Here is a 55,293-nt window from a genome sequence, read left to right as displayed (position 1 = left end):
GATCACCGGGCTTGCCCTTGAACTCGTACTCCCGCCAGTCGGAGTCCTCGTGCGGTACGGCGTCGGTGGTGCCCTCGATCACCACCTCGTACCGCACCCGGCTGACGCTGCCGAACGCGCCGTAGGTGTTCACCAGGTGGAGCGGGTCGAAGGAGCGGTTCATGATCTGGCGGCGGGAGATCATGTTGCGGACCGGCTGATAGCTGAGGAACGCGATCAGCGCGGCGACCGCGAGGACCACGACGATGTACCAGAGGGGAGCGCCGGGCACCGCCGGCGGGTCGGTCGGGAACTGCACCACGGACAGGGCCAGCACGATGGTGATCCAGTTCAGCCAGGAGAAGTTGCCCGACAGGACCAGCCACAGCTGCGTGACGATCATCAGCGAGGCGGCGGCGGTGGCGACCGGCTGCGGGGTGAACAGCAGAACGGGCACCACGAGCTGGGTGGCATGGTTGGCGGCCACCTCCACCCGGTGCAGCGGGCGCGGCAGATGGTGGAAGAACCAGCTCAGCGGGCCCGGCATCGGCTGGGTTTCGTGGTGGTAGTCCAGGCACGTCAGCTTCCGCCAGCACGCGTCGCCGCGCAGCTTGATCAGACCCGCGCCGAACTCCACCCGGAACAGGATCCAGCGCAGCAGGAACAGCACCACGATCGGTGGCGCCACCTCGTCGTTGCCGAGGAACACGGCGAGAAAGCCGACCTCCAGCAGCAGGGACTCCCAGCCGAACCCGTACCAGGTCTGGCCGACGTTGACGATCGACAGATACAGCGCCCACGGCACCAGCCACAGCAGCATGCCGCCCCACAACGGCAGCAGCGAGTCCAGGCCGGCCAGCAGCGCCGCCGACACCGCACAGCCCGACCAGGCGCACACCGCGAAGAAACGGTCGGAGTAGTGGAGTTGGAAGAGGCTCGGCGCCCGCTTGAACGGCACGTACTCGACGAACCGCGGCACCGGCAGCATCCCGCGGGCACCCATCAGCGCCCGGAACTGCAGGGCCGCCGTCAGGAACGCGACCAGGTACACGCCGGCCAGAGCCCGCTGGAAGACCAGCCGGCTCAGCCAGTAGTCGGGTGCGGTGAACCAGTCCACGCGTGCGCTCCTCTCTTCCATTCTGGCGTCGGCACCTGTCGCTCCGGCCGGTTCGTCGCTCTCTGCGTCCGCCCGCTCTGTTTGCGTGACCCCAGGAGAGTGAAGCAGATGGTTCTGACAGTCCGGCCGATTCACTCGAAAGCCGACCCGGTCGAAGAATCGGTCGAATACTGGCAAAGTGGGCGCATGGCTGATCGGGGAGCGAGCGCCCTGTCTCTCCCGGACGACTGGCCCGCCCACCCGGACCCGATCCTGGCGCTCAACCAGATGGGCAGCTTCGACTGGGACCTGGACACCGGTCTGTTCCACATGGACCCCCAGGCCCACGAGGTCTTCGACCTGCGCCCCGAGGAATACGACGGCCGCCCGGAGTCCCTGGGCGTCCGGGTTCCGCGCTCCGAAGGCCGACGACTCGACACCCTGGTCGCCCAGGCCATCAAGGACGGCAGCGAGAACTACGGCGCCTATTTCCGCCTCCGCCGCCGCGACGGCACCCTGCGCTGGACCCACACCCAGGGCTACATCCGGCGCGACGAGACGGGCCGGCCGCGCCGGATCATCGGCATCGTCCGGGACGCCACCCAGGAACTCGGCGAGTTCGCGGCGCGCTGCGGGCAGGCCGGCCAGGACCACGCCCGGCGCGATCAGACCGACGTCGTGGAGTTCACCACGGCCGCCCTCGCGCACGCCCGTACCGTCCAGGACGTCATCGACGTCCTCAAGGACACCCACGGCGTCACCCACCTCGGCGCGACCAGTCTGGTCATGGGCCTGGTGGAGGCCGGACGCATCCGGCTGGTCGCCGAGGGGCCCGAGGGCAGCTTCGTGCCCGGCACGCTGATCACCCGGATCGACGAGCCCTACCCGATGAGCGAGGTCGTGCGCACCCTCAGCCCCCGCTTCATCGAGTCCCCCGAGGAGTTCGCCGAGGGCTACCCCATCCTGTGGCCGCACATCACCGACCTCGAGATCACCTCGGCCGCCTATCTGCCGCTCATCGTCCAGGCCCAGCCCATCGGTGCGATGGGCCTGCTCTACAACGACCGCCGCGGCTTCACCCCCGAGGAACGCAACATCCTGGTCGCGCTCGGCAGCAGCATCGCGCAGAGCCTGCAGCGGGCGATGTTCTACGAGCAGGAGAAGGACCTGGCCAGCGGTCTCCAGCAGGCCATGCTGCCGCGCACCATCCCCAGCGTGCGGGGCGCCGACGTCGCGGTCCGCTACCGGGCCGGTGGTGCCGGGGGCTCCCTCGGCCGGGACATCGGCGGCGACTGGTACGACCTGATCCCGCTCCCCGGCGGCCGGGTCGGCGCCGTCATCGGCGACGTCCAGGGCCACGACATACACGCCGCCGCCGTCATGGGCCAGCTGCGCATCGTCCTGCGAGCCTACGCCGCCGAGGGGCACACGCCCGCCACGGTGATGGCCCGCGCCTCCGTCTTCCTCCACGAACTGGACACCGACCGCTTCGCGACCTGCCTGTACGCGGAGGCCGACCTGGCCACCGGCGTGGTCCAGGTGGTCCGGGCCGGCCACATCGACCCGCTGATCCGGGCCCCGGACGGCAGCTGCCGCCGCGTGCCCGTCGTGGGCGGCCTGCCGCTCGGCCTGTCCGCCGAGTTCGGGTGCCTCGAGTACCCCGTCGGCACCGTCGAGCTCGACCCCGGCCACACCCTGCTGCTCTGCACCGACGGCCTGGTCGAAGAGCCCGGCGCCGACCTCGACGACGGCATGCAGACCCTCACCGCGCTGGTCGCCTCCGGCCCCCAGGACGTGTGGAAACTCGCCGCCCTGCTCATCGACGTGGCCGAGGAACGCGGCGGCGAGGACGACGTCGCGCTGCTCCTGCTGCGCCGCCGCGGCCTGGACGCCTCCCAGGTCGGCGGCCGGCTCCAGCAGCACGTGGCCCCCGGCGACCCGGAGGCCCTCACCGAGGCCCGGCACATGATCCGCGCCGCGGTCGGCGCCTGGGGTGCCGCCGACCGCTCCGACGAGGTCGAACTCGTCGCCGACGAGCTGATGACCAACGCCCTGATGCACACCGAGGGCGCCGCGATCGTCACCCTGCGGGTCCTGTCCGGCGCCGACCGCCGGCTGCGCGTCGAGGTCGAGGACTCCTCCAGCGCCCTGCCGCGCCGCCGCGAGGCGACCCACTTCTGCGTCTCCGGACGCGGCCTGCTCCTCGTCGAGGTGCTCACCGACGTGTGGGGCGTGGAGGCGCGTGGTGGCGGCAAGTGCGTGTGGGCCGAGTTCGTGGTGCCGGAACGTCGCTGAATCCCCCTGGCACTGTCGGTCCCGGATGGCACTCTGAACGTATGCCGGAACTGCCCGAGGTCGAAGCGCTCAAGGACTTCCTGACCGACCACCTCGTCGGTCACGAGATCGTGCGCGTGCTGCCGGTCGCGATCAATGTGCTCAAGACGTACGACCCGCCCCTCGCCGCCGTCGAGGGCCACGAGGTCGCCGCCGTGCACCGCTACGGCAAGTTCCTCGACGTCGAGACGGACGGCGGCCCGCACTTCGTGACCCATCTCGCCCGTGCGGGCTGGCTCCACTGGAAGGACCGCCTCCCGGACGGCCCGCCCCGCCCCGGCAAGGGCCCACTGGCGCTGCGCGTCGCGCTGGAGACCGGTGCCGGCTTCGACCTGACCGAGGCCGGCACCCAGAAACGGCTCGCGGTGTACGTCGTCCGGGACCCGCAGGAGGTGCCCGGCGTGGCCCGGCTCGGCCCGGACCCGCTCGCCGACGACTTCGACGAGGCCCGGTTCACCGCGCTGCTGCAGGGCGAACGCCGACAGCTCAAGGGCGCCCTGCGCGACCAGAGCCTCATCGCCGGAGTCGGCAACGCCTACAGCGACGAGATCCTGCACGCCGCGAAGATGTCCCCGTTCAAGCTCGCCGCCTCCCTGACACCCGAGGAGACCCGAAGACTGTACGAGGCCCTGCGCACGACACTCACGGAAGCCGTCGAACGCTCCGGGGGCCTGGCGGCCGGACGCCTCAAGGCCGAGAAGAAGAGCGGCCTGCGCATCCACGGCCGGACCGGCGAGCCCTGCCCGGTGTGCGGCGACACGATCCGGGAGGTCTCCTTCAGCGACTCCTCGCTCCAGTACTGCCCAACCTGCCAGACGGGCGGCAAACCACTGGCAGACCGCAGAATGTCCCGCCTGCTCAAGTGACGGGCGCCCCGAAGGGGCGCGGGGCTGTATCGACATGCGGCTCCGCCGCGTGGGCGCGACCAGCCACGACGCACCCGCAGATGGCGTACCGGCGTTCCAGCGGAGCGCCTAGCGCGAGTCGACCGTCACCAGCCGCTCCCCGGCCTTCGTGCGCACCTCGTACCGCGCGATCTGGTCGGGATGCAGGGCCGCCGCGCCCTGCAACGTGTTCGGGCGGGCGTCATGGTGGGGCGCGGTCCAGTTGGTCACCGTCTCCTCCGAGCCGTCATGGCCGATGGCGACCAGTCGGCAGGCCCGGGGACCCGCCGCATCCTTGACCTCCACCACCACCTGGCTGCCCCAGACCTCGTTCTCGGTCGTGACCTGCGCCCACACCCCGGTGCGCTCGTCGGTCGCCGACACGCGCACCGCCCGGTCGCCGCCCTCCGTCACGATCGCGATCCCGGGCCCGGCCACGGCGCACACCACCGCGGCGGCCACGGCGAACAGCATCCGTCGACGCCCCGCCCGGTGCCGCGCCGCGACCTCGCCGAGGAGCCGGTCCAGCAGCCGCGGGCCGGGTCCGGCCATGGGGTGCACCGAGCGCGGCGTCGCCCGCCGGTAGAGCATCAACTGCCGTGCCGTAGGCCCGAATTCGGTGACGTGCGCAGTGCATCGAGGGCACTCCATGAGGTGGTCCTCGAAACGGAAGGCGTCCGCCTCGTCCAGCACGCCGAGCGCGTACGCGCCGACGTCGCGATGCCTCTCCAGGGACCTCATGCCGAATCCTCGTGATTCTCGTGCCGGTGGGTGTGGGTGGGGTTACTCCTTGCTCCCACCGGTACGCACCAAGCAGCCGAATCACTCAAGCCCCGTACAGAATCGCAACCAAGGAGTTCGGAGCGGCCCGGCCCGAGGATTGGTCGGATTCCGAGGAATCCAGAGGAATCTAGAAGAGATGGATGGCGAGGTGCCCCAGCGGCAGCCCCAGCTGCCACGCCGGCGTCCACACCTTCGGCCCGTCGTCCTCGCCCACCACGGCACCGCCGCCCGGGACCGCGTTCAGGTCGGGGGCGAGCAGCTCGGTCTCCTGCAGCCAGCGCCAGGCCGCCTGTGCCAGTTCCAGGTCCGGCGCGGGGCCGCCCGCCCGGGCCGCCTCGGCGGCGAGTTCGGCCATGCGCTCGCGCACCCAGTCCTGCCACGGCTGGTCGTACGCCGTCAGCGACAGCCAGGTCTCCAGCTGGGAGACGACCCGGATGCCGGAGAGCTCGCCCTCCGTGTCGGACAGGAAGATGGTCAGCGCCAGGGCGTCCCGCCCTGCGCGGAACTCGAAGGACGTCGGCGGCATGAGATCGCCGGTCCGCAGCAGTTCGTCGGCGATGTACTCGGCGTACAACCAGGCCATGGGGACGGTCAGTTCACCGCCACCGGTGCCGTCCGTACTCTGGTGACCTCTGTGCTGCATCCCTTCCTGCCTTCCTCCGGTGCGTGCGCGTCGCCCGACCCCGGGCCGGTGGCCCGTGGCCCCATCCGGAACACGGATGAGGACAGCCGATTACTCAACCGGGGTCCTCAGCAAGGCGCTTTACGGAGGTTTGACTCGGCAGTCGGTTTCACCGCAGGTCGGCCGCGTATCCCGGAAGCACCCGGCGCAGGGCGCGCAGCGCGTAGTACGCGCGGGACTTCACGGTACCGGGCGGGATTCCCAGGGTTGCCGCCGCTTCCGCCACACTGGCCCCCTGGAAGTACACGAGCACCAGAACTTCACGGTGCTCCGGAGTGAGTGTCTTCACAGCCTCGCGTACGTCGACGGTCGCGGCCGACCGCTCGGCGTGGTCGGCGATCACCCGCGCGCTCTCCAGGACCGCGTCGCCGACCTCCGGCGGACGTGCCTGCCGGGCCCGCCGCGCGTCGATCGCGAGCCGTCGGCCCACGGTCAGCAGCCAGGGCCGTACGGACTCGAAGGCGTCGGCGCGCAGCGCCTCGGGGTGCTGCCAGGCGCGTACCAGGGTCTCCTGGACGAGGTCCTCGGCGCGCTGCCGGTCGCCGTCGCACAGCCGGAGCAGCAGCGCGAAGAGCGGTCGGCCGTGCTCCCGCTGCAGTGCGGCGAGCTCGTGCTCGGCGGTCGTCCCGTTGGTGATGGTGGTTCCGGCCGTCATGCGCGTATGGGATCGCAGGGTGCGGTTCCGGGACAGGGCGCGCACACGCTGGTGCGGCGGACGGTCGAACGCGTCGGCGAACGGTACGACGAACGGTCCGCAACCGCCGGTCGCGCACACCGGACGGGTTAAAGGGAGCCCTGGGGCTGTTTGGCGCTGTGTTCAACTTCGTACTTATTAGTCCGTAAATGTGACCGCACTGGGGTGAGCTGATGATCGTACGCATCGCACGCAGACGACAGGTGGCCCTGGCCCTGACGGCCCTTCTCGCCGCGGGCGCCACCTGCCAGGCCCAGAACGAGAAGTCCTCCGGCCGGGCCGGCAGCCCGGCCTCCGCCGACTCCAGCGCATTCACCCTCGTCGCGTCCGGCGACGTCCTGCCGCACACGTCCGTCCTCGACCGGGCGCGCTTCGACGGGGGTGGGGTCAGCCACGACTTCCGGCCCATGCTGTCCGGGGTGGAGCCGGTCGTCTCCCAGGCAGACCTGGCGCTGTGTCACATGGAGGCCGTGTACGGCGTGGGAGGCGCCCACATCGGTCGGCCGGGCACGTTTCCGCCGGAGATCGCCGGAGGGCTCGCCGCGACCGGCTACGACGGCTGCTCCACCACCGTCACCCGCGGCACCGCCGACAGCGCCGAGGCCATCGGGCGCACCCTGGACGCCCTCGACCAGGCCGGCGTCCGGCACGCCGGGGCGGCGCGTACCGAGGCCGAGGCGCGCACGGTCACCATCCTGCCCGCGGGCCGGGCGATGGTCGCCCACCTCGCCTACACCAACGGCACCAACGGTCACCCGCTCCCGCGGCGGCCCTGGGCCGTCAGCCAGATCGACGAGGGCCGGATCCTCGCCGACGCCCGGGCGGCCCGGCAGGCCGGCGCCGACGTGGTCGTCGTGTCCCTGCACTGGGGCACCGAGTGGCAGGACGAACCGGACCGGCGGCAGCTGAGCCTGGCGGAGACCCTCACCGCCGCCAAGACCCGCGGCCGCCCCGACATCGACCTGATCCTCGGCACCCACGCCCATGTCCCGCAGGCGTACGAGAAGGTCAACGGCACCTGGGTGGTCTACGGGATGGGTGACCAGGTCACCGGCCAGATGCCCGACCGCCAGGGCGTCCCGGACCCCCGGGGCACCCAGTCCACCATCGGCCGCTTCACCTTCACGCCGCCCGCCCGGCCGGGGCAGCGCTGGCAGGTGACGAAGGCCGAGTTCATTCCGCAGCTGTACGACATCGACGCAGGCCGGGTGGTCAACATCAACGCCGCCCTCGCCCAGGGCGCCGACGTTGCCGCCGCGCGCGACCGCATCCAGCAGGTCGTGCTCAGCCGGGGTGCGGCGCAGGACGGGCTGGTGATGGGGGAGTAGCCGGTCAGTTCACGTCGACGTGATCGAACAGCTTCAGCATCTCGCCGAGCACCCGCAGGCACGCCGTCACCTCGGCGTCCGTCAGATCGCCGCCGACCTCCCGCAGGGTGCCGTGCTCGCGGGCGAGGACGGCGGTGATCGCCGCGCGGCCGTCGTCCGTGAGCCGGATCAGGGATGAGCGCTGGTGCGCCGGGTTGGGGCCCGGCCCATCTGCGGCACGGTCATCGGCCCCTGCTTGCCCAGCAGGTCCAGGACGGCCCGTACCCACACGGACAGGCCCTAGCGACCCGCCATTTCCGACTTCCGGTACGAGTACCCGAAGTAGATCACCAGCCCGAGCGCGAACCACACGGCGAAGCGCGCCCAGGTCTGCCACGCCAGGAACGTGATCAGCCAGATCGAGAAGACGATCCCCAGCGCCGGCACGAACGGCATCCACGGCGTACGGAAGGTGCGCGGCAGCTCCGGGTGCCGGTAGCGCAGCACGATCACCGCGGTGCACACCACCGCGAACGCCAACAGGATCCCGATGTTGGTCAGCTCGGCCGCCTCGCCGATCGGCAGGAACCCGGCGATCGCGGCCGACGCCACCCCGACGATCCACGTCACGCGGGTCGGCACGTGCCGCGTGGGGTGCGTCTTCGCGAACCACGGCGGCAGCAGCCCGTCCCGGGACATGCTGAACCACACCCGGGTGACGCCCAGCATGAACGTGAACATGACCGTCAGAATGCCGATGATCGCGCCCACCGCGATCACATCCGCCAGCCCGCCAAGCCCCACCGACTTGAACGCCGTCGAGAAGCCGCTCTCCGGGTCGATCTCCGTGTAGTTCTGCATGCCGGTCAGTACCAGGCACGCGGCCACGTACAGCACCATCGAGATCGCCAGTGAGTAGATGATCGCCTTCGGCATGTGCCGCTGCGCGTCCTTCGACTCCTCGGCCGCCGTCGACATCGCGTCGTATCCGAACACCGCGAAGAACACGGTCGCCGCGCCGGTGAACGCCCCGCCGATCCCGTACGGGAAGAACGGGTTGTAGTTGGACGCGTCGATGTGGAACACACCGACCGCGATCACCAGCAGCACCACCAGCACCTTCAGTGCCACCACGACCGTCTCGAAGCGCGCCGCGTTCTTGATGCCGAGGTTCAGCAGATACGCGATGAGCAGGCACAGCAGCGCCGCGAACAGGTCGATCCGGTGCCCGTCGCCGGTGCCGGGCGCGCCCAGCATCCAGTTCGGCAGGTCGGCGCCCATCTCGCCGATGAGGAAGCTGAAGTATCCCGAGATGCCGATCGCGACCACTGCCACGATCGCCGTGTACTCCAGCAGCAGGTCCCAGCCGATGAACCAGCCCGCGAGCTCGCCGAGCACCGCGTAGCCGTACGTGTAGGCGGAACCCGCCTTCGGAATGAGGCCCGCGAACTCGGCGTACGACAGTGCCGCCGCCGCGCTCGCGACGCCCGCGATGAGGAACGAGATGAGCACCGCCGGCCCCGCCGTGCCGTTGGCCACCGTGCCCGCGAGGGTGAAGATGCCCGCGCCGATGATGCCGCCGACGCCGATCGCGGTCAGTTGCCACAGGCCGAGGGATCGTTCGAGCTGGGTGCCCTCGACGACTTCCGTCTCCTCGATGTGCTCAATGGGTTTGCGGCGGAGAATCCCCTTGCCCATTTGGAGCCTGGCCATGCGCCTCACCTCTTCGCGATCGGCAACCGGCTGACCGCGGATCATGATGGCTCAGCCACGTCCCCGAAGGAAGACGCCACACACGCCCTACGGCACCACGGTCACTGGCCAGCGTCCCGCTTTCACCAGCTTCACCGCCACCGAGCCGACGAAGCGGTGACCGGCCTGCTCGGAGGCGCCCACCACGACCGCGTCCGCCTTCAGCTCGTCCGCCGCCTTGACCAGGCCGTTGTAGGGATCGCCACGGAAGGTGTGAAACTCCCAGCGCAGCTCGAATATCCCCTTCAGCCGCTCGGTGGCCTCCCGGATCTCCGTCACCAGGTTCTCGGCGATCGCGTCGGTCGTCGCCGCGACCGGCGCCCCGAGCGCCGCGCCGGCCGCCATGACCGGCTGGACGTACACGATGGCGAGCAGAGCCTTCTGCCTGCGGGCCAGGCCCGCGGCGTACGCCGTCGCCCGCATCGAGGTGTCCGAGCCGTCCACGCCGACCAGGATGACCTTCGGGCCGTCCGTGCCGCGCTCGAACTGGTGCGAGTGCTGTTCCGTCACGGCTCGAGGCTATCGGAAGCCGCAGGTCCGGACGCCGGGCGGGAGGCGACGGGGCGCCGCGGACGGGGTGTCATGGGCCGCACGGGTGTTTCCTGCCGCCGCTGCGGTGTTGCTGAGATGCGCCGGGCGTGGGCCGGGCGACTGATGAGTCATGAAGAAGGATCAGATGCTCACGCGGCGCAGGGTGGTGCTGGGCGGCGCAGCCGCACTGGGCGCGGCCGGAACGGCCCGTCTGCTTGCCCTGGGCACCGACAGCGACCCGGTCACACCGCTTGCCCCCGCGGCGGGTCCTCCGGCGCGCCGCCCGCTCAAGCCCTCCGCCCACCGCCTCCAGCCTCTCGCTGGATACGGCCCTCCGGCCGCCTCCGGCCGGACCCCGGTACGCAGTGAACCCCTCCTGCGGGTGACCGGAATCGGCCGCACCATGGTGCTGACCTTCGACGACGGCCCCGACCCGCACTACACCCCGGACATCCTGAGCACCCTGCGGACCTACGACGTCCGCGCCATGTTCTTCGTGTGCGGCGAGATGGTCGTCCACAACAAGGACCTGCTCGCCGAGATGGCCGAAGAGGGGCACGTCGTCGGCAACCACACCTGGTCCCACCCCCTGCTGACCGGGCTGACCCGTGGCCGGATCCGCTCCGAGATGGAGCGCACCAGCGAGATCATCGAGGAGGCGTACGGCGAGCGGCCCCGCTGGTTCCGCGCCCCCTACGGCGCCTGGAACCGGGCGGTCTTCCAACTCGGCGCCGAACTGGGCATGGAACCCCTCGCCTGGACCGTCGACTCCCTCGACTGGATCGAACCCGGCACCCCCACCATTGTCGACCGGGTGCGAAACGGCGCCGGCCCCGGTGTCGTGGTGCTCTCGCACGACTCCGGCGGAGACCGCTCGCAGAGCGTGCGGGCGTTGCGCGACTATCTGCCGCAGCTGCTGGACGCCGGCTACCACATCACCGTGCCACGCCGGTACCAGGTGTGAGGGGCGCGCGCCCGCACCGTCGGGGCCCGGTCAGCGGACCTCGACCATGCGGGCGAAGGCGACCACGTTCCCGTCGTAGCCGTTCTGCTCGGAGAAACCGCCGCCGCAGGTGATGACCCGCAGCTCGGCTGTGCCCTTGGAACCGTAGACCCGGTCGCCGGGGAAGTTGTTCTTCTCGAACACCTCGATGCTGTAGATCTCGAAAACGGCGGTCCTTCTGTCCTGCCGGGTGACCTCCACCCGATTCCCCCGCTTCAGCGACCCGAGACCGTAGAACACGGCGGGCCCCTGGTGGTTGTCGACATGGCCGACGATCACCGCGGTGCCCTTTTCCCCGGGGGCGACGGCACCGGTGAACCAGCCCGCCAGATTGGTGTTCTCGGGCGGCGGCGCATCGACCCAGCCGGCCGCGTCCAGACCGACCGGCATCATGGGCGCGTTGACCTGGATGGCGGGAATCCGGACCCGGTCCGGCACGGAGTAGGGCAGCGGGGACGGGGCATTCGTGAAGGTGCCCGGGACGGTGTGGGTGTCCGAGGCCGCCGCCGACGCGGGCTGCGGCGGACCCACGTTGAACTCCCCCGAGCCGTTCCGGATGAGCGCGAGACCGGTCAGCAGGACAAGCGCTATCACGCCCCACGGGGCACGCTTCCTCGGCCGCACCTCCTCTTCGGCCGGCCCGAACTCGGAAACATACATTCGCCATCCCCTCTCGACGCGGCCGTCGCCACGTCATTTCGCGCATGGGAGAACGCTAAGTCCAGCGTGCGTCACAGGCGACGGGGCGGATACGAACGGGTGGCCCTGCGCGGCTTCCCGGTGCGCCATCCGAGTCGCCGCGAACAGGAATTTTTCGACGGCGCGTGACCTGCGGCAATATCCGATTGTGTGGTTTTCGCCCGGCGTGTCGCCTCACCAGGACGGACCATTGCCGAAATGCGGGTGCGTCCCCGGCAACTGAGGGTCTGTCTGGGAGACGCTTTCTCGCCGATCGACCGGGGACGGGTCCCGGGGCGTCTTCCGCGGAGGAAGACATGCGAACTCTACGTGCACTGGCGGCCTCTGCGGCTGCCGTCGCCGCCCTCGGGCTCGCCGCTCCCGCGGCCGTGGCCTGGGAAGACCCGAACGGCGGCGGGAACGGCGGCGGCTTTGGTGGGAACGGCGGCAACGGGGGCGGCAACGGCGGCGGCTTCGGGGGCAACGGGAACGGCGGCGGCAACGGCGGCGGCTTCGGGGGCAATGGGAACGGCGGCGGCAACGGCGGCGGATTCGGCGGTAATGGTGGCCATGGTGGGGGTGACGGCGGCGGATTCGGCGGTAACGGTGGCAATGGTGGGGGTGATGGGGGCGGCTTCGGCGGTAACGGGAACGGCGGCGGAAACGGAAACGGAAACGGCGGCGGCTTCGGCGGGAACGGCGGCGGCTTCGGAGGCAACGGCAACGGAAACGGCGGCGGTGGCTTCGGCGGTAATGGCGGTAATGGTGGCCATGGTGGGGGTGACGGCGGCGGCTTTGGCGGGAACGGCGGTAATGGTGGGGGGAACGGCGGCGGCTTCGGCGGGAACGGCGGTAATGGTGGGGGGAACGGCGGCGGCTTCGGCGGGAACGGCGGTAATGGCGGCGGCAACGGCGGGAAAGGTGGGGGGAACGGCGGCGGAAACGGCGGCGGCATCGGAGGCGGCAATGGCGGCGGCAACGCCGGTGGCAACGCCGGTGGCAACGGCGTCGTCTCCCCGAGGAATATCGTCGCCCTGCCCGGCGTGATCTCCCGAGGCGGCCAGCTGGCCGTCACGGTCAACGACTGCCCCAACGGCGGCACCATCACATCCCCTGCCTTCCCGACGACCAGGCTGCCGATCAACAGCGCCGGCGGGGCGTTGAGGGCCACCGCGATCATCAACAGCAACGCCCGCCCCGGAAGGTACGACATCACCGTCAACTGCTCCGGCAGGATCCTGACCCGCCCGGGCGCCTTCACCGTCCTCGGCGGTGTCCGCGGCGGCATCGGCGGCAGCAGCAGCGTCGGGGCGACGCCGACCGACATGGCCATCGGCGGCGGCATGGTGGCCTCGGCCGTCCTCGGCGGCGGGCTGCTCTGGGTGCGCCGCCGCTCGGAGCAGCAGAACTGAGGCCCGGCCGGCCCTCAGGCGCCTCTCATGTGCAAGGCCTTCGCCACGTATCCCGACGTCCCGACGGAATCCGTGGCGAAGGCCTCTGCGGTGGCGGCGAATGGATGCCGCGGTAGGGGCCTGTCAGCCGCGCTCGGCGTCGGGGAAGAGGCTGAGGAACGGCTCGGCCGAGGCTGTGATGCCACGGCTGTAGGGTGCGTCGAAGTCCCAGATCAGGAAGAGCAGGAAGGCGATCAGCGCGGAGAACAGGCCGGCGAGGATCAGCTCGCGTGGTGTGCGCCGGATCTGCAGGGCGAGGATCATCCCGATGGTGATCACGGCGCCGACGACGAGGCCGAACCAGACCACGCCCGGCATGGTCGGCGCGGTCGAGTCCGCGCGGGCGGCACGCGCCTGGTCCGCCGCGGCCACCTGGTCGAGGAGCGGCTGGTAGGCCTGGGCCTCGAAGTCCGACTTCGGCTGGTAGTCCGTCACGTCCGCGCGTACGCGGTCCAGGAGCTCGGTGCCGCGTTCGGTGACCTTGCCGTTGTCGGCCATCGCCTGCCACTCGGTGGTGACGACATGTCCTACATAGGCGTTGACATCGTCCCGGATGCGGTCACGGACGTCGGCGGGGTAGACCCGCACCCGCTCCGAGATCTCGTGCAGCGCCTGGGCCTCCGCCCGGACGTGCTCCTGGGCGACGCTGCGGGCCTCCCAGACACCGGCGATGGCCAGGCCCAGGACGATGGCGTAGACCACGCCGATCCACATCGTCATGTACTCGATGACGTCCGGCGTCTCGGAGGGATCCTCGTCCTCGGACGCCGATCGGTGGCGTAGGAGGGTGATGACGACCACCACGGCGCAGGCGGCCAGCATCGCGAGGGTGAGAACAAGCCATTCCGGCAACGGGTTCCTCCAGGGATCAACGCGGCCGCAGCGCGGCGACGGCGATCACCGCGGGCGCGGTGATGAGCAGGACGTAGGTGACCGGCGACCGGCCGTGGTGCGAGGGCCGGTTACGCGGCGGGGTGCGGTACTCCGGGTAGCTCACCGGGGTGACCGAGGGACGCGGAGTGGGCGACGGCTTCGGAGTAGGGGTCGGGGTCGGGGTCGGCCGCAGGGTGGGCGTCGGAGTCGGGGTGGGAGCGGCGGGCGGTGCGGGCAGGGGAGCCGGCGGAGAAGGCGGAGGCGGTGGCTCCGGCGTCGGTTTCGGTGGCGGCGGTGGCTCCGGAGGGGGCGACGGGGCCGGTTTCGGCGGCGGAGACGGGGTGGGTGTCGGTGTGGGCGACGGGCACATCGGGGGAGTGGGCCACGTGTGGCTCCCCGCCACCGCCACCGCCTCTGTGCCGCCGGGTCCGGTCGAGGCGTACGCACAGGCGTCGGCCGTCGCGGCACCGGCCGGGGCGCCGACGAGGACCCAGGCCAGTGTCACCAGGGCCAACACCCGTACGGCGACGGGCGAACGGGTCGGTTCGGATCCATGCACGACGGAGATCATGAGGCGCCGAAGGGCGCCGCACGCGCCTCGGCCGGGGGATTGCCCCGAAGGAGGGAAGCGAGGTGGCAGGGCGTTTGATCAGCGGGCGCCCGTGTGTCCGGGCGGGTGGACGCACATGCGACCCACCCGGGAGTCCGGTCGGCCACTTCACGGACTTCGGAAAGAAATCTCGTCGCGGTTGAACACAACCACCGTCCCCGTTCGTACCCATTGTCGTGCGGCGGCGCAGCAGGGCGCTGCAACACCCTTGGGATTATGGGGAGTTGACGATGAAGACCTCCTGGCGGAGCGCCTCACTCGTGGCGAGCGCCGTGGCCGTACTGGCGCTGACGACGGCGTGCGGTCAGGAAAACGGCGGCCAGTCGGCCAGTCAGAACGTGGGCGCCACGGCCGCGGCGGGCGGTTACGGCGGCACGGGCCTCGGTTCGGGTACGGGTACCGGAACAGGGGCCGATGCGGGTGCGGCGCCGGACCAGCAGAACGCCGGGGCCCAGGCCGCCCCTGCGGGCAAGTTGGCGGTGTCGGCCAATGCGGAGCTCGGTCAGGTGCTGACCGACAGTGCCGGTCGCACCCTGTACCGGTTCGATCAGGACACCGCCGAGCCGCCGAAGACCAACTGCGAGGGCGACTGTGCGACCGCCTGGCCGCCCGTGCCTGCGGACGATGTCAAGGCCGGTGAGGGAGTCGACGAGGAGTTGCTCGGCGAGGTCACCCGTCCCGACGGCACCAAGCAGCTGACGATCGCCGGCTGGCCGGCGTACCGCTATGCGAAGGACGTCAACCCGGGCGACACCAAGGGCCAGGGCGTGGGCGGCACTTGGTACGCGCTGGCCCCCGACGGCAAGAAGGCCAAGCTCGCCGACCTGCCCGGACTGTCCACCCGTGAGGACCCGAAGCTCGGGGAGATCGTCGTCGACAAGAACGGCCACACGGTCTACCGCTTCATGAAGGACTCGCAGTGGCCGATGAAGACCGCGTGCACCGGTGAGTGCCTGGAGAAGTGGCCCGTCGTCGCGCCGGTCGACGCGAAGGACACAAAGGGGATCGATCTGCAAGGGTCCACCCCCAACCGGGGCTACGTCGTCTTCGACCGCCCCGACGGCATCAAGCAGCAGACCATCGACTGCGTACCGATCTACACCTTCGCCGGCGACAAGAAGCCCGGCGACACCAACGGTCAGGGCGTGGGCGGCACCTGGTTCGCCGTGGCGCCCGACGGCAAGCCGGTCGGCGCGCCCGAGTAGGAAGAGCAGGAGGACCTCCCCACCAGGTCCGGCCCCGGCGCGCGACCTCGCGGTCCGCCTTCCGCACCCCTCGCGGAAGGCGGACCGCTTTGCCGTAATTCACCGGGAGTCCGCCTGACTCATCCCCTTACGCCGGAACTCCGGAACTCTGCGAGATGCTGCGGCTACTTTTCGTAGCCTGTTCCCGAGTGGGTCAATTTGGCACGTGCCGCAGGCAGTGACCGGGAACGGATGGTCAATTTCCGTTTCTGCTCGCTCCTTTGGCGGGCGATCAGTAGCCTCAGCTCGAACACCGGATCGCCTACGCCTTGGAGAGATAGATGGAGCGTCCCGCCTGGGCCCCACGGAGCATCGACATCTCGGTGCCGAGCGTTTCGCGAATGTACGACTACTACCTGGGCGGTTCGCACAACTTCGAGGTCGACCGGGAGGCGGCCCGCAGGGCGATGGAGTTCATGCCGGGACTCCCCAAGATCATGCAGGCGAACCGGGCGTTCATGCGTCGCGCGGTACGGTATGCGGTCGGCGAGGGCATCACACAGTTCCTCGACGTCGGCTCGGGCATCCCGACCTTCGGCAACGTCCACGAGGTGGCCCAGCAGGCGCGCCCCGGAGCGCGCGTGGTCTACGTCGACCACGACCCGGTGGCCGTGGCGCACAGCGAGGCCGTCCTCGAGGGCAACGAGAACGCGGACGTCGTCGCCGCCGACCTCCGCAAGCCGCAGGAAATCCTGGCGAGCCCTCAAGTGGAGGGCCTGCTCGACCTGAACCGGCCCGTGGCGCTGCTCCTCGTTGCCATACTCCACTTCGTGGAGGACGCAGACGATCCCTACGGGGCGGTGGCTCAACTGAGCGACGCACTGGCGCCCGGCAGCATGCTGGTTCTCACCCATGCCTCGTACGAGGGAATCCCGCTGCCACCCGAGCGGGCGAGCGGCGCGGTGAACGTATACAAGGACCTTCGCAACCCGCTGATCATGCGCTCGCGCGAGGAGATCGCGCGGTTCTTCGAGGGGTACGACATGGTGGAACCGGGACTGGTGCCGATGCCCGTATGGCGACCGGACACCGAACCGGAGGACGAGGATCCGTATGCCTTCTCCGGTTTCGCGGGCGTGGGGCGTACGGCGTGAGCGCGGAGCCGGACGGGCCGGAGGACAGAGTGCGCCGGTTCGCGACGATCTGGAGCCGGGCGGTGTTCCCGGCCACCTCGACGTCGCTGACCCGGCCGGAGTTCGAGGAGCAACTGCTGCCGCTGGCCGGGCGGTTGAGCGAGATGCTGCGGGCCCGCACCTTCGACGCGGCCGAGGCACGGGCGATCGGTGCCGCCCTGGTCGACGCGCACTGCACCGGCCCGGAGGCGCTCACCCGGGCCTTGGACTGCATCGACGCCTACCTGGTGCTCTACTGCGGCGAGGACGGTCCGCAGGACGATCTGCGGGCGCGGTCGGCACGGCTGCAGCACGCCGTGGCCGCCGGGTTCGCCCAGGCGCTGCGCGAGCGGACCCTGGCCGAGCAGGAGGCCATCGCCCAGGCGGCGTTGCGTGCCCAGGGCGTGGTGGCGCAGGCGCTGCACACGAGCGAGGCCCGCTTCCGGGCGGTGTTCGAGGGCGCGGCCATAGGCATCGGCATCGCCGACCTGGACGGAAACGTCCTGGAGGCCAACCAGGCGCTGCTGCGCATGTTCGGCGGCTCCGAGCAGAGCGTGCGCGGCCGCAACTTCCGCGAGTGGACGCACGCGGACGACGCGCCCCAGGTGTGGCGGCTGTACGAGGAACTGGTGCGCGGCGAGCGCGAGCACTACCACGTGGAGAAGGCCTTCTACCGGCCTGACGGAACGGTCCTGTGGACCAATCTGACCGTCTCCCTGCTGCGTGACGCCGACGGCAACCCGCAGTACCAGCTGGCCCTCATGGAGGACACCACCGAGCGGCGGCTGCTCAACCTCCGGCTGCGCTACGAGGCCACGCACGACGCCCTCACCGGCCTGCCCAACCGCACCCTGTTCTTCGAACGCCTGGAGAAGGTGCTGAACGCCGGCGAGGGCCGGCGTTTCGGACTGTGCTACCTCGACCTCGACGGATTCAAGACCATCAACGACAGCCTCGGCCATGCGGCCGGCGACCGGCTGCTCGTCGAGGTCGCCGACCGGCTGCAGGCCTGTGCCACCGCGCCCGGCGAGATGGTCGCCCGGCTCGGCGGCGACGAGTTCGTGGCGCTGACCACCGGCCCCGACAGTCGGCGCGAGGTGGACGAACTCGCCGCCCGCATCATGAACGCGCTGGTCTCCCCGGTCACCGTGGAGGGCCGGGAGCTGACCGTGCGCGGCAGCATCGGCATCGTCGAGGGCGCGGCGGGGGAGCGGAGCGCGGCGGAGGTGCTGCGCAGCGCCGACATCACGATGTACCGGGCCAAGTCGGCGGGCGGTAACCGGTTCGAGCTGGCCGACGCCGAGGCCGACGCCCGCGTCATCACCCGGCACGGGCTGACCACCGCGCTGCCCATGGCTCTGGAGCGCAGCGAGTTCTTCATCGAGTACCAGCCGCTGGTCCACCTCGGCGACGGCAGCGTGCGCGGCGCCGAGGCGCTGGTGCGCTGGCTGCATCCGCAGCACGGCGTCCTCGGCCCCGACCGCTTCATCCCGCTCGCCGAGCACACCGGCCTGATCGTTCCGCTCGGCCGCTGGGTCCTGGAGCAGTCGGTGCGGCAGGCCCGTGACTGGCGGGAGCGCCACGCCGGCACGGCCACCGCCCCGCTGCGTATCAACGTCAACCTCTCGCCCTGCCAGCTCACGCACGCCGGCCTGGTCCAGGACACCGTCGACATCCTGCAGGCCGCGGGCGTCGAGCCCGACGCGCTCTGTCTCGAGGTCACCGAGTCGGCCCTGATCGGCGCCGACGACGACCTGCTGAAGCCGCTGCGCCGGCTGGCCGAGATGGGGGTCGACATCGCCCTGGACGACTTCGGCACCGGCTACTCCAACCTCGCCAACCTCCGTCGCCTGCCGGTGAGCATCCTGAAGCTGGACCGTTCCTTCACCCAGGGCATGCAGCAGTTCCCGGCCGATCCCGTCGACCTCAAGATCGTCGAGGGGATCGTTTCTCTCGCCCACAGCCTGGACCTGGCGGTGACGGTGGAGGGCGTGGAGACAGGAGCGCAGGCCGAACAACTACGCATCCTCGGCTGCGACACGGCCCAGGGCTGGTACTACGCCCGTCCGGGCCCACCGGAAAGGCTGCACGAACTGGCGCTGGTGGATGCAACGGGCTGACTGACGGGCCGCGCCCCCAGAGGGCCGCGCCCCGTCGGGGGCGCGCCCCGACGGGGCGCGGGGAACTGCGCGACCAGCCACAGACGACCCGCAGACCTGCACAGCGACCTGCACAGCGCTGACAAGAACGGCGCTCCAGAAACCGCGCCCCGAGCGGAGCGGAGCCTCACCGCTCAAGCAGCATCCGCTGCAACTCCCTCGCGGCCCGAGGCGGAGCCACATCGCTACGATGCGCCAGCGCAATCGTCCGGTGCAGTCCGGGCCGGGCCAGCGGCGTAACCCGTAGCCCCCGGCCCGACCGCGCCGCCACCATGCGCGGCACGACGGCCACGCCCAGCCCCGCCCGCACAAACCCCAGCACCGCGTCCATCTCCCCGCCCTCCACCGCGAAGTCCGGCTCGAACCCAGCGGAGCGACACGCGGCGACGGTCAGTTCCCGCAGGTCGTAGCCGTGCCGGAACATCACCAGGCGCTCGCCCTCCAGATCGGCGATCCGGACGGTACGCCGGCCGCCGCCCGGGCGGGGTGCCTCCGGTGACGACACCACCACCAGGTCCTCGCGCAGCAGCTCCACCGTGGTCAGCGCGGGGGACGGCGTCGGCAGCGGCAGGACGACGAGGGCGAGGTCGAGCGCTCCGCGGGCGAGCTCGCGTACGAGATCGTGCGAGCCGCCCTCCTCGATCAGCAGCTGAATGCCCGGATAGCGGTCGTGGAAGGCGCGCAGCACGTCCGGCAGCAGGCCCGTGCACAGGCTCGGGGTCGCGCCCAGTCGCACCCGGCCCCGGCGCAGCTGCACCAGCTCCTGCACCTCGTGCCGCGCCGTGTCCGCGTCGGCCAGGATCCGCCGGGCCAGGGGCAGCAGGGCCTCGCCGGCGTCGGTGAGGGTGATGTTCCCGCGCGCCCGCAGGAACAGATCGGCACCCAGCTCCCGCTCCAGCGCCTTGATCTGCTGGGACAGCGACGGCTGGGCGACATGGACGAGGTCGGCGGCCCGGGTGAAGTGCCGGGTCTCGGCGACCGCCACGAAGTACTGGAGCTGCTGGAACTGCATCCAGCAAGCATAGGGTATGCCTATCGAAACAAGCCGGACCATGTCTTGGACCGATGGGGTCGTTCGGCCCTAGCGTCCTGAGACATGGCTCTGGCAACGCGGACGGACCGACGGCCGTCCATGGCACGCACGGTGTGGGACAGCTCCGTCGGCAAGAAGACCGTGATGGCGGTCAGCGGTCTGATCATGCTGCTGTACCTGGTCGTCCACATGATCGGCAACCTGAAGATCTTCTTCGGGGAGGGCGAGTTCGACCACTACGCGCACTGGCTGCGTACCGTCGGCGAGCCGTTCATGCACTACGAGTGGACGCTGTGGCTCGTCCGGATCGTGCTGGTGGTCGCTGTCGTCGCCCACGCGATCTCGGCGTACCAGCTGAGCCGCCGTGACATCAAGGCGCGCCCCAGCAAGTACGTGCACAAGAAGCGGCGGGCCTCCTATGCCACGCGCACCATGCGCTGGGGCGGCATCATCCTCGGCCTGTTCATCGTCTGGCACATCCTCGACCTGACGACCGGCACCGTGCACTCCGGCGGCTTCCAGGAGGGCCACCCGTACCAGAACGTCGTGGACACCTTCTCCACCTGGTACGGCAACGTCATCTACATCGTCGCGATGCTCGCCCTCGGCCTGCACATCCGGCACGGCTTCTGGAGCGCCGCCCAGACCCTCGGCGCCGGCAGCCGCACCCGCGACCGCGCCCTGAAGACCGTCGCCAACGTCCTTGCGCTGCTGCTCACGGCCGGTTTCATCGCCGTACCCGTGGGCGTCATGACCGGAGTGGTGAGCTGACATGACCTCTTACGTGGATTACGCGACCGGTGAGCCGGTCGTCGACGCCAAGGCCCCGTCCGGCCCGATCAACGAGCGCTGGGACAAGCGCCGTTTCGAGGCCAAGCTGGTCAACCCCGCCAACCGGCGCAAGCACACGGTGATCGTCGTCGGCACCGGCCTCGCGGGCGGCTCCGCCGGCGCCACGCTCGCCGAACAGGGCTACCATGTCGTCCAGTTCTGCTACCAGGACTCCCCGCGCCGCGCCCACTCCATCGCCGCGCAGGGCGGCATCAACGCCGCGAAGAACTACCGCAACGACGGCGACTCCATCCACCGCCTCTTCTACGACACCGTCAAGGGCGGCGACTTCCGGGCGCGGGAGTCGAATGTGCACCGGCTCGCGCAGATCTCCGTCGAGATCATCGACCAGTGCGTCGCGCAGGGCGTGCCCTTCGCCCGCGAGTACGGCGGTCTGCTCGACACGCGCTCCTTCGGCGGCGTCCAGGTGTCGCGTACGTTCTACGCCCGCGGCCAGACGGGCCAGCAGCTCCTGCTCGGCGCCTACCAGGCGCTCAGCAGGCAGATCGCCGCGGGAAACGTCGAGATGCACCCCCGTACCGAGATGCTGGATCTGATCGTCGTCGACGGGCGGGCACGCGGAATCGTGGCGCGCGATCTGATCACCGGCAAGATCGACACGTACTTCGCGGACGCCGTCGTACTCGCCAGCGGTGGGTACGGAAACGTCTTCTACCTGTCGACCAACGCGATGAACTCCAACGCCACCGCCGTCTGGCGGGCGCACCGGCGTGGCGCGTACTTCGCGAACCCCTGCTTCACCCAGATCCACCCCACCTGCATCCCGCGCACCGGTGACCACCAGTCCAAGCTCACCCTCATGAGCGAGTCGCTGCGCAACGACGGCCGTATTTGGGTGCCGAAGGCCAAGGGCGACACCCGGCCGGCGAGCCAGATCCCCGAGGACGAGCGCGACTACTACCTGGAGCGCATCTACCCGTCCTTCGGCAACCTCGTCCCCCGCGACATCGCCTCCCGCGCCGCGAAGAACGTCTGCGACGAGGGCAGGGGAGTGGGTCCGGGCGGGCAGGGCGTCTACCTGGACTTCGCGGACGCCATCAAGCGGATGGGCCGCAAGGCCGTCGAGGCCAAGTACGGCAACCTCTTCGACATGTACCAGCGGATCACCGACGAGGATCCGTACGAGGTGCCGATGCGGATCTACCCCGCCGTGCACTACACGATGGGCGGCCTCTGGGTCGACTACGACCTCCAGACCACCATCCCCGGCCTGTTCGCGATCGGCGAGGCCAACTTCTCCGACCACGGAGCCAACCGCCTCGGCGCCTCCGCGCTGATGCAGGGCCTCGCCGACGGTTACTTCGTGCTGCCGGCCACCATCAACGACTACCTCGCCCGCAACCCGCACCAGGATCAGGTCACCGACGAACACCCGGTCGTCCAGGAGGTGCTGGCCGAGACCCAGGACCGGCTCAACCTGCTCCTGTCCGTCGACGGCGACCGCACCCCCGACTCCTTCCACCGCGAAGTCGGCGAGCTGATGTGGGAGTTCTGCGGAATGGCCCGCACGGACGCCGGGCTGCGCAAGGCACTCGAGCGCATCCCGCAGGTCCGCGAGGAGTTCTGGCGGCGGATCAAGGTGCCCGGGACCGGTGAGGAGTTCAACCAGTCCCTGGAGAAGGCCAACCGCATCGTCGACTACCTGGAGCTCGCCGAGCTCATGTGTCTCGACGCGCTGCACCGCTCCGAGTCCTGCGGCGGCCACTTCCGCGAGGAGTCGCAGACCCCGGACGGCGAGGCCGCCCGCAGGGATGACGAGTTCTCCTACGCCGCCGCCTGGGAGTTCACCGGCACCGGCGAGGCGCCCGTCCTGCACAAGGAAGACCTGGTCTTCGAGTACGTCCACCCCACCCAGCGGAGCTACGCATGAAGCTCACCCTGCGCGTCTGGCGGCAGCAGAACGCCGACGCCGACGGCACCATGTCCACGTACGAGGTGGACGGCATCTCCCCCGACATGTCCTTCCTGGAGATGCTCGACACCCTCAACGAGGAGCTCATCCTCAAGGGCGAGGACCCGGTCGCCTTCGACCACGACTGCCGCGAGGGCATCTGCGGTGCCTGTTCGCTCGTCATCAACGGCGACGCGCACGGTCCCGAGCGCACCACCACCTGCCAGCTGCACATGCGGTCCTTCCAGGACGGCGACACGATCGACATCGAGCCGTGGCGTGCCTCGGCCTTCCCGGTGATCAAGGACCTGGTGGTCGACCGGTCCGCCTTCGACCGGATCATCCAGGCCGGCGGCTACATCACCGCCCCGACCGGCTCCGCGCCCGAGGCCCACGCCACGCCTGTGCCGAAGCCGGACGCCGACTTCGCCTTCGAGCACGCCGAGTGCATCGGCTGCGGCGCCTGCGTGGCCGCCTGCCCGAACGGCTCGGCGATGCTCTTCACCTCCGCCAAGGTCAACCACCTGAACGTGCTCCCGCAGGGCGCACCGGAGCGTGAGAGCCGCGTCCTCGACATGGTGGCGCAGATGGACGAGGAGGGCTTCGGCGGCTGCACCCTCACCGGGGAGTGCGCCACCGCCTGCCCGAAGGGCATCCCGCTGATGTCCATCACCGGCATGAACAAGGAGTGGCTGCGCGCCACCCGCAAGGCGGCCAAGAGGTAGTCCCGCCCAGGTGGGAGAGACGTTCGCCGACAAGGTGCGGACGGGCGGGACCGGGAGTGGTGCTCATCCCGGTCCCGTCTCGCTTCTGAGCCCACCCCTGGCATTCAACATCCGCACATCCACGCTCCGGCCACCGGTCACGCACACGCCAACCGGCATCGGAAGAACTGTGGCGGCAGGCCGAAAGACCCGGCCCGCCCGCTGCCGTCGTCGAACCGGCCCGTGACCAGGAGTGTGCCATGACCGGCGTTTCCACCCTCGATCGTCCCCCGCAGCCAGCGGCACCCACCCGCTACACCGTCACCCTCGCCCGCGACGAGGACGACGTGCGGGCCGCTCAGAAGCTGCGGCACGACGTCTTCGCCGGCGAAATGGGTGCGCTGCTCGCCACACCGCAGCCGGGGCTCGACATCGACTCCTTCGACGCGTACTGCGACCACCTTCTGGTCCGCGACACGCTCACCGGTCAGGTCGTCGGCACCTACCGGCTGCTGCCGCCCGAGCGGGCCTCGGTTGCCGGCAGGCTGTACTCCGAGGGCGAGTTCGACCTGACCCGGCTCGACCCGATCCGCCCCGGCCTCGTCGAGGTCGGCCGCTCCTGTGTGCACCCGGACCACCGCGACGGCACCGTCATCGGCCTGATCTGGGCCGGGATAGCGCGGTACATGGTCGACCGCGGCCACGAGTGGCTGGCCGGCTGCTGCTCCATCCCGCTCGCCGACGGAGGCGCCCTCGCGGCCGCCACCTGGGACCGGGTGCAGGCCAAGAACCTGGCCCCCGAGGAGTACCGCGTCCAGCCGCTGCTGCCCTGGGTCGCCGACGGCGTCGCCCGCCCGGCCGAGCGCACCGAACTCCCGCCCCTGCTGCGCGGTTACGTCCGCCTGGGTGCCTGGGTGTGCGGTCAGCCCGCACACGACGCCGACTTCGGCGTGGCCGACCTGTACGTGCTGCTGTCGATGCGCCGGGTCAACCCCCGCTATCTGCGGCACTTCCTCTCGCTCGTCCCGGCCTGATGAGCGTCTGGCTGCCCAGCGCGCCCTGCACCCCCAGGGCGTGCGTGGAGCCCGCGGGGCGTGGGGCGGTCGTGCTGTGGGGCGTGCTGCGGCTCACCGCCGTCACGGTGCTGCTCCTCGCGGGGATCGTGCTGCTGCCGCTCGGCAGGCGCATCCCCGCCGGTGCGGTGCGCCGGTGGGCGCGGACCATCGCGTGGGCCGCGGGGGTCCGGGTCCGTATCACCGGCGCTGCCGCGCCCACCGGCGGGCTGCTGCTGGTCGCCAACCACATCTCCTGGCTGGACATCCCGCTGCTCGCCGCCGTACGCCCGGCGCGCATGGTCGCCAAGACCGAGATACGGCAGTGGCCCGTCGCGGGTGCGCTGGCAGCGCGCGCGGGTGTCCTGTTCATCGAACGTGACCGGCTGCGCGCGCTGCCGGGAACGGTGGCACACATCGCCGACCTCCTGCGGTCCGGGACGGCGGTCGGTGTCTTCCCCGAGGGCAGCACGTGGTGCGGTCGCGCCCAGGGCACCTTCCGGCGGGCCGCCTTCCAGGCCGCCCTCGACGCCGGGGTCCCCGTCCAGCCCGTCCGCATCCACTACCGCCTCGCCGACGGCCACGCCAGCACCGCCCCGGCCTTCGTCGGCGAGGACTCCCTCCTCGCCTCCCTGTGGCGGGTGGCGACGGCCCGCGGCCTGGTCGCCGAGGTGCACGTACGGGACCCGATCCCACCGGGCACCCACCCCGACCGCCGCTCCCTCGCCCACGCCGCCCAGCCGGCCACGACACCCGAGCCGGGCTGGACGCACACGGTCGACCGGGCGCTGGAGGTGCGGGCCGAGAGCCCGCCGGGCTATGAGCCGATGATCCGGGCAAGCCGCCGATAGGAGTCCAGCAGGGCCGCACGGTCATACGTGCTGGTCGTGACCAGGACCTCCTGCGCGCCCGTCTCCTTCAGCACGGTCTCCAGCTCGTGGGCGACCTCTCCCTCGGTGCCCGCGAGCTGGCCGGTGAGACCGGACTCGTAGAAACCGCGCTCCCGGTCCGTCATGGTGAGCGCCTCGACCCGCTCGGCGGGCGGCAGCGGCGGGAAGGTGCCGTGCGTGCGCGAGTACGCCATGGACCAGGCCTCCGGGATCAGCAGTCGCCGGGCCTCCTCGGGGGTCGCGGCCACCGCGACCGTGCCGGAGATGACGACGTACGGCTCCGACGCCCACTCCGATGGCCGGAAGTTCGCACGGTAGTGGTCGATCCCGCGCCGCATCTTCTCGCGGTTCCTGAGGTCGCCGATGACCATCGGCAGGCCCGCGCGGGCGGCGATGGCGGCCCCCTCGCCCATCGCGAGCACGAACGGCGGCACGGTGAGGCCCTCCGCGGGACGCGCGTGGACCCGCGTCGGGGAGGTGCCGCGGAACCAGCCCAGCAGCTCGTCGAGCTGGGCGGCGAAGTCCTCGGCGACGCCCTTGTCGCGGCCCAGCGCCTTGCGTACGCCGTCGGTGAAGCCCACCGACCGGCCCAGCCCCATGTCGATCCGCCCCGGGAAGAGCGACTCCAGCACGCCGAACTGCTCGGCCACGATGAGGGGTTGGTGATTCGGCAGCATGACGCCTCCGGTGCCGACCCGGATCGTCCGCGTCGCGGCGGCCACGGCGGCGGCCAGCACGGTCGGCGCGGATCCGGCGACGCCGGGTACCCCGTGGTGTTCCGAGACCCAGAAGCGGTGGTAGCCGAGTCCCTCCAGTTCCTGCGCCAGCCGCACGGTGTCGCGCAGCGCCTCGGCGTTCGTGTGTCCCTCTCGGGTCCGGGAACGGTCGAGGACGGAGAAGCGGGTCTGGGCGATCACGGAACTCACACAGGGTTCAACGCCCGGAAAGCCCTGGCATTCCCCGTCTAGGGTGGCACTGTGACCGCACGTGACGAACGCCCGCTCGCCGTCTTCGATCTGGACAACACCCTCGCCGACACCGCTCACCGGCAGCGGTTCCTGGAGCGCAAGCCGCGTGACTGGGACGGCTTCTTCGCAGCCGCGCCCGAGGATCCGCCGATCGCCGAAGGAGTGACGCTGGCGCTGGAGAGCGCGCGGGAATGCGAGGTCGTCTACCTCACCGGACGGCCCGAGCGCTGCCGGCCGGACACGCTCGAGTGGCTGGCCGCGCACGGCCTGCCCGAGGGGCGCGTGTACATGCGGCGCAACGATGACCGCAGGCCCGCCCGGTACACCAAGCTGGGGATCCTCCGCCGACTCGCCCGCACCCGGGAGATCCGCGTCCTCGTGGACGACGACGAACTGGTGTGCGAGGACGCCGAGCAGGCCGGATTCACCGTCGTACGGGCGCGCTGGGCGGCCCCCTCCGCCGCACTGAAGGTGGCGCAGGAGCGGGAAGGCAGGACCTGACCCCGGGGCCGCCGCTCAGCCTGCGTCCTCGAGGCGGAATCCGACCTTCATGCTGACCTGCCAGTGCGCGATCTCCCCGTTGTCGAGCTGGCCCCGTACCTCGGTCACCTCGAACCAGTCCAGGTTGCGCAGGGTCTGCGAGGCGCGGCTGATGCCGTTGCGGATGGCCTTGTCGACGCCCTCGGGCGAGGTGCCGACGATGTCCGTGACCCGGTAGGTGTGGTTCGACATGCAGGTACTCCTCTCCGCCGTGACCCGTGTGTCACGCGTCACTCCACCGTGCCCCAAGCTGCGCCGGAGCGCGAGGCGTCGGCCGGCTCGCCGGGAATCCCTTGACCTCCGCATTGGTCCATACCAAAATCGGCACACCCGTGCGAGCCCTCGCGCTCGTTCCCCCACGTCGGGACACTCCGCCCTGTCCGCCAGACAGAACAGGACCACCCCTCGTGAGACTTCGCCGCCTCGCCCTCGTCTGCGTCTCCGTATCCCTCGTCGGCGCATGCGGACTCGTGCCGCAGGGCGGGGGGACCGAACGGCGCACCGTCACCGTGTGGTTGATGAAGGACAGCGCCTCGAAGGACTTCCTGGAGCGGTTCACCGAGGAGTTCGAGCGCACCCACGGCGACCTCGACCTCGACATCCGCATCCAGGAGTGGACCGGGATCGGCGAGAAGGTGCAGGCCGCCCTCGAAACGGACGCCACCGGGGCCACCGCCGGGCCGGATGTGATCGAGGTCGGCAACACCCAGGTCCCGCAGTACGTCGAGGGAGGCGGACTGCTCGACCTGACCCTGGAGTCGCTGCGGGACTGGGGTATGCGCGACTGGCTGCCCGGCCTCGCCGAGCCGGGCCGGCAGCGGTCGACGCAGTACGGCATCCCCTGGTACGCGGCCAATCGCGTCGTCATCTACCGCAAGGACCTCTTCCGGCAGGCCGGTATCGAGGCCCCGCCGCGGACCCGCGAGGAGTGGCTCACCGCCACCGAGAAGCTCAACTCGGCCGGAAACCAAGGAATTTACCTGGCAGGGCAGGACTGGTACACGCTCTCCGGCTTCGTCTGGGACGAGGGCGGCGACCTGGCGCAGGAGGACGGCGGCACCTGGCGGGGCACCCTGGACACCCCGGCCGCCCTGCGCGGCATGGACTTCTACCGGCGGCTCCAGGCCCTCGGCAAGGGCCCGGTCGACGCGGACGAGGAACACCCGCCGCAGGCCGGTGTGTTCGCCGAGGGACGCGTGGCGCAGATCGTGGCCGTGCCGGGGCTCGCCCGCGCGATCGTGCAGCAGAACCCCGAACTCGACGGCGAGCTGGGCTTCTTCCCCGTCCCCGGCAAGAGCGCCGACCGGCCCGGCGCCGTCTTCACCGGGGGCTCCGACCTCGTCATCCCGAACAACACCGACGCACGCGACGGCGCCGTCGCCGTCGTGGAGGCGCTCGCCGGAGCCAAGTGGAACACCGAGCTGGCCCGCACCATGAACTACGTCCCCAACAAGACGACGCTCGCACAGGCCGTCGCCGACGAGGAGGGGGTCGCCGCCATGGCGGCCGGGGCCGCGCAGGGCCGGGCGACCCCCAGCACTCCCGAGTGGGCGAACGTGGAGGCCGACAACCCGATCAAGGAGTACATGACCAAGGTGCTCACCGGTGCCGACCCGGCGACGGAGGCCCGCCGCGCCTCCCGTCGGATCACCGAGGCGCTGGCGGTCCCCTTCGGCTGATCAGCGAACGGTGCTCAGCGACAGCGCGAAACGACCCTCGCCGTCCGTCCACCAGTGGCTCAACCTCAGTCCGGCAGCGGCGAGTTCGGCGCGTACACCCTCCTTGCGGAACTTCGCCGACACCTCGGTGCGCAACTCCTCGCCCGCCGCGAAGTCCACGGCGAGATCGAGCGCGGGAACCTTCACGGTCTGGTGCGTGCGGGAGCGCAGCCGCATCTCGATCCACTCGTCGGCCGTGTCCCACAGGGCCACGTGGTCGAAGGCGCCGGGGTCGAAGTCGGCGCCCAGCTCGCGGTTGACCACGGCCAGGACGTTCTTGTTGAACGCGGCCGTCACCCCGGCCGCGTCGTCGTACGCGCGGACCAGGACCTGCTCGTCCTTGACCAGGTCCGTGCCGAGCAGCAGGGTGTCGCCCGGCGAGAGCAGGGCGCGGATCGAGGCCAGGAACGCCGCGCGCTCGGCCGGCAGCAGGTTGCCGATCGTGCCGCCGAGGAACGCCAGCAGCCGGGGGCCCGGCGTGTCCGGCAGTTCCAGGCGTGCGGTGAAGTCGGCGATCAGCGCGTGCACGCTCAGGCCGGGCCGTTCCGCGACGAGCGCCTGCCCGGCCTGGGTGAGGGCGCTCTCGCTCACGTCGACCGGGACGTAGGTGTGCAGCCCGGTCAGCGCGTCGATCAGGTGCCGGGTCTTGTCGGAGGAGCCGGAGCCCAGTTCGACGAGGGTGCGGGCGCGGGCCGTGGCGGCGATCTCGGCGGAGCGGGTGATGAGGATCTCCCGTTCGGCGCGCGTCGGGTAGTACTCGGGCAGTTCGGTGATCTGCTCGAACAGGTCGCTGCCGTACGCGTCGTAGAACCACTTCGGCGGCAGTGTCTTGGGCGTGCTGGTCAGTCCCTGCTGGACGTCGGCGCGCAGTGCCGCGTCCGTGGCGTCCTCGGGCAGGGTGCGGGTGAGAAGGAACGGACTCACGTGCGGGGCTCCTTCGGTGGTGCGTCCGCCGAGGCGTCGCTCGGCTCCTTGAGCGGGGTGAGCTGCACCTCGGTGCGGCTCGCCGCGAGCAGGGTGCGGTCGGGGACCTCCTGCCAGCGCGGATCGTCGTCGTACGGTTCGGAGGCCACGACGGTGCCGCCGTCGGGCCGGGCGAGATACCAGAGGGTGTCGCCCCAGGTGGTGGCGGCGACGGACACGCCGTCGGTGAGCAGCAGGTTGAGCCGGGAGCCGGGGGCCGCCGCGGCGACCTCCGGGACCGTGTCGGCCAGGGCCCGGCCCATGTCGTCACCGGCACGCAGCCGGGCGAGCACGAGGGCCCAGACGAGGGCGGAGTCGTTACGGGCCTCCAGGGACAGCAGGTCCACCGGGGACAGGCCCCCGGTGAGTGGGGCGAGCGAGTGGGGCCAGCCCGTGACGGCGCCGTTGTGGCTGAACAGCCAGGACCCCGCGGCGAACGGCGCCGCGGCGGCCTCCGCGTCGGCACCCGCCAGCGTCGCGTCCCGCACGGCGGCGAGCAGCGCGCCGGACCGTACGACCCGCGCCAGGTCGGCGAAGGACAGGTCCGCCCAGATCGGCCCGGCCCGCCGGTACCGGGCCGGCACCGGGTCCCCCTCGGCGTACCAACCGACCCCGAAACCATCGGCGTTGACCGTTCCGTACCGCTGCCGCCGGGGAGCCCAGGACTGCCGGTACAGACCGTGCGCCGGGTCCACCAGGAGCCGGCCGAGCGGCTCCTCGGGGCCCACATACGCCAGGTGACGGCACATCAGACGTCCCCCGAGCGAGCCGTGCGGAACCCGGAGAAGATCTGCCGCCGGATCGGATAGTCCCAGTTGCGGAACGTGCCCCGGCAGGCCACCGGGTCCACCGCGAACGAACCGCCCCGCAGCACCTTGTACTCGGGTCCGAAGAACACTTCCGAGTACTCCTTGTACGGGAACGCCGTGAACCCCGGATACGGCAGGAAGTCGCTCGCCGTCCACTCCCACACGTCGCCGATCAACTGCCGTACGCCCAGGGGCGATTCCCCGGCGGGGTAGCTACCGGCGGGCGCCGGGCGCAGATGCCGCTGGCCGAGGTTGGCGTGCTCGGGCGCCGGGTCGGCGTCGCCCCACGGGTAGCGGGTCGAGCGGCCGGTCGCCGGGTCGTGGCGGGCGGCCTTCTCCCACTCGGCCTCGGTGGGCAGCCGGCGCCCGGCCCAGCGGGCGTAGGCGTCCGCCTCGTACCAGCACACGTGCAGCACCGGCTCGTCGGGCGGCACCACCTCGGTGACGCCGAAGCGGCGGCGCAGCCACTGTCCGCCGTCGCGGCGCCAGAACGCCGGGGCGTGGATGGAGTTGCGGCGGGTGTGCGTCCAGCCGTCCGCCGCCCACCAGCGCGGGTCGTCGTAGCCGCCGTCCTCGATGAACGCCTGGTAGGCCGCGTTCGTCACCGGGGTCGTGTCGATGTAGAACGGCGGCACCTCGCGCCGGTGCGCGGGCCGTTCGTTGTCGAGTGCCCATGGCTCGGTGGAGGTGCCCATGGTGAACGGGCCGCCGGGTACCAGGACTTCGGCGGGCCCGGTGAACAGCGGGGCGGGCTCCGGATCGGGGGCGTGCAGCGCCTGCGGGCCCCGGCGGAGCTGATGGGTGATCAGCATGGTCTCGTCGTGCTGCTGTTCGTGCTGCGCGATCATCCCGAAGGCGAAACCCGCCTCCGTCAGACGCGTCCCGTGGAACGCAGTGCCGTCCAGCACGTCCAGGGCACGCCCGCGCACCTCGGCCGCGTACCGGCGGGCCTCGGCGGGCGGCAGCAGCGGCAGCGAGGGCCGTTCGGCGCGCGGGTGCTCGAAGGCGTCGTAGAGGTTGTCGATCTCGGGCCGTATCGCCTCCTGCCCGGCGACCGCCCGCAGCAGCCACAGCTCCTCCTGGTTGCCGATGTGCGCGAGATCCCACACCAGCGGGGACATCAGCGGCGAGTGCTGGGCCGTCAGGTCGGGCTCCTCGACACAGCTGGTCAGGAGCGTAGTGCGCTCCCGCGCGGTGGTGAGCGAGGTCAGCGCGCGCTCGCGGAAGGCTTCGATGTCGGTCTCGGTGTCGGTATCCGTGTCGAGGGCGGGGTCGGTCATGTGCGGAAGTCCTTCCCGTGCGGGGTGGGGATCCCCCCGGTCGAGCGAGGCCGGGACCGGGGGAGGTCCGTACCGCGCAGCCGGTCCAACAGATCGTCGGCGGGGCAGCGGCCCCTGGTGACATAGCGGTCCTGATACGCCGCCACGGCGTCGGTGACCTCGGTGCCGGCGCCGAGCCGGGGCAGCGCCCGCAGCGCCGCCGCGAAACAGACGACGGCCACCTCGTGCAACTCCCGGTCGGCGAGCCCGTACCGGGCCGCGTCCAGCCACAGCGGATTGTGCGGCGCAGGCAGCGACATGGCCCGCTCCGCCAGGGGTTTCACCGCGCGGTAGGCGGTCTCGGCGGCCTCCGGGTCGTCGAACAGCGCCGCGGTCACGGCGAGCGGAACGGTCCACCCCTCGTCGCCGGGCTGCGCGTCGATCATCCGCAGCTCGAGATGGCCGCGCGGTCTGACCGGCGGGAACAGCGTGGTCATGTGGTAACCGAGGTCGTCCCGGGTCGGAGGCCTGGGCGACCCCGACCTGGTCCACTCCCGGAAGGACAGTCCCTCGGGCACATCCCACGGGCCGCCGTCCCGCCGTACGCACATCACCGGTGCGTCCAGCACATGGCGTGCCCAGGCGCCGCGCGGATCGACGTCCAGTGCGGGCGCACCCGCCCGGCCCGCGCCGATCTGGATCCACCGCAGCTGACGGGTGGACAGCCAGCCGGTGGGCCGGTGCCCGGCCAGCGGGGAGTTGGCGAAGGCGGCGAGCAGGACCGCGCCCAGGTGGTGCGCCAGCCACCAGCGCCGCACATGGCCGAGCGGGCCGGGCTCCTCGAAGCCGGCGTCCAGGCACACCTGGACCGAGGCCGAAGTGCACATCATGGCGCGGCCGGCCGGGCCGGTGCGGTCGAGACAGGTCTCCATCGCGTCGTAGCGCGGCTCGCGCAGGAAGCGGCGGGGAGCGTGCCACGGGTCGTGGCCGATGCCAAGGAGGCCGAGATCATGCTCGCGCAGGGTCGCGCGGACGGCGTCCAGATCGGCGGAGACGGTGCCGATGCACTCCATCAGGGAGGCGGCGGGCGGCGAGCTGAGCTCCAGCTGGCCGCCGGGTTCTACGGTGAGCACCGACCGCAGTGGGACGGTGCTCAGTGCGGCGTAGGCCGCTTCGAGTCGTTCGGGTGTGACGGGGAGCTGCGGTTTCTGCAGCTCTTGGACGAGCCATTCCACTTCGACACCGAGGGCGCGGGGCGGGCCGGTCTTGAAGCAGATGCCACGGACCAGCGCCTCAACCTCCGCTTCGGTGACGGCGGGACGTGGCTCCGTACAGCCACTGACTGAGTCGGACATGTCGGGATCCTCCTGAGATTCCACCATGCCGCCGGTCCGGAGGAGCGCAAGTCGGACCGGCACACTCGTCCCACCCAAGACCCTCTCGTCGCTTCGCACAAGAGTGCGCCGCGAGGCGTAAGGGGTCGGTCACCTCTCGTTGGGGGGCAGGGAAAACTCTGTTGCGCCGCATGACCAGCATCGCTCACGATGCGTTCATGAGCACGACGGGGGAGGCAGCGCAGCGCGCGCTCGTGGCGCACACGGGGGTTGTGCCGTGAGCGCGCGGCTGCGCGGCATCGCGCGGGAGACCGAGCAGATCGTGGCCGCGGGGGCCTATCGGGCGTCCGACGGGCGCACGGTGTCCGTGGCCGCCGCCGTGGACGCAGCGCGAGCGGGGACGCGGATGCACGGTCCGGAACCGGTGCCGATGGCACCCGCGCCCGCGGTGGACACGTTCTTCGAGGTCACGGGCGAGAGCAGTCTGGAGGCCGCCCGCCGGATCGGTCCGGCTGCCGTCCTGAACTTCGCCTCCGCCCGCAACCCGGGCGGCGGCTTCCTCAACGGCGCCCAGGCCCAGGAGGAGGCCCTGTGTCGCGCCTCCGCCCTGTATACGTGCCTGCTGCGGGCCCCGGAGTTCTACGACCACCACCGCACCCACCGAGACCCGTTCTACACGGCCCGTGTCATCCACTCACCCGCCGTGCCCGTCTTCCGCGACGACCGGGGCCGGCTGCTGGACGAGCCGTACACCGCAGGGTTCCTGACCGCCGCCGCCCCGAACGCCGGGGTGGTGCGCCGCACGGCACCGCAGCGCACGGCCGAACTGCCGCACGCCCTGGCCGCGCGGGCCGAACGCGTCCTGGAGACGGCCGCCCACCACGGCTACCGGCGGCTGGTGCTGGGCGCCTGGGGCTGCGGAGTCTTCCAGAACGACCCGACGCAGGTCGCCGGCGCCTTCCGGCAGCTGCTGGGCCCCGGCGGACGGTTCGCAGCCAGGTTCGAGCACGTGGTGTTCGGGGTGCTGGACCGTACGCCCGGTGCGGTGGTCCGCGAGGCTTTCGTACAGGCGTTCCCACCTAGGGCCTGTCCGGCGGATCAGGCTGCAGGGAAGCGGCGGTGACTGATCGGCGCAGGTGAGCGGGGTCTGGTGCGTCCAGCTGCAAGGCGGAGGAGGGCGGCGACGCGGAGCGTCGACAACCGAGGACAACACCGCAGATGGGCGTGCCAGACCCCGTGTCTGCGGCATGATCCGCCGGACAGGCCCTAGCCCCAATGCCGTTGCATTACGCGTCTGCGGGTTGGGGTCTTGTGGTGAGGATGGCTTGGGTGCCGGTGCGGGTGGGCTGGGGCCAGGCATGGTGTTCAGCCCGTTTGAGCCGGTAGTTGGACATCTTGCGTTTCACGACTCGGGGCTGGCTGCGCAGACGTCTGACGGGCAGGAGCCGTTCCAGGAGGTCCTGCTCGAGCATCAGCAGGGCTGTGACCAGGAGGTCAGGGGGAAAAACTGCCCGGCGTGACGGTCACGCTGCGCCGGGCAGAGCGCAGGGTTTCGGTGAACGAGATGCGGTCGGGATCCAGGCCACGGGGGGCCGCCGTTCTCAGCATGAGCTCGCGCAGAGCATGGTGGACCAGCAGGTGCGCCCAGATCTGCTGGCGGACACCATCAGGGGTTTTGCTGCTGAGGACGACCCGGGCGCCGCGCTGATGGGTTTTGATCTCGGCGAAGACGGACTCGACCTCCCAGCGTTCGCAGTAGAGCGCGGCCAGTTGCCTCGCCGGATACCGTCGGGCGTCCAGCAGCGTGGTGACCAGGCGGTAGCCGTCAGCTGCGCCCTCACCGACCCGGTCCTTGAGCTGGTAGGCCAGGACACGGACCACGACCGGCTCATCCCGGGCAGGGCCGCCGCTGGCGCGGATCGGTGAGAGCCACGACCCGTCGCGGAACTGCTTGATCACCGGCAGGACGCGGTTGGCGGGCACCCGCCACAGCAGATCGGCGCCGGCGGCGGTGAATGCCTGCCACAACGGGACGCCGAGGAACTCACGGTCGGCCAGGACGAGCTGGCCGGGACCGGCCGAACGTGGCAGGCGGCCGACCAGGGTGACTTCCCCGGTGCGGCAGCCGGCGAGTTCCGCGTCCAGCACCGCATGACTGCCCACCTCCACCAACGCAGCCATCCGCACCTGCGGAAACGCGCTCTGGCCCGTCCCGCGGCCGCTGCCCGGACGTCCGAACGCGGCCTCGTTGGCTTCGGTGTCCGCGACGTCCCAGCAGGTGCCGTCCACGGCCAGCAGTCGCAGTCCACGCCAGAACGCGCCGGGCGTCGCCTCGGTGGCCATCGGCTTGGCGGTCGTGGCGAACAGCACCCGCAAGGGCTCTGAGCCCGGCCGCTGCCGGGCCCGAAACAGCGAGGACTTCGCCGGCAGGTGCCAGCCGCTCAGCAGCCCCTGGCCCCGCAGGCCCTGGACCAGGTGCCGCATCACTTCCAGATACGGAGCCGGAGAGAACAGCGCCAGCCCCAGCACGAAGTACACCACCAGCCGTGCGGGAAGGAGCCGTTTGCGTTGTTCTGCGCACCCGCAAGCGGCTACCACCCGATCCACCAACCCCGGCGGATACACCCAGGTCAACAGCCCCAGACCCGATAACTCAGACACACTCGCCGACACCCGAACCACCCCCGGGACCACCACTGGGCAGCCTACGCCCGTGACCTAAAGCAACGGCATTGGCCCTAGCCCCGTTCAGCTCCAGCCGTAGCGCTCCCGCAACCGGTGGCGCACCAGGTTGAACCGCATCCGGTCCAGCGCGCACGCCTCCCGCCGCATGCCCTGCTCGTGCAGCCGCAGCACCCGGTCCACGTCCACCCACGAGTCCCGCCCCGACCGGTCCCACGGCCCGCTGCCGATCGGCACCCACTCCCGGTCGCCGTCGTGCCGCTTGCTGGACAACTGCACGGCGAGAAACGTACCCGCCGCCTCCCGCGCCACGACCAGCACCGGGCGGTCCTTGCCCCGCCCGTCGTTCTCCTCGAACGGCACCCACGTCCAGACGATCTCCCCCGGATCGGGGTCGCCGTCGTGCGCGGGCGAGTACTCCGTGCGCACCCGGCCGACCTCACGCGGGTCGGCCTCGATGGTCGCGGTCGGGCCGAAGCGGCCGGGGACGTTCTCATCCGTGAAGGCAGTCACGGGGGTCACGTTAGCGGGCGGCGAAAACCGTTCCTAAAGGCTGAGCGGGAATGGGTCCTGTTGTCGGTACCCGTGCTGAGCCGCGTGCCCCGAACGGTGTTGGGCACACTGGTCCCCCGCTTTCGCTCTCACGTCCGGCGCAACGGGTCGTGCCCGTTGTCCGGGGACGGAGGGGCGGGTTTCCTCACGCCCTGCGACGCCCGGTCGGGCCTGGACGGTCCGATGCCCCGCACGATCGCTCTGGTCGTGCGGGGGCGGTGCCGTCCGTCGCCGGATCGGGTGCCCCAGGGCGCGCCTGCCGATCGCCACGGCTGCCGCGTCGTGGCGGGTGGTCTTCCTGGTGTTGCTGGTGAGTGGCTTTTGCCAGTGCTGGGCGCCCCACATTGAGGTGTAGGCGGGGTCCACGGCGACGATCGTCAAGCCGAGTTCGGTGGCCATGCTGAGGAGCCGGGCGCGCAGCCTGCTCACGGGCATGCCGGAGATCAGCTTGCGGAACCGCTTGCGGCGGCCGTGCTTCTCCCTGGTCTTCTCCACCTGGAAGTCCAGGTCTTCGATGCCGATGGCGAGTTGGCGCCGGGCTGCCCAGTGCAGGAGTCGGATGAGGGCGTGCCGGACCTGCGCGTCACGGTGATCGGCGGTGCCGGACAAGGTGAAGAAGAACCTTCGGGGCTCACCACACGGGTTGCCATGCTGGTCGAGCCGCCAGGCGGCCAGGTGGTCGGCGTTGGTGTCCACGCCGATCAGCCCTCCGGCGCGGGCACGGGCCAGGGGAACGGTCTTGACCGGTGGGATGGACCAGGAGGCGGTCAGGTACCAGCGCCTGCGCTGCACGTCTTCGTGGATGCGGTAGGCGACCGCCCGGTTGCCGGTGACGCGGTCGGCCCATTCGTCGCCCCGGTGATGGAACACCACGGTGCCAGTGAGGACGTACCGCCCGCGTGGGGCGTTGGCCAGATGAGCCAGCGGGGCGGGCAGTTTGATGCTGACCTCCCCGTCAGGGGTGACGCGGATCGTCTCGTTCCCGAACCGCTTCCCCGACTCGCCGTCCGCCTGGAGAAACCGGCGCTCGGCCTGCCAACGCTCACGCCATTCGGTCTCGGTCAGGTTCGCGGCCGTGAGATTGTGCCGGGTGCCAAGCAGGCGTTCACCGCCGCGTGCTACTCGGACGCGCCCGGCTCCACGGTCGGCCCGCTCAGCAATCAGCCGGTCCTCAAGCACGTGCAGGCGGCGGGACTTGGCGAACCACTCCTGCTTCGTGTGGTATCCGCCCGGCGCCCGCTTTGTGCCCTTCTCCCCGACCGGGAGGGACAGCCGGTGCGCAATCGTACGGACACCGGCCTCCAGGTTCTGGATGTGGGCGAGTTGGGCGCGGCGGGCCAGCGCCCACTGGTCGTGGGTGGCCTTCGTGATGCTCCCGGCCCAGCGGGACGACGCCTCTTGCGTCAGGGCGCGCTTGCGCTCCGCCCACTGGTCGCTGTCGTGCTCCAGACCGGCCGCACAGCGGGCCTTGAGGTCACGCCCGGCCAGAGTCCCCAAATGGTCACCGACCAGCCTGAGCACCTTCTCGTCCTCGGCCGTGATAGCCTTGAGCCGGGTACGGATCGCGACGCCGGACGGGCCGAGAGCCACGAACGACGGATCAATCGGGCGCAGGTCAGCCATGTTCGGCGGCCTCCAGCGCGGCCTTCGCTCGCCTCTTCGCCGAGCGGCGGCCATACAGGCGGGCGCAGAACGAGGTCAGTACCTCCACCATGTCCCGCACCAGGTCGTCTTCGACCTCGCCGTCGTCCAGCACCAGCAGGCGACGGCCCGTCGCGGACAAGGCGGCCTCGACAAGCTCGACGTTCATCCGGCCGAGCCGGTCTTTGTGCTCCACCACCACGCAGGTCACCTGCGAGTCGGCCAGCAGACGCCGGGCCTTGGAACGGCAGCCGTTCATCCCGGAAGCGATCTCCGCCTCAACACGAACGACTCGGTGACCGGCCTTCGCCGCCCACGCCGACAGCCGAGCGACCTGGCGTTCCAGATCGGTCTTCTGATCGTGCGAGCAGACGCGGGCATACAGGCCCAGACCGCCGATGGCCTCGGGCGTGGTGTTCGCGTCGATGTTCACCAGGATCGTGCGTGGCCCGACCCGCTGAGCCGGTACCGGCAACACCCCCTCACGGAACCAGCGATACGCGGTCTGCGGATGCACGCCCTGCGTCTTAGCCCATTCCGTCAGATTCACGCTCTGCACAACGACACTCACTCATACATGGTTACGCTCACTTACCCGACTTCGAGGGCCAGCAGATGGAGCCCCTATGCCGCAGGGGACTCCGAGGCGAGCTGCTCGGGAGGGCGCAGCTCGTGCCAGCGCAGGTCGGCCTCCAGCTGTGCGGCGAGCGAGACGAGCAGCGGCTCGCTGTGCGCGGGCCCCAGCAGCTGCGCCCCGACCGGCAGACCACCGGTGACGAAACCGGCCGGGACATTGACGCCGGGCCAGCCCAGCACGTTCCACGGCCAGGCGTACGGGCAGGCGGCGATCATGGCGCGGTCGGTGGCGAGACCGCCGAGTTTCAGCATGGCGCCGATCCGGGGCGGGGGAGCGGCTGTCGTCGGTGCGAGGACCACGTCGTACGACGAGAAGAATCCGCCGATACGGCGGTGCAGGGCCGCCTCGGCACGCCGGGCCGCTCGCAGCGGGGCCCCGCCGAGCAGCCTCCCGAGCCGTGCCGCGTCACGCGTGCGCGGGTCCAGGAGCGCGGGGTCGGGTGCCTCGCGGACCCGCTCGGCGACCCCGACCGTGGCGCGCGGGACGAAGGTCAGCCCGATCTGGCCGTACGGCGGGTCGGCCTCCTCGACGGTGTGTCCCAACGCGGCGAGTCGCTCGGCGAGTTCGACGACCCGGGCGCGGATCTCCGGGTGCAGCCGGGCGGGCAGTGCGGTGAACGGCGGCTTCAGGGAGAGGGCGATGCGCAGTCGGCCGGGGTCGCGGCCCACCGCCTCGGACACGTCGAGCACCGGCGGGCGGTGCGGGTCGTGTTCGTGGTTGCCGCTGGCCGAGTCCAGCAGCAGGGCCGCGTCCGCGACCGTGCGGGCCAGAGTGCCGTTGACCGTGATGCCCTGGAACGACTCGCCGCGCGGCCAGGTGGAGATGCGCCCGCGCTGCGGCTTGATGCCGATCAGATGGGTCCAGGACGCCGGGATGCGCACCGACCCGGCGCCGTCCGAGCCGAGCGCGGCCGGTACCAGGCCTGCCGCGACCGCGGCCGCCGAACCGCCGGAGGAGCCGCCCGGTGTATGGTCCGTGCTCCACGGATTGCGGGTCGCGCCGAACGCGGGCCCCTCGGTGAAGGGCCACTGCCCGAGTTCGCAGGTGTTCGTCTTGCCGACGATCACGGCGCCGGCCGCGCGCAGTCGCCGTACCGCCTCACCGTCCTCGGCGACCGGCGGGAACCCACCCGCGCAGCCGAACGCGGTGGGCTCACCGGCCACGTCCATGTCGTCCTTGACGGCGACGGGCACGCCGAGCAACGGACGGCGCACCCCGGCGGCCAGATCCCGGTCGGCGGCCTCGGCCTCGGCGAGCGCCGCCTGGGCGCGCACGATCCGGAAGGCGTTGAGGGTGCCCTGCGTCGCCTCGATACGGGCCAGGGCCGCCTCGACGAGGGCGCCGGACGTCACTTCCCCGTCGGCCAGCGCGCGGGCGGTCTCCGCCAGGCCGGCGGAACGGTCGAGCGTCATGCGGGACACCTCCGGAGCGTGTTGTCTACCGAACGGTAACGTCAGGAGGGCTTCGGGGGGAACGCGGTTGAAAAGAAAGCCGGTTCACCTGTCCGCCACAGCATTCCCACAGGCCTCGTTCCATCGTGCGCGAACCATTGACGCGCTGCGACCTCACCCCTACCTTCTGACCGACTTTCCGAACTGAGTTCGGTATATCGAATCCCGGGTCGGAGGAGAGCCGCACATGACCCCACGTCCCCCCGCCACGCCGTCCCGCCGCACCCTGCTGCGCACGCTGGCCGCCCTGCCCGCCTCGGCGCTCGTCCTGGGTGAACTGCCCGGCATGCCCGGCACCGCCGAGGCCGCCGCGCCCCCCAGCGGTTCCGCCACCCGCTACACCATCGTCCCGTTCCTCAACAGCAACGACGGGACCGTGAACGTCTACCAGTCCGACGACGCCACCGACTTCCGGCTGCTGAAGTCCTCGGCCTACGCCCCGCCCGCCAACCGGATCCGCGACGCCGCGATCTTCCGGCACACCGACGGCTACTACTACATCACCTACACCACGCACACATGGCAGGACACCAGCACCACCATCGGCTTCGCCCGCAGCTCCGACCGGGTCAACTGGACGTTCCTGTACGACTACCCGGTCCCGATCGCCAACCTGTCGCGCGCCTGGGCGCCCGAGTGGTTCGTCGACAGTGACGGCAGCGTGAACGTCATCGTGTCCTGCTCCACCACCAACGACGAGTGGATCTTCACCCCGTACCGTCTCCGAGCCACCAACTCCGCGCTCACCGCCTGGACTTCACCCGTCCCCCTGTCCGGCATCGGCGCCAACCACATCGACACCTTCATCGTGCGGATCGGCTCGACCTACCACGCCTTCCCGAAGAACGAGACGACCAAGTACATCGAGTACGCCACGGCGTCCAGCCTCACCGGCCCGTACACCATCCGCCGCACCGGCGACTGGGCGGGCTGGGGCAGCTACCGCGAGGGCCCTGCACTGGTGCAACTCGACAACGGCGGCTGGCGCATCTTCTTCGACGGCTACGGCGACGGCACGTACTACTACAGCGACAGCTACGACACGTTCGCCACCTGGAGCGCGCCGCGCGCCCTGCCCGGCATCTCGGGCACCGCACGCCACTTCACCGTGATCAAGGAGACGGTCTCGGGCGGCGTGAGCCTGGCCCGCAACACCACCCGCTCCTTCCGCTCCGCCAACTACTCCACCCGCTACTGGCAACAGCAGTCCGCGCTGCTCAACCTCCCGGTGGTGACCGGCTCCAGCACAGCCGCCGAGAAGCAGGCGTCCACCTTCACCGTCGTCGCCGGGCTCGCCGACGCGAACGCCTACTCCTTCCGCGACGCCTCCGGCAACTACCTGCGCCACTACGGCTTCCGAGGCCGCTTCGACCCCAACGACGGCACAACGACGTTCGCCCGCGACGCAACCTTCATCGCCCGCACCGGCACGGCAACGGACTCGATCCGTTTCGAGTCGTACAACTACCCGGGCCGCTACCTCCGCCACTACGACTACCAACTCCGCGTGGATCTGCCGGACGGCACGGGGCTGTTCCGGCAGGACAGTTCGTTTGTGCCGGTGGCATCCTGGGCCTGAGCTGCACCGCTGCTGACCTGGGAAGTCGCGTTGAGGGATGTGGAGGACTTCCCTCCAGTTCCCTCGATTTCCCCGGATTTCCCGGCCAAGTGTGCACTGGTTGTGCACTGGGCGGGTCGGCGAATCCTGGCTGTGGCATGGGTGTTGAGCTTCGGATCGGGCTGCCGCCGGTCGGGAGGAGCGGGCTCCCTGGGGTGAAGGAGGGGGCAGGGTGAGGCGGCCTGGACAGGCCGCCGGACGTCCTGCCCGTCGTCACGGACTCGATGCCGATACGTGGGTGCGGCCCCTGTGTGCGCTTGTCGTCGCAGGGGTCGCCGCGTACGCCTCGTACGTCCATCAGCGGAAGTTCGCCCTGCAGGGCGGGGCCGACTCGGTCAGTGCCTCGCTGTGGCCGCTGTCGGTCGACGGTCTACTGCTCCTGGCTACGGCCGGTCTCCTTGAGCACGCAGAGCCTCGGACACGCCGATCGCGGTGGTCCCTTTGGTCGGCGTTCTTTCTGGGGATCGCGGTCTCTCTGGCAGCGAACATCGCGGCGGCACCGGCTCTGGAATGGAAGCCGGTCCTTGTCGCCGGGTGGCCGCCCGTCGCCCTGCTGCTCTCGGTCGAACTTCTCGTGCACCGGCCGGGCGATCCAGTCCGGGACGAGACGGGGTGGCCGAAGAAAGGCAATGGCGCGGAAGGGCGAGAGCCGGAGCATGGAGCGGATGATCCCTTGTTGCAGCGCGCCAAGATGCTCGATGCCCGGCACCGGGAGCGTCATCAGCGGCCTGTCTCAGCTGAAACGCTGCGCAAGGAACTGCATGTCGGCGCCAGGCGATCCCGGGAGTTGACTGCTCTCGTCCGGAGGAATGGCAGCAGCGGCCAAGGTCCCCGATGGACGCCACGGAAGTGCGGTGGGCATGCACCGCGCATTCACGGTGAGCCATCTGTCCGCGCTGCTCTTGTGATCAACGGAGTCTGAAAATGATCAGGGCTTGGGAGAACCTCGTTGCCTGCTTTCGCCAAGAACCACTGGTTCCTGGCGAAGGCGGTCATGTGAGGCATGGGGTTCCCGTCCCTGTCGGCGGGGCGTCGTCGCCCCGCGTGCCGTGGTTGGGATCAGCGTCGTGACGGCGACGGCCGCTGCGCAAGGCGGCTTCTGTCAGGCGGAAGGGATTCGATAAAAGGGCTGGTCAGAGCGTAGGTCAATCTTTTGATGATCAACGGTACGGCTAACGGAGTGCCGCTGTTGGTCAGTTCACGCCCGAGGAAGTCGAAGAGGGCCACAGCGAATGCAGCCACTCGCGGTGCTGGCGCAATTGCCAGAGAGTGTCCGTAATGCTGCCAACTGTGGCATTTTTTTGCCGGTTCTTGAGCGGCACATCGGCAGAACATGCATTGTTGCAGGTCAACGCTGCTCAGTCCGGGGTGAAGGGCCCTCGGGTCGAATCCGGGTCGAATCTGCCCACTTTTGCGCTCCGGGATGGACAGTTGCAGGTAGGAGAGGCTGTGAGCGGGGCAAGTCTGCGTGCGGAGGAGTGACTGGCTGCGCGGCATGGCTACTGGCGCCATCCGGAGATGTCGATACCGACACCGGCGTGGAGTCCCTGAAGGCGCCAGAGGAACTCGTGGATGGTGCCGACAGCGACGAGGGGGTCCGCCGAGATCCGTTCAAGGATCTTCTTCTTGGCGACGCGGCAAGGAGGGCATCCTCTTCAAGCTGGCGACGGCCGCCGTCGACAAGCCCGATGAGGTCGTAGCTGCTGCAGGCGGCGAGCACGCCGGTGCCTGCGGCGCCCAGTCCTGCGAGCAGGACGGAACGACGGTTGAGACTGTTCACGAAAAGGTCCTCTTCTCAGTGCGCAAAGGGGCGTTCGGTCTGTGTCCGGACACGGCTCGCTCGCGTCGCGGGGACGCAGGAAGCCGTTGGGCACGGCCTAAATGCGCAGCTGGGAGAGGACGGACGGGTCTGGTGGCGCACGACTTACGGACCGTGCGATGTCCACGCCTGCGACCGTGGAGTAGGGGAGGGGGACCGTCGGGATCGGCGACTCTGCCGGCGCTGCGATCTGTACGGCGGTGACGTTCGCCGTCGAGCAGTGCTGCATGACCATCGAGGAGCAGGCCGCACCGTCCGGGCTACCGGTCAGCGCGTTCTGCCCGGCCGAGTCCGTCTGCGTGTGCGGGGCGGACATCGGCGCCGAATGGTGCATCGCGTGCCCAGCCATGGCGGACGCCGAAGCGACCGGGGCGCGCTCGGAAGTGGCAGAAGCCGAGGCGATCGGGACGTGGGAGAGGTCATGGTGCACGAGCACGGCGAGTACGGCGCACAGGGTGACGAACATGCCGCGTACCCAGCGGATGACTCCGCCGGTGGGCAACCACGGGAACTCACGCACCGTCATCGCGTGCTTCCGTATCTGCTGTGAGCATTGGGTCACCACAATATACCCCGCCAGGGTATACCACTCCTGGGTAGAGTCCACCCACGAAGCTCATGCAGCCAAGGGGCGGGACGATGTTTGAGGAAGCGGAAGCCAGCCTGAACTCCCGCTTCCCATCCCGGCGTGATGATGCTTCAGTGCACGTGCGGGCCGCCGGTCATCTGTGGTTTGCCGCGCGGTACGAGGCCCAGCGCCACTGCGGCACTCGTCGCCGCTGCGATGGCGCACAGGGTGAAGGCGTCCGAGAAACCACCGACGGCGCCGGACTCGATACCGGAGGCGGCGACGGTGGAGACGACCGCCACGCCGATCGAACCGCCCACCTCGTGGAAGGTGTTGACGACTCCAGATGCGAGGCCCGCTTCATGGTGGTCCACCATGCCGAGTGCGGTGGTGGTGGCGGTGACGAAGACCGCGCCGAGGCCGAGGGAGGCGACGATGAAGCCGGGCAGCAGACCCGCGTACGCGCTGCCGTCGGCGGACAGCTGGGTGAGCGGCACGGTTCCGGCGGCCGCGATCGCCATGCCGGCCACGGCGGTGGCGCGGCTGCCGATTTGTCCGACGAGCCGGGAGGCGAGGTGGGCGCCGAGGCCGGTCGCCACGGCCACCGGCAGGAACAGCAGGCCGGTCTTCAGCGGACTGAAGCCGCGCAGGTGCTGGAGGTAGACCGAGCCGAGGAAGAAGTATGCGATCAGGAGCGCGGTTGCCATCAGCATCAGGAACGCGCCCGCGAGCACCGGGCGCCGGGTGAACATCCGCAGGTCCATCAGTGGAGCCCGGCTTGCGCGTTCGACCGCGGCGAACCCCGAGTAGAGCACCACTGCGGCGAACAGCGGCAGCAGCGTGGCGGCGTTGCCCCAGCCTGCGTCCCCGGCCTCGACCAGGCCGTAGATGAGCGAGCCGGTGCCCGCGGTGACCAGCAGCGCGCCGGGCAGGTCGAGCCGGGCCGGCTGCGGGGCGCGGGCGGGGACGAGGACGGGCAGAGCGGCCAGGACGGCGAGGCCGACCGGCACGTTGACGTAGAAGACCCACTGCCAGCCCGGCCCCTCGGTCAGCGCGCCGCCGATCAGCACCCCGGCGGCCGCCCCGGAGCCACCGATCGCGGCCCACACGCCGAGCGCCTTGTTGCGCTCGGTGCCGTGGAAGGTGGTGGTGACGATGGAGAGCGCGGCGGGGGAGAGCAGGGCGGCGCCGACGCCCTGCGCGACCCGGCCGCCGAGCAGCATGGGCGCGTTCTCGGCGAGTCCGGTGACCAGCGAGGCGGCGGTGAAGACCGCGAGCCCGGCCAGGAGCGTACGGCGGGCGCCGAGTGCGTCGGCCAGCCGGCCGCCGAGCAGCATCAGACCGCCGAAGCACAGGGTGTACGCGGTGACGGTCCAGGTCAGCGTCGCCCGGTCGAGGGCAAGGTCTGCGGCCATGTCGGGCAGGGCGACGTTCACGACGGTGACGTCGAGGATCAGCATGAACTGCGCGACGCAGATGACGGCGAGCGCCGCCCAGCGCCGGGGGTCGGCCGACGGCCGGTGGTGTTCCGGCGCGTGGCGCGTGCCAGGGGCGGAATGCGTCATGACGCGTCCTTGTCGTGAGAGGCGGTACGGGAAGGGGCCCAGACCAGCGCTATGACGACGCCGAGCGCGGTGATGCCAACCCCCGCAGCCATTGCAGGGCCCAGGCCGTCGACGAACGCCTGGCGTGCGGCGTCGGCGAAGGCGAGGCCGGCGTCACCAGGCAGATGCCGGGCGGCGGAGAGCGCCGCACCGAGCGACTCCTGGGCGGAAGCCAGTACGTCGGACGGCATGGCAGCGCTGTACGGATCCCCGGCGAGACCGGCCCGGTAGCGGTCGGACAGCAGGCTGCCGGTGATCGCGACGCCGGCCGCCGCGCCGAGTTGGAGCGCGGCGGTGTTGGTGGCCGAGCCGACGCCGAGATCCGCCTCCGGCAGGGAGCCGACGATCGCGTCGCTGGTGGAGGTGATGACGAACCCGGCGCCTGCGCCCAGCAGCAGCATCGCTACCAGCACGCGCCCGTATCCGTCACCGGCGCCGGTGGTGGCGAGGACGGCGGCCGAGGCGAGCAGCAGCGCGAGCCCGGCCGCCGAGACTGTACGCAGCCCGATGCGCGGCACCAGTACGCCCGCCAGCGGCCCTGTGACCAGCAGGGCGAGCGCCGCCGGGCCGAGCCGCAGTCCCGTCTGCCCGGCGCTGTAGCCGAGGACGAACTGCAGGTGCTGGACGACGACGAAGAGCGTGCCGATGAGCGCGAACGCGCCCGCGAGGATCAGCACATCGCCGACTGCCAGGGCCCGGTGCCGGAAGATCCGCAGCGGCAGCATCGGGGCGGTGCTCATCCGCTGCCAGGCAATGAATGCACCGAGCAGCACCGCGCCCGCCGCGAAGGCGGACAGCACGGCGGGACTCGTCCAGCCGCGGTCGGGTCCCGCGATCACCGCCCACAGCACGCTGGCGACAGCCGCCACCGACAGCAGGGCACCGGCCCAGTCCAGCCGCCGGGCCGCTTGGGCACGCGAGTTCGGTACGAGGAAAGCGGCCGCGAGCAGGCCGGCGAGCCCGATCGGCAGGTTGATCAGGAAGACCGCCCCCCACCAGAAGTCGCTGAGGAGCCAGCCGCCGACCATCGGCCCGATCACGGTGCCGACGCCCACCGCCGCCGACCAGATCCCGATGGCCTTGGTGCGCTCGGCGCCGCGGGGAAAGACGTGCCCGATGATCGCGAGCGTGGCGGGCATGATCAGCGCCTCGCCGACGCCCATCGCGCCGCGCGCCACGATCAGCGCGGTCACCGAGCCTGCGTACGCGGCGGCCACGGAGGCGCCCGTGAACAAGGCCAGGCCGGCCAGGAACACCCACTTGCGGCCCAGCCGGTCGGCGAGGCTGCCGCAGAACAGCACCAGGCTGCCCGACATCAGCAGATAGCTGTCGACGATCCACTGCAACTGACTTGTCGATGCGCCCAGTTCGCTCACCAGGGTGGGCAGGGCGACGTTCAGCACGGTGGTGTCGAGGCCCACCAGCAGCAGGCTCACGCTGAGAACGGCGAGGGTCAGCCACCGGTTGCCGGTACCGGGCGGAGCGCCGGAAGCCGGTGGGGCGGTGGCCAGATGCGCGGTGGAGGACACGAGATCTTCTCCCGGAGCAGGGCGGAATGCCGTCGGCTTCCGCCATAACTGAACTGTACGGCCCAGTACATATGAACTCAACTGTTCAGTTCAGTCAATTGCTAGGATCGACTCATGAGCGTGGACAGCGTCAAGCAGCCCCCCAGCGGCCCCCGCGCCGAACAGAAGCGGCAGGCGATCGTCCGGGCGGCGCGCGAGCTGTTCCTCCGGGACGGTTTTGGTGTCGGCATGGACGCCATTGCCGCAGAGGCGGGCGTGTCCAAGGTGACCGTCTACAACCACTTCGGCAGCAAGGAAGCGCTGTTCACCGCGGTCATCACGAGCGCACTCGACGACCCCCTCGGTCACGCCTCATCGGCCGCGCTCGAAGGGCTGGCCGAGGCCGAGGACCTGCGTGCGGCACTCATCGAAGCTGCCCGTGCCTGGGTCCATTCCGTCAGGACCAATGAGGACGTCATCGCCCTGCGCAACCTCGTCGCCGCCGAGCAGCACCGCTTCCCCGAGCTCGGCAGGGCATGGAAGGGGCACGGTCCGGAGGGCCATCACCCGGCCGTCGCCGGCGCCCTGCGCGCGCTCGCCGACCAGGGGCGGCTCGTCATCCCCGACCTGGAAGCCGCGATCATCCAGCTGTACGCGCTGCTCGTCTTCCCTCACATGGTCTTCAGCACCTACGGAACCCACATCGACGACGACCTCACCGGCCGCCTCATCGTCAGCGGCGTGGACATGTTCCTGGGGCACTACGGCCCGCGGCAGGCGGCGGACGCCGAGATCTGAGGCGACGCCTCAGACCCGGGCCCCGGCCTGACCCTGGGCCGGCCGACCCGCGGTCGCGGTGCCGGCCCGCTGCTCCTGCTGCCGACGCCACCCGTACCGGGTCATGCCCCGGGCTTGTAGACCGACAGTCCCGTGGTCACCAGCAGGACGAGCACGGCGGCGCCGGCATCGGCCACGAGCTGGATCCGCATCCCGTCCAGGCCGGTCCCGGTCGCGTCCGTCGCCGTGACCGCGTCCGCCGCATGGTCGGCCGCCTGCATGTGCAGCAGCAGAAGGAAGGTGGCGAGCACGGTCAGGGCCAGCTTCGCCAGCACCCAGTAGTGGCGGAACAGTCCCCACGTGGTGCCCAGGGCCTGGATCAGCCCGGTCAGCAGTGACGCGAACGCGAGCGGGACGATCACGTACCAGCCGGTGATCTCCATGGCCACATAGGCACCCTGTGCCCTGTGTGACTCCGGGTCGGCGGCGAGGCCGGCCACGGCGAGCGCCAGAAAGGCCGCGACCGAGCCGAGCCGGCCCACCGATGCCGCGATGTGCGCGGTGAGTGCGAGTTTGCGCAGGCGGGGCGGCATCGCCATCAGTGACCGCTGCCCGAGTGCATGCCCGGGCCGAACCCGCTGCCGGTGAGGTGCAGTACGAGAAACAGGACGATCAGAGCTATCGCAACAGCACCGGACACCTTCACCCAGCGGGGAGTGGCGGGAGCGGTCTCCTGGTCGGGTGTCGTGCCGGTGCCCGGGTCGGACGGTGAGTCGGTCATGCCGGTGGTGTCCTGTCTCTGGCGTGCATGTCGAGTGCTGTTGAGGCGGCCAGATTTATCGATACAGCACGTCTCTATCAATCCATGCTGTATCGATGGGGTCGTCGTGCGTGCGTGAGGCCCCAGCATCCCGGAGCGCCGTGTCACGGGTAGGGTGATGCCGCCAAGAGTGACGATCAGCGCCTGCACAGGCGCGGACAGGCTGGCGGGTCGGGTGAGTGGCGGTATGAAGGCGGGCGGCGTCGCCCTGAGGCTCGTACTGCTCACCCTGCTGCTGCTCGGCGTCGGCGTACTGCACACCCTGAGCCACGCCGGGGCGCACGGCGGCGTGTCGGCATCCGACGCAGTGGCGCAGTCCCATCCAGTGCACGCCGCCCTCGCCGACGATGTCGGTCTCCCGCAGAACCCGGACGCCTCAGCCGCAGCCCCGGAGCACGACGACGCGCAACACCGTGCCCATACCGAGGGGACGCCTGCGTCCGACTGCCTCGCGCTGATCCCGAGTGGTCTTTGGCTGCTCCCGCCTTCGTGCACATCGACGTGGACCGGTACGGCGGGCCTCGCGAGAAGGGCCGACGTGGCCCAGGATCCCGGCGGAGGCCCGGCACGATCACGGCTGTCGGTGCTGCGGATCTAGACCGACGGTGAACTGACACGCGCACCCAGAGGGTCGCGCCATGGGGTGCCGAGCGGTTTACCCGGCGCCCTTTTCCCAGTCACCGTCCACGCTCCCACGGGCCGGGCCCGACGCACCCGCGCACCGGCCTGCGCTGAAAGGCGTTCTCCGTGTCCCAGCATCACCTCGCCGACCGCACCGCCAGACCCGCGCCCCGACAGGCCCCGCAGTCCCACGAGCCGCACCCCGCGCCCACGCGACGCTCCCCGGTCCCGGCCGAGCCGGATGTGTCCCCGCGCCGCGCGGACCGGCGGCGAGGCCGCCGACGCGCACCCAAGCGGCCACCCCTGCTCGGCGACTATCTCGGCTACGCCGCCACATTCGTCGGTGCCGGACTGATCAGCGGCGCCATCGTCCACCACCCGCTGGACCCCGCCCGCTACACCCTCATCGCCGTCGCCGGCGCGGCTGTCTTCCTCTTCGCCACCGTGCTCAACGAGTTCGTGTTCACCAGGCAGCGCCCCGGCGTGACCAGGGTGCTGGGCATCGTGGCGGCCTCGCTCGCGCTGTCGTTCGGCATCGGCATGCTCAGCGGCGGGCTGCAGCACTTCGAGGACTTTCCCGAACGTGCCGCACTGCTGATCCCGTTCGGGCTGGCCCTGTCCTTCATCGCGTACGTCCTGCGGTACCAGCCGGCGCGGTGGCGCAGCATCGTCGGCCCGGCGGGCGTGCTGGTCCTGGTGACCGCGGCCCTCGCCCTCGTGGGGCTGCGCGGTATCGCCGATGGCATGGCCGCCGAGTCGGGCGGCGGCGGGCACAGTCACGGAGAGGAGACGACCGGGGAGGCGGAAGCACCGGAGGAAGCTGATACGGGGCACGACGAGGAGGACGGGGGCCGGACTCCGACGCCAGGTGCCTCGCAGCCCAGCGTCCCGCCTGCGTCCGACGAGGCCGAGCACGCGGAGGGCGGCCACAGCCACTGATCGGGCGTGAGGCCGGTGGCCGGTGGCGTCAGCCCCGTCCCGCGCCCCCGGCTCAGGAACCGGCCGGGTGGTGGCCGTGGGCGGAGTGGCGCTCGTGGTGGTGCGGCAGGTGTGAGGAGTCGTGGTCCACAGGTCCGGTGAGGTCGGGCCGCAGCCCGGCCAGGGTGACCGTGACGAGCCGGTGGACCGCGGCCTTGGACGGCAGGCCGCCGGCCGCGTTCAGGGCGTGCAGGCAGTAGCCGGCGAGCTCGTCGGGTGCGATGTCGTCCCGGACGTCGCCGGTCGGTACGGCCTCGGCCAGTAGGTCCCTGACCATGCCGTGGAGCCGCCGCTGGGCCTCGGTGACCTGCTGGTCACGGTGCAGGAACGCCGCGACATCGCCGTCGTGGTGCTTGCGGGACTCGTGGGAGACGAGGGCGAACGCCCGCAGCACGGCCTCGAGCCGCTCACCGGCGCCCTCGGCCCGCTCGCGGACCTCGGCCAGGTGGTCGAGGTGGTGGGAGATCTGCTGCTCGTGCCAGGCGCGCAGGATCGAATCGACGTCCGGGAAGTACTTGTACAGCGTCGCGCGGCCGATCCCGGAGTCCTTGGCGATCCGCGACATCGTCACCGACGTCAGTCCGTGCTCGGCGACGAGCGCCGCGGTGGTCTGAAGGACCGCGGCGCGCACGGCAGCGCGGTGGGCGTCGATTGTTTCGGTCCACAGCTTGGGCACGGCCCCAGCATACGGTCCGGCCACGCTGCGACATCATGGATTGACAGCGACAATATGTCTCGATAAAGCTGGAGCTTGTTACGGAGGTCCGGACGATCACAACCGACAGAAGGGGACGACCATGGTCGGCCCAACTCGCCACCCCGGTGTGGGGGCAGGCCCCGAAGAGCTGTACGTCACCCCGCCGCCATGGGACATCGACCGCCCCCAGCCGGCGTTCCTGGCCCTCGCCGAGGCCGGTGCCCTGCGGGGCCGGGTCCTGGACGTCGGCTGCGGAACCGGCGAGCATGCGATCATGGCGGCCGGGCTCGGCCTCGACGCCACCGGCGTGGACATGGCCGCGAACGCCCTGCGCACGGCCGAGGACAAGGCGCGCGCCCGAGGCCGTACAGTGCGCTTCCTGCGGCACGACGCCCGGCAACTGGTCGAGCTCGGCGAGGTGTTCGACACCGTGCTCGACTGCGGGCTCTTCCACCTCTTCGGCGGCGACGACCGCGTCGCCTACGTCGATGCCCTGAGGTCGGTCGTGCCGCCTGGCGGCCGTTACTTCATGCTCGGCTTCAGCGACCGGCAGCAGGGTGAGTGGGGGCGGGTGCACAAGCTGACCCGGGCCGAGATCGAAGCAGCGTTCGCCGACGGATGGCGCGTCGACTCGATCGAACCCTCCACCATCGACATCACCACCGACTCGGATGGCATCCGGGCCTGGCTGGTGGCTCTCACGCGCATCTGAAGGAACGTCATGCCGATCGCCGAAGCCCGTGTCGAGACCGCGCGCCCCAGCCGCTACCTCGTCCAGCTCTGCAAGCACTTCGCCAACAAGGGCCGCCACCTCGGCCACCTCCCGCGCGCCCACTCCGGCGATGACGCACAAGCCCTGCGTGACATGCGGGCCGTGGCTCAGGAGGCCCAGGTGACCTGGTCCGACACGGAAGGGGACGTCAGCCTTCCCTGGGGCCGAATCAGCCTGAGGGCCGCCCCCGGCACCCTGACGGTGCGGGTCGAAGCCGCCGACGAGGAGAACCTGGGGCGGCTTCAGGATCTCGTCGCCGGGCACGTCGAGCGGTTCGGCCGGCGCGACGGGCTCCAGGTGCGCTGGCGAGGGCTGGAGACTTCCGCGCAGTCCTCTGGAGCCGCGGGTGCAGTCGAGGCATCCGGTGGGGGAGCCGTGCCCCGCCGCAGGTACCTCGGAAGGACTGCGCTCGTGGTGGTACTCGCGCTGGTCCTCGCCGTGCACCTGGGGCTCGGCGGGGTACTTCTGGCGAACTGGCGGTGGACGGGCTGGGCCGTCGGCGGTGTCCTGGCGGTCGTCCTCGTCAAGGCCGTGCTCCTGGGCGGGTTCGCCGTTCATCGTGGTCGCGCCTCGAAGAGCCGCTGACACGAGTCGGACCGGCGCCGGCCCGGTGCCCGCCCACCGATCGGTGTACGCCGGTCAGTGCCCGCCGCTCGCCTCGACGTCGAGTCGCCTGATGAAGGTCGTACCGCCGTCCTTCGACTCGTACACCCCGGTCTGTGTGGCGGCCAGGATGTGCTCGGCCCCCACGGCGGTGAGCGCCTGGGGCTGACCGCCCGGCACCGTGCCCGCCCGCTTCCAGGTGCTCCCGCCGTCGGTGCTTCGGTGCAGTGCGCCGGCGGTGTCGACGCCGTACAGCGCGTTCTGTGCCGGCCAGGAGAGGAAGGCCATCACCGGTTGCTTGCCTGCGGCGAAGGTTTTGCCGCCGTCGGTGCTGCGGGCGACTCCCTCGGCGGTGGTGGCGAGAAGGAGGCCGGGGTCCTTGGGGCTCACCGCGATGTCGAGGGCCTGGATACTCGCCCCGTTCTTCCAGGTCGTGCCGTCCTTGCTGGTGCGCAGCAGGCCGCTGGTGGAGTCGTAGCCGTAGACGGTGGCGTGGGCGTGGTCGAGGGCGTGGAAGTCGGACTCGCCGGAGAGCGACAGGGACTCCCAGGTCTTGCCGGCGTCGGTGCTCTTGATCAGTCCCTTGTTGCCGCCGGTGGTGGGGTGGCCGCTGGCGTAGAACGTCTTGGCGCCGGCCACGGTGAAGCCCATGAAGTCGTCCTTGCTGTCGCCGACCAGAGTGGGCTTGCCCTTGGCGTCGGGGGTGTAGACGCCCTCGTGCGTCGCGACGTACAGGCGCTGGTCGGAGGGGTCCAGGCCGAGTCCGTGGATGTGGCTCACAGTGACGCCGGATGCGGAGGCGGCTTTGTCGGCGTCGTCGGCGGAGCAGGCGGTCAGGGTGAGGGTGATTGCGGCGGCGGTGGCCGCTACGGCGGCAAGGCGCGGGTTCATGGGTCCTCGAGGGAGAAGTCGTACGGTCGGGTCGGGAACAGCCGACCGGCCGCGTAGAGGGAGGGAGACGAGGCGGCCGTCGGGGCCCAGGGCCTGGGCCCCGACGGCCGGTGTGCACCGCTGCCCGATCGGGCAGGGGCCACGGGGATCAGAGCCGGTCGAGGATGCTCTGAAGCTGCTTGACCTCGGCGGACTGGCTCTTGATGATGTCGCCGGCCATCTTCTTGGCGTCGGGGTTCTTGCCGTTCTTCTGCTCGTCCTTGGCCATGGTGATCGCGCCGTTGTGGTGCTCGATCATCATCTCGGCGAACGCCTTGTCGAACTCGGTGCCCTTCATGGCCTTGAGCTCGTCCATGTCCGCACCGGACATCATGCCGCTGCCGCTGCCGCTGCCGCTGCCGTGGCCCCCGTGGTCCATGCCGGGCATGGACTCCGCCGCGGTCGGCTGCTTCCAGGACTCCAGCCAGCCCTTCATGGTCGTGATCTCGGGGTCCTGGGCCTTCTCGATCTGTGCGGCGAGGTCCTTGATCTCGGCGTCGGATGCGCGGCCGTCGGCGAGCTTTGCCATCTCCAGGGCCTGCTCGTGGTGCGGGATCATCATCTGCGCGAACGACACGTCCGCGTCGTTGAAGTTCCCTGCCTGGTGGGCGTCACCGGCCTGGTCGGTCGCCGTCGCGGAGGCTGAGCTGTTGTCGCTGCCGTGGTCCATGCCGCTCATGTCGTCGCCTCCGCAGGCGGCGAGGAACAGGGCGCCGGCGGTGATGAGGCCCGCGGCGGTGAGGCGGCGGGCGGGCTTGCGGCGCAGGGCGCGCGTGAAGGCAGTCATGGTGGATTTCACCTCGTATGTCGGTTCTGTTGCTGTTCTGCTGGGCTGATTGGCGTACGCGAAGTCGCGGGATCGCGCGTGTGCGCGCCCGCGAGTGCGCTTCGGCCTACAGCCGCAGCACCGACAACTGGGTGAGATCGGGTCCGCGTGGCGGGGGATTGGGTCGCAGTACGGCGGCGACCTGGGCGAGGAGTCGCGCCAGCCACTCCTGGTGCCGGGCGAATGCCGACTTCAAAAGCGTGGCGAGCACCCATGCGCCGAACAGGACCGCCAGGCACAGCGAGAGCATGTCCATCGCCATGCCGGGCTCATGCGTGGACGACGACTCCGACGGGCCCGTCGCGTGATCGACCGTGCCTGTGCCCGTGACGGCGGGAGCACTCATGGGGTCGTGGACCGCGGCGGCCGCATCCATCGGCGCCGAGTGGGAATCGGCGCTCATGGCGGAGCCGGAGGAGTGGTCGGGATGCCCCAGGGTGTGCATGGCGAAGACGCCGAACGCGAGCACGACGACGAGCAGCAGGTGCCCGAGGGCGCCTCCCGCGCGTACGTACCGGCTCGCCTGCATTCCGAAGTCCTGCCCCTGGCGCTTGTTGATCTGCCCTTCCGACAGTACCGAATGCGTGCGGAGACTGCCGTCGGGGCACCGCCCTCCGCTCATCCGCGTCGGCCCGGCTCGTCCAAAGCGGCGATCACAGCGCCCGGTGGCCGACGGGCTGTCCGCTCGGGCGTGCACACGCTCCCGGACAGGACGAAGCGCCCCCGCCCTTCTGTGTGAGATGGGCTGCCAGGGCCTGGAGCAGCGTGGCGGCCGTCATCCTCACCACCGGGTGCGCGGCTGCCCGTCGGAAAGCGCCGGTCCGCGATGGCTTGTCCACCAGTACCTCTTTCGTCCTGTCGTTCTGCTCGATTCGCTGATCCGCTGGGAAGGTGCCGGTGGTGGGCCCCCCCCCCCATTTGGGGGGTGGGGGGGCCCCCCCCCCCGCAACACACCAGTTGGGCGCGGGCGGCACACGGTCAAATAAAAAAAAAACACCCCACCA

General features: G+C 70.7%; 54 protein-coding genes and 1 pseudogene (1 of these 55 running past the window's edge). 23 read left to right on the top strand and 32 right to left on the bottom strand.

Annotated features, from left to right (window positions below):
* Positions 1-1,096, bottom strand: partial view of a lipase maturation factor family protein gene (locus ACFVJQ_RS30935; RefSeq protein ID WP_385788822.1) — the 5' portion only. It extends 326 nt beyond the left edge of the window; only the first 1,096 of its 1,422 coding nucleotides appear in the window; the start codon lies at positions 1,094-1,096; the stop codon falls past the left edge of the window.
* A gap of 186 nt (positions 1,097-1,282) precedes the next feature.
* On the opposite strand from ACFVJQ_RS30935, the gene ACFVJQ_RS30930 reads away from it, so the two are divergent.
* Both ACFVJQ_RS30930 and ACFVJQ_RS30925 read left to right on the top strand, forming a co-directional pair.
* A complete protein-coding gene (locus tag ACFVJQ_RS30930; protein WP_385514389.1) occupies positions 1,283-3,370 on the top strand; it encodes a SpoIIE family protein phosphatase in 2,088 nt (695 codons plus the stop codon).
* 41 nt (positions 3,371-3,411) lie between these two features.
* A complete protein-coding gene (locus ACFVJQ_RS30925; protein WP_385514390.1) occupies positions 3,412-4,275 on the top strand; it encodes an Fpg/Nei family DNA glycosylase in 864 nt (287 codons plus the stop codon).
* A gap of 108 nt (positions 4,276-4,383) precedes the next feature.
* On the opposite strand, the gene ACFVJQ_RS30920 is transcribed toward ACFVJQ_RS30925, so the two are convergent.
* The 3 genes from ACFVJQ_RS30920 to ACFVJQ_RS30910 form a co-directional block, all read right to left on the bottom strand.
* The gene (locus ACFVJQ_RS30920) at positions 4,384-5,034 is read right to left on the bottom strand and encodes a zf-HC2 domain-containing protein (protein ID WP_385514391.1); all 651 of its coding nucleotides are present in this window, start codon (positions 5,032-5,034) and stop codon (positions 4,384-4,386) included.
* A gap of 169 nt (positions 5,035-5,203) precedes the next feature.
* Entirely contained in the window at positions 5,204-5,719 is a 516-nt protein-coding gene (locus ACFVJQ_RS30915) for a hypothetical protein (protein WP_224737877.1), read from the bottom strand.
* A 148-nt stretch (positions 5,720-5,867) separates the two neighbouring features.
* Positions 5,868-6,413 (bottom strand): sigma-70 family RNA polymerase sigma factor, encoded by a 546-nt coding sequence (locus ACFVJQ_RS30910; protein WP_129802655.1) that lies wholly within the window; start codon positions 6,411-6,413, stop codon positions 5,868-5,870.
* A 212-nt stretch (positions 6,414-6,625) separates the two neighbouring features.
* On the opposite strand from ACFVJQ_RS30910, the gene ACFVJQ_RS30905 reads away from it, so the two are divergent.
* Positions 6,626-7,780, top strand: a complete 1,155-nt coding sequence (locus ACFVJQ_RS30905; protein ID WP_385788819.1) for a CapA family protein — start codon at positions 6,626-6,628, stop codon at positions 7,778-7,780.
* Between the two features lie 4 nt (positions 7,781-7,784).
* Here ACFVJQ_RS30905 and ACFVJQ_RS30900 read toward each other — a convergent pair.
* The 3 genes and pseudogenes from ACFVJQ_RS30900 to ACFVJQ_RS30890 all read right to left on the bottom strand — a co-directional run.
* Positions 7,785-8,059 (bottom strand): annotated as a pseudogene (locus ACFVJQ_RS30900) (MarR family transcriptional regulator); the annotation flags it as partial.
* The gene (locus ACFVJQ_RS30895) at positions 8,060-9,472 is read right to left on the bottom strand and encodes an amino acid permease (RefSeq protein ID WP_385788817.1); all 1,413 of its coding nucleotides are present in this window, start codon (positions 9,470-9,472) and stop codon (positions 8,060-8,062) included. It lies immediately after the preceding pseudogene.
* Between the two features lie 87 nt (positions 9,473-9,559).
* Positions 9,560-10,021, bottom strand: coding sequence for a universal stress protein (locus ACFVJQ_RS30890; protein ID WP_129802660.1), 462 nt, complete (start codon positions 10,019-10,021; stop codon positions 9,560-9,562).
* Between the two features lie 151 nt (positions 10,022-10,172).
* On the opposite strand from ACFVJQ_RS30890, the gene ACFVJQ_RS30885 reads away from it, so the two are divergent.
* On the top strand, positions 10,173-11,006 hold the full coding sequence (locus ACFVJQ_RS30885; protein ID WP_385514395.1) for a polysaccharide deacetylase family protein: 834 nt from the start codon (positions 10,173-10,175) through the stop codon (positions 11,004-11,006).
* Positions 11,007-11,036: 30 nt separating this feature from the next.
* Here ACFVJQ_RS30885 and ACFVJQ_RS30880 read toward each other — a convergent pair whose 3' ends face one another.
* The gene (locus ACFVJQ_RS30880; RefSeq protein ID WP_385514396.1) at positions 11,037-11,705 is read right to left on the bottom strand and encodes a class F sortase; all 669 of its coding nucleotides are present in this window, start codon (positions 11,703-11,705) and stop codon (positions 11,037-11,039) included.
* A 335-nt stretch (positions 11,706-12,040) separates the two neighbouring features.
* Between ACFVJQ_RS30880 and ACFVJQ_RS30875 the strand changes: the two genes are divergently transcribed.
* Complete coding sequence (locus tag ACFVJQ_RS30875; RefSeq protein ID WP_385788814.1) at positions 12,041-13,135, top strand: hypothetical protein; 1,095 nt, start codon at positions 12,041-12,043, stop codon at positions 13,133-13,135.
* Positions 13,136-13,258: 123 nt separating this feature from the next.
* On the opposite strand, the gene ACFVJQ_RS30870 is transcribed toward ACFVJQ_RS30875, so the two are convergent.
* From ACFVJQ_RS30870 to ACFVJQ_RS30860, 3 genes are read right to left on the bottom strand one after another with little or no spacing between them, the layout of a single operon-like run.
* Positions 13,259-14,026: a DUF4239 domain-containing protein gene (locus tag ACFVJQ_RS30870; protein ID WP_385514399.1), complete on the bottom strand. Its 768-nt coding sequence runs from the start codon at positions 14,024-14,026 to the stop codon at positions 13,259-13,261.
* Between the two features lie 16 nt (positions 14,027-14,042).
* The gene (locus ACFVJQ_RS30865; RefSeq protein ID WP_385268248.1) at positions 14,043-14,171 is read right to left on the bottom strand and encodes a hypothetical protein; all 129 of its coding nucleotides are present in this window, start codon (positions 14,169-14,171) and stop codon (positions 14,043-14,045) included.
* A complete protein-coding gene (locus ACFVJQ_RS30860; protein ID WP_385788812.1) occupies positions 14,137-14,433 on the bottom strand; it encodes a hypothetical protein in 297 nt (98 codons plus the stop codon). Before ACFVJQ_RS30860 ends, ACFVJQ_RS30865 begins: the two co-directional genes overlap by 35 nt.
* A gap of 454 nt (positions 14,434-14,887) precedes the next feature.
* Here ACFVJQ_RS30860 and ACFVJQ_RS30855 point away from each other — a divergent pair, with 454 nt between their 5' ends.
* From ACFVJQ_RS30855 to ACFVJQ_RS30845, 3 genes are all read left to right on the top strand, one after another.
* Positions 14,888-15,862, top strand: a complete 975-nt coding sequence (locus tag ACFVJQ_RS30855; protein ID WP_385514401.1) for an SCO0930 family lipoprotein — start codon at positions 14,888-14,890, stop codon at positions 15,860-15,862.
* Between the two features lie 320 nt (positions 15,863-16,182).
* Positions 16,183-16,995, top strand: coding sequence for an SAM-dependent methyltransferase (locus ACFVJQ_RS30850; protein WP_385788810.1), 813 nt, complete (start codon positions 16,183-16,185; stop codon positions 16,993-16,995).
* Positions 16,992-19,133, top strand: coding sequence for a putative bifunctional diguanylate cyclase/phosphodiesterase (locus ACFVJQ_RS30845; RefSeq protein ID WP_385788808.1), 2,142 nt, complete (start codon positions 16,992-16,994; stop codon positions 19,131-19,133). Before ACFVJQ_RS30850 ends, ACFVJQ_RS30845 begins: the two co-directional genes overlap by 4 nt.
* Positions 19,134-19,299: 166 nt before the next feature.
* Here the strand turns inward: ACFVJQ_RS30845 and ACFVJQ_RS30840 are convergent, their stop codons facing one another.
* Positions 19,300-20,184, bottom strand: coding sequence for a LysR family transcriptional regulator (locus ACFVJQ_RS30840; protein ID WP_385788806.1), 885 nt, complete (start codon positions 20,182-20,184; stop codon positions 19,300-19,302).
* Between the two features lie 120 nt (positions 20,185-20,304).
* On the opposite strand from ACFVJQ_RS30840, the gene ACFVJQ_RS30835 reads away from it, so the two are divergent.
* The 5 genes from ACFVJQ_RS30835 (at position 20,305) to ACFVJQ_RS30815 (ending at position 25,555) form a co-directional block, all read left to right on the top strand.
* Positions 20,305-20,976, top strand: a complete 672-nt coding sequence (locus ACFVJQ_RS30835; RefSeq protein WP_385514435.1) for a succinate dehydrogenase — start codon at positions 20,305-20,307, stop codon at positions 20,974-20,976.
* A 1-nt stretch (position 20,977) separates the two neighbouring features.
* Positions 20,978-22,927 carry a fumarate reductase/succinate dehydrogenase flavoprotein subunit gene (locus ACFVJQ_RS30830; RefSeq protein WP_385788804.1) on the top strand — a complete coding sequence of 650 codons (1,950 nt, stop codon included), beginning with the start codon at positions 20,978-20,980 and terminating at the stop codon, positions 22,925-22,927.
* Positions 22,924-23,673: a succinate dehydrogenase/fumarate reductase iron-sulfur subunit gene (locus ACFVJQ_RS30825; protein ID WP_129802670.1), complete on the top strand. Its 750-nt coding sequence runs from the start codon at positions 22,924-22,926 to the stop codon at positions 23,671-23,673. Before ACFVJQ_RS30830 ends, ACFVJQ_RS30825 begins: the two co-directional genes overlap by 4 nt.
* A gap of 239 nt (positions 23,674-23,912) precedes the next feature.
* Complete coding sequence (locus ACFVJQ_RS30820; protein ID WP_385514406.1) at positions 23,913-24,686, top strand: GNAT family N-acetyltransferase; 774 nt, start codon at positions 23,913-23,915, stop codon at positions 24,684-24,686.
* The gene (locus ACFVJQ_RS30815) at positions 24,686-25,555 is read left to right on the top strand and encodes a lysophospholipid acyltransferase family protein (protein WP_385514407.1); all 870 of its coding nucleotides are present in this window, start codon (positions 24,686-24,688) and stop codon (positions 25,553-25,555) included. Before ACFVJQ_RS30820 ends, ACFVJQ_RS30815 begins: the two co-directional genes overlap by 1 nt.
* Here ACFVJQ_RS30815 and ACFVJQ_RS30810 read toward each other — a convergent pair.
* A complete protein-coding gene (locus ACFVJQ_RS30810; RefSeq protein WP_385788801.1) occupies positions 25,522-26,520 on the bottom strand; it encodes an LLM class flavin-dependent oxidoreductase in 999 nt (332 codons plus the stop codon). The genes ACFVJQ_RS30815 and ACFVJQ_RS30810 overlap by 34 nt on opposite strands.
* A gap of 51 nt (positions 26,521-26,571) precedes the next feature.
* Between ACFVJQ_RS30810 and ACFVJQ_RS30805 the strand changes: the two genes are divergently transcribed.
* Complete coding sequence (locus ACFVJQ_RS30805; RefSeq protein WP_385788799.1) at positions 26,572-27,063, top strand: hypothetical protein; 492 nt, start codon at positions 26,572-26,574, stop codon at positions 27,061-27,063.
* Positions 27,064-27,078: 15 nt separating this feature from the next.
* Here the strand turns inward: ACFVJQ_RS30805 and ACFVJQ_RS30800 are convergent, their stop codons facing one another.
* The gene (locus tag ACFVJQ_RS30800; protein WP_385514410.1) at positions 27,079-27,294 is read right to left on the bottom strand and encodes a dodecin; all 216 of its coding nucleotides are present in this window, start codon (positions 27,292-27,294) and stop codon (positions 27,079-27,081) included.
* A gap of 215 nt (positions 27,295-27,509) precedes the next feature.
* Here ACFVJQ_RS30800 and ACFVJQ_RS30795 point away from each other — a divergent pair, with 215 nt between their 5' ends.
* On the top strand, positions 27,510-28,781 hold the full coding sequence (locus ACFVJQ_RS30795; RefSeq protein WP_385788797.1) for an extracellular solute-binding protein: 1,272 nt from the start codon (positions 27,510-27,512) through the stop codon (positions 28,779-28,781).
* Here ACFVJQ_RS30795 and egtD read toward each other — a convergent pair whose 3' ends face one another.
* Genes egtD through egtA form a run of 4 tightly spaced genes read right to left on the bottom strand, consistent with a single transcriptional unit; the run spans position 28,782 to position 33,206 of the window.
* Complete coding sequence (gene egtD / locus ACFVJQ_RS30790; protein ID WP_385788795.1) at positions 28,782-29,744, bottom strand: L-histidine N(alpha)-methyltransferase; 963 nt, start codon at positions 29,742-29,744, stop codon at positions 28,782-28,784.
* Positions 29,741-30,532, bottom strand: coding sequence for an ergothioneine biosynthesis protein EgtC (egtC, locus tag ACFVJQ_RS30785; protein WP_385514413.1), 792 nt, complete (start codon positions 30,530-30,532; stop codon positions 29,741-29,743). Before egtC ends, egtD begins: the two co-directional genes overlap by 4 nt.
* A complete protein-coding gene (gene egtB, locus ACFVJQ_RS30780) occupies positions 30,532-31,872 on the bottom strand; it encodes an ergothioneine biosynthesis protein EgtB (protein ID WP_385788793.1) in 1,341 nt (446 codons plus the stop codon). Before egtB ends, egtC begins: the two co-directional genes overlap by 1 nt.
* Positions 31,869-33,206 (bottom strand): ergothioneine biosynthesis glutamate--cysteine ligase EgtA, encoded by a 1,338-nt coding sequence (egtA, locus tag ACFVJQ_RS30775; protein ID WP_385788791.1) that lies wholly within the window; start codon positions 33,204-33,206, stop codon positions 31,869-31,871. Before egtA ends, egtB begins: the two co-directional genes overlap by 4 nt.
* Before the next feature lie 256 nt (positions 33,207-33,462).
* Here egtA and ACFVJQ_RS30770 point away from each other — a divergent pair, with 256 nt between their 5' ends.
* Positions 33,463-34,308 carry a TIGR02452 family protein gene (locus tag ACFVJQ_RS30770; protein ID WP_385788789.1) on the top strand — a complete coding sequence of 282 codons (846 nt, stop codon included), beginning with the start codon at positions 33,463-33,465 and terminating at the stop codon, positions 34,306-34,308.
* A 371-nt stretch (positions 34,309-34,679) separates the two neighbouring features.
* Here ACFVJQ_RS30770 and ACFVJQ_RS30765 read toward each other — a convergent pair whose 3' ends face one another.
* From ACFVJQ_RS30765 to ACFVJQ_RS30745, 5 genes are all read right to left on the bottom strand, one after another.
* Entirely contained in the window at positions 34,680-35,846 is a 1,167-nt protein-coding gene (locus ACFVJQ_RS30765; protein ID WP_385788787.1) for an IS4 family transposase, read from the bottom strand.
* A gap of 87 nt (positions 35,847-35,933) precedes the next feature.
* On the bottom strand, positions 35,934-36,380 hold the full coding sequence (locus ACFVJQ_RS30760; protein ID WP_385268212.1) for a type II toxin-antitoxin system PemK/MazF family toxin: 447 nt from the start codon (positions 36,378-36,380) through the stop codon (positions 35,934-35,936).
* Between the two features lie 33 nt (positions 36,381-36,413).
* Positions 36,414-38,042, bottom strand: coding sequence for an IS200/IS605 family accessory protein TnpB-related protein (locus tag ACFVJQ_RS30755; protein WP_385788785.1), 1,629 nt, complete (start codon positions 38,040-38,042; stop codon positions 36,414-36,416).
* On the bottom strand, positions 38,035-38,610 hold the full coding sequence (locus tag ACFVJQ_RS30750) for an IS607 family transposase (RefSeq protein WP_385788872.1): 576 nt from the start codon (positions 38,608-38,610) through the stop codon (positions 38,035-38,037). Before ACFVJQ_RS30750 ends, ACFVJQ_RS30755 begins: the two co-directional genes overlap by 8 nt.
* A 74-nt stretch (positions 38,611-38,684) precedes the next feature.
* Complete coding sequence (locus tag ACFVJQ_RS30745) at positions 38,685-40,109, bottom strand: amidase (protein WP_385514417.1); 1,425 nt, start codon at positions 40,107-40,109, stop codon at positions 38,685-38,687.
* Between the two features lie 226 nt (positions 40,110-40,335).
* Here ACFVJQ_RS30745 and ACFVJQ_RS30740 point away from each other — a divergent pair, with 226 nt between their 5' ends.
* Both ACFVJQ_RS30740 and ACFVJQ_RS30735 read left to right on the top strand, forming a co-directional pair.
* Positions 40,336-41,727, top strand: coding sequence for a glycoside hydrolase family 43 protein (locus tag ACFVJQ_RS30740; protein ID WP_385788783.1), 1,392 nt, complete (start codon positions 40,336-40,338; stop codon positions 41,725-41,727).
* Positions 41,728-41,938: 211 nt separating this feature from the next.
* Positions 41,939-42,688 (top strand): DUF2637 domain-containing protein, encoded by a 750-nt coding sequence (locus ACFVJQ_RS30735; RefSeq protein WP_385788781.1) that lies wholly within the window; start codon positions 41,939-41,941, stop codon positions 42,686-42,688.
* A gap of 955 nt (positions 42,689-43,643) precedes the next feature.
* On the opposite strand, the gene ACFVJQ_RS30730 is transcribed toward ACFVJQ_RS30735, so the two are convergent.
* From ACFVJQ_RS30730 to ACFVJQ_RS30720, 3 genes are all read right to left on the bottom strand, one after another.
* A complete protein-coding gene (locus ACFVJQ_RS30730; RefSeq protein WP_385788779.1) occupies positions 43,644-44,111 on the bottom strand; it encodes a hypothetical protein in 468 nt (155 codons plus the stop codon).
* A gap of 173 nt (positions 44,112-44,284) precedes the next feature.
* Positions 44,285-45,718, bottom strand: a complete 1,434-nt coding sequence (locus tag ACFVJQ_RS30725) for a DHA2 family efflux MFS transporter permease subunit (protein ID WP_385788777.1) — start codon at positions 45,716-45,718, stop codon at positions 44,285-44,287.
* Complete coding sequence (locus tag ACFVJQ_RS30720) at positions 45,715-47,286, bottom strand: DHA2 family efflux MFS transporter permease subunit (protein ID WP_385788775.1); 1,572 nt, start codon at positions 47,284-47,286, stop codon at positions 45,715-45,717. The genes ACFVJQ_RS30725 and ACFVJQ_RS30720 overlap by 4 nt, the downstream gene beginning before the upstream one ends.
* Before the next feature lie 114 nt (positions 47,287-47,400).
* Between ACFVJQ_RS30720 and ACFVJQ_RS30715 the strand changes: the two genes are divergently transcribed.
* A complete protein-coding gene (locus tag ACFVJQ_RS30715; RefSeq protein ID WP_385514422.1) occupies positions 47,401-48,063 on the top strand; it encodes a TetR/AcrR family transcriptional regulator in 663 nt (220 codons plus the stop codon).
* Between the two features lie 101 nt (positions 48,064-48,164).
* Here ACFVJQ_RS30715 and ACFVJQ_RS30710 read toward each other — a convergent pair whose 3' ends face one another.
* Together ACFVJQ_RS30710 and ACFVJQ_RS30705 are read right to left on the bottom strand one after the other, a co-directional pair.
* A complete protein-coding gene (locus ACFVJQ_RS30710) occupies positions 48,165-48,635 on the bottom strand; it encodes a hypothetical protein (protein WP_385788773.1) in 471 nt (156 codons plus the stop codon).
* 5 nt (positions 48,636-48,640) lie between these two features.
* A complete protein-coding gene (locus ACFVJQ_RS30705; protein ID WP_385514424.1) occupies positions 48,641-48,823 on the bottom strand; it encodes a hypothetical protein in 183 nt (60 codons plus the stop codon).
* Positions 48,824-49,037: 214 nt separating this feature from the next.
* On the opposite strand from ACFVJQ_RS30705, the gene ACFVJQ_RS30700 reads away from it, so the two are divergent.
* Positions 49,038-49,460: a hypothetical protein gene (locus ACFVJQ_RS30700; protein WP_385514425.1), complete on the top strand. Its 423-nt coding sequence runs from the start codon at positions 49,038-49,040 to the stop codon at positions 49,458-49,460.
* Between the two features lie 149 nt (positions 49,461-49,609).
* Complete coding sequence (locus tag ACFVJQ_RS30695) at positions 49,610-50,422, top strand: hypothetical protein (protein WP_385514426.1); 813 nt, start codon at positions 49,610-49,612, stop codon at positions 50,420-50,422.
* A 52-nt stretch (positions 50,423-50,474) separates the two neighbouring features.
* On the opposite strand, the gene ACFVJQ_RS30690 is transcribed toward ACFVJQ_RS30695, so the two are convergent.
* Positions 50,475-51,137 carry a TetR/AcrR family transcriptional regulator gene (locus ACFVJQ_RS30690; protein ID WP_385788770.1) on the bottom strand — a complete coding sequence of 221 codons (663 nt, stop codon included), beginning with the start codon at positions 51,135-51,137 and terminating at the stop codon, positions 50,475-50,477.
* A gap of 121 nt (positions 51,138-51,258) precedes the next feature.
* Here ACFVJQ_RS30690 and ACFVJQ_RS30685 point away from each other — a divergent pair, with 121 nt between their 5' ends.
* Both ACFVJQ_RS30685 and ACFVJQ_RS30680 read left to right on the top strand, forming a co-directional pair.
* Positions 51,259-51,870, top strand: coding sequence for an SAM-dependent methyltransferase (locus ACFVJQ_RS30685; protein WP_385788768.1), 612 nt, complete (start codon positions 51,259-51,261; stop codon positions 51,868-51,870).
* Between the two features lie 9 nt (positions 51,871-51,879).
* Complete coding sequence (locus ACFVJQ_RS30680; protein WP_385788766.1) at positions 51,880-52,515, top strand: DUF2218 domain-containing protein; 636 nt, start codon at positions 51,880-51,882, stop codon at positions 52,513-52,515.
* Between the two features lie 54 nt (positions 52,516-52,569).
* Here the strand turns inward: ACFVJQ_RS30680 and ACFVJQ_RS30675 are convergent, their stop codons facing one another.
* The 3 genes from ACFVJQ_RS30675 to ACFVJQ_RS30665 form a co-directional block, all read right to left on the bottom strand.
* A complete protein-coding gene (locus ACFVJQ_RS30675; protein ID WP_385788764.1) occupies positions 52,570-53,424 on the bottom strand; it encodes a F510_1955 family glycosylhydrolase in 855 nt (284 codons plus the stop codon).
* A 148-nt stretch (positions 53,425-53,572) separates the two neighbouring features.
* A complete protein-coding gene (locus ACFVJQ_RS30670) occupies positions 53,573-54,250 on the bottom strand; it encodes a DUF305 domain-containing protein (RefSeq protein WP_385788762.1) in 678 nt (225 codons plus the stop codon).
* 106 nt (positions 54,251-54,356) lie between these two features.
* Positions 54,357-54,818: a DUF6153 family protein gene (locus tag ACFVJQ_RS30665; RefSeq protein WP_385516381.1), complete on the bottom strand. Its 462-nt coding sequence runs from the start codon at positions 54,816-54,818 to the stop codon at positions 54,357-54,359.
* Positions 54,819-55,293: the final 475 nt, after the last annotated feature.

Source organism: Streptomyces sp. NPDC127197 (assembly GCF_042672405.1).
Taxonomy (GTDB): domain Bacteria; phylum Actinomycetota; class Actinomycetes; order Streptomycetales; family Streptomycetaceae; genus Streptomyces; species Streptomyces flavusporus.
Note: the sequence above shows the minus strand (reverse complement) of the source record. Positions and strands in the feature narration are given on the sequence as shown.

Bases quoted from the DNA above. Each gene is read 5' to 3' on its own strand.
- ACFVJQ_RS30910 (WP_129802655.1), bottom strand. From the start codon at position 6,413: ATGACGGCCGGAACCACCATCACCAACGGGACGACCGCCGAGCACGAG.
- ACFVJQ_RS30710 (WP_385788773.1), bottom strand. From the start codon at position 48,635: ATGCCGCCCCGCCTGCGCAAACTCGCACTCACCGCGCACATCGCGGCA.
- ACFVJQ_RS30715 (WP_385514422.1), top strand. From the start codon at position 47,401: ATGAGCGTGGACAGCGTCAAGCAGCCCCCCAGCGGCCCCCGCGCCGAA.
- ACFVJQ_RS30885 (WP_385514395.1), top strand. From the start codon at position 10,173: ATGAAGAAGGATCAGATGCTCACGCGGCGCAGGGTGGTGCTGGGCGGC.
- ACFVJQ_RS30850 (WP_385788810.1), top strand. From the start codon at position 16,183: ATGGAGCGTCCCGCCTGGGCCCCACGGAGCATCGACATCTCGGTGCCG.
- ACFVJQ_RS30680 (WP_385788766.1), top strand. From the start codon at position 51,880: ATGCCGATCGCCGAAGCCCGTGTCGAGACCGCGCGCCCCAGCCGCTAC.
- ACFVJQ_RS30930 (WP_385514389.1), top strand. From the start codon at position 1,283: ATGGCTGATCGGGGAGCGAGCGCCCTGTCTCTCCCGGACGACTGGCCC.
- ACFVJQ_RS30670 (WP_385788762.1), bottom strand. From the start codon at position 54,250: ATGACTGCCTTCACGCGCGCCCTGCGCCGCAAGCCCGCCCGCCGCCTC.
- ACFVJQ_RS30745 (WP_385514417.1), bottom strand. From the start codon at position 40,109: ATGACGCTCGACCGTTCCGCCGGCCTGGCGGAGACCGCCCGCGCGCTG.
- ACFVJQ_RS30820 (WP_385514406.1), top strand. From the start codon at position 23,913: ATGACCGGCGTTTCCACCCTCGATCGTCCCCCGCAGCCAGCGGCACCC.
- ACFVJQ_RS30880 (WP_385514396.1), bottom strand. From the start codon at position 11,705: ATGTATGTTTCCGAGTTCGGGCCGGCCGAAGAGGAGGTGCGGCCGAGG.
- ACFVJQ_RS30675 (WP_385788764.1), bottom strand. From the start codon at position 53,424: ATGAACCCGCGCCTTGCCGCCGTAGCGGCCACCGCCGCCGCAATCACC.
- ACFVJQ_RS30815 (WP_385514407.1), top strand. From the start codon at position 24,686: ATGAGCGTCTGGCTGCCCAGCGCGCCCTGCACCCCCAGGGCGTGCGTG.
- ACFVJQ_RS30840 (WP_385788806.1), bottom strand. From the start codon at position 20,184: ATGCAGTTCCAGCAGCTCCAGTACTTCGTGGCGGTCGCCGAGACCCGG.
- ACFVJQ_RS30705 (WP_385514424.1), bottom strand. From the start codon at position 48,823: ATGACCGACTCACCGTCCGACCCGGGCACCGGCACGACACCCGACCAG.
- ACFVJQ_RS30665 (WP_385516381.1), bottom strand. From the start codon at position 54,818: ATGCAGGCGAGCCGGTACGTACGCGCGGGAGGCGCCCTCGGGCACCTG.
- ACFVJQ_RS30875 (WP_385788814.1), top strand. From the start codon at position 12,041: ATGCGAACTCTACGTGCACTGGCGGCCTCTGCGGCTGCCGTCGCCGCC.
- ACFVJQ_RS30830 (WP_385788804.1), top strand. From the start codon at position 20,978: ATGACCTCTTACGTGGATTACGCGACCGGTGAGCCGGTCGTCGACGCC.
- ACFVJQ_RS30740 (WP_385788783.1), top strand. From the start codon at position 40,336: ATGACCCCACGTCCCCCCGCCACGCCGTCCCGCCGCACCCTGCTGCGC.
- ACFVJQ_RS30905 (WP_385788819.1), top strand. From the start codon at position 6,626: ATGATCGTACGCATCGCACGCAGACGACAGGTGGCCCTGGCCCTGACG.
- ACFVJQ_RS30800 (WP_385514410.1), bottom strand. From the start codon at position 27,294: ATGTCGAACCACACCTACCGGGTCACGGACATCGTCGGCACCTCGCCC.
- ACFVJQ_RS30755 (WP_385788785.1), bottom strand. From the start codon at position 38,042: ATGGCTGACCTGCGCCCGATTGATCCGTCGTTCGTGGCTCTCGGCCCG.
- egtC (WP_385514413.1), bottom strand. From the start codon at position 30,532: ATGTGCCGTCACCTGGCGTATGTGGGCCCCGAGGAGCCGCTCGGCCGG.
- ACFVJQ_RS30685 (WP_385788768.1), top strand. From the start codon at position 51,259: ATGGTCGGCCCAACTCGCCACCCCGGTGTGGGGGCAGGCCCCGAAGAG.
- ACFVJQ_RS30895 (WP_385788817.1), bottom strand. From the start codon at position 9,472: ATGGCCAGGCTCCAAATGGGCAAGGGGATTCTCCGCCGCAAACCCATT.
- ACFVJQ_RS30925 (WP_385514390.1), top strand. From the start codon at position 3,412: ATGCCGGAACTGCCCGAGGTCGAAGCGCTCAAGGACTTCCTGACCGAC.
- ACFVJQ_RS30835 (WP_385514435.1), top strand. From the start codon at position 20,305: ATGGCACGCACGGTGTGGGACAGCTCCGTCGGCAAGAAGACCGTGATG.
- ACFVJQ_RS30725 (WP_385788777.1), bottom strand. From the start codon at position 45,718: ATGACGCATTCCGCCCCTGGCACGCGCCACGCGCCGGAACACCACCGG.
- ACFVJQ_RS30825 (WP_129802670.1), top strand. From the start codon at position 22,924: ATGAAGCTCACCCTGCGCGTCTGGCGGCAGCAGAACGCCGACGCCGAC.
- egtA (WP_385788791.1), bottom strand. From the start codon at position 33,206: ATGTCCGACTCAGTCAGTGGCTGTACGGAGCCACGTCCCGCCGTCACC.
- ACFVJQ_RS30915 (WP_224737877.1), bottom strand. From the start codon at position 5,719: ATGCAGCACAGAGGTCACCAGAGTACGGACGGCACCGGTGGCGGTGAA.
- ACFVJQ_RS30730 (WP_385788779.1), bottom strand. From the start codon at position 44,111: ATGACGGTGCGTGAGTTCCCGTGGTTGCCCACCGGCGGAGTCATCCGC.
- ACFVJQ_RS30855 (WP_385514401.1), top strand. From the start codon at position 14,888: ATGAAGACCTCCTGGCGGAGCGCCTCACTCGTGGCGAGCGCCGTGGCC.
- egtB (WP_385788793.1), bottom strand. From the start codon at position 31,872: ATGACCGACCCCGCCCTCGACACGGATACCGACACCGAGACCGACATC.
- ACFVJQ_RS30920 (WP_385514391.1), bottom strand. From the start codon at position 5,034: ATGAGGTCCCTGGAGAGGCATCGCGACGTCGGCGCGTACGCGCTCGGC.